Origin of the sequence: Paraburkholderia sp. EG286B (assembly GCF_040965655.1) — a bacterium.
Taxonomy (GTDB): Bacteria; Pseudomonadota; Gammaproteobacteria; order Burkholderiales; family Burkholderiaceae; genus Paraburkholderia.
Genome location: NZ_JBFRCF010000003.1, coordinates 568,233 through 609,802 on the forward strand (window position 1 = coordinate 568,233; position 41,570 = coordinate 609,802).

Here is a 41,570-nt window from a genome sequence, read left to right on the forward strand (position 1 = left end):
CCTGCGCGACGCCCGTGGACTCCAGCAGTTCGAGCGCGCGGGGATTGACGACCTGTGCGCGCGATTCGGTGGCAGCCTGCGGTGCGGCATCGACGATGCGGGTGCGCATGCCCTGGTCAGCAAGAAAAAGCTTTAATGGAGGACGTTCAAGGTCGCTCTCAGGGAAAGTGATTCGGGCCCGCTAGCGGCGCCCCTTGTAATACGCGTCAGCCTTGATCACTTCGACGCCGCGCCAGCCCCAATACACGCGATGGCGACTGATCCGGCCGTTCTCAATGTCCATCGCTTCAACAAAGTCCATTTGCTCGCCGTGGGGCGTCGCACGCGGATATTCCCATATCAGCCGGCGTCCATTCGTAAAATAACCGTCGCGATGGAACGAGCGGGCATCAGGTTTGCGTGGCGCCGCGCTGTCAAGCAGTGAACGGATTCGCTCGCGCCCTTCAAGGACACCGTCGCTGCCGCCGAGCAGGTGAGGAACGAGTGGGCTTTCGAGGATTGCCTCCGGTGCATAGAGCGCGATCATCGCGTCGAGATCGTCGGTCGACCATGCGCGGTCCCATTGCCGATAGATGCGTTCGACCTCTGCGGCCACATCGGGCGGCAGGTCTGTTCGATTCAGAATGTCAGTCATCGTGAACTCCGATTGAGCGGCGCCCCCACGAGGTGCGTGTCAGCTAGCGTTGATCAATGATCGCCACGCGTGCCTCGTTCCGGCACCTGCGGCGCGCGGAGCAGGCTGCAAGGGCCTGATTTTCGCTTCTCGCCGCAATTCAAGGAGGCGCGCATCATCTGATCCTGCCAGCCGCGACTCTCACTGCAAGGAAAGGTGTGGAACGCGTACCTGACGCCGGAGACATTTGATCCCGCGCATGTATCACGAAGCAGCTCTCACAAAGCTTGGCTGGTTTGAGTGCGCGCTGACTCGCACGTCAGTCCAGACGCGCCTGGCAGATGCCGGCCCTTCGAGTTCTTTTCTTGCCAGCATTGACCCGCGTTCTGGCGGCGCTAGTCGCCCTTGCCGGGCGATGACGCGCTGTTCAGGGCCGGCGATGCCCGCAGGTAACGAAGATGCGTCGCTACGGACACCGGAACTTTGGGCGAAAGCATGCGCATGCCTACCGTCGTGTGGAGATCCGCCGCATTCTGACGTTAGGTCTTCTGAGGCTTGTTGACCTGAAGTCCCGTCTGCGGATCCAGGAACAGCCTGCGTTGAGAGAGGGCTTCGCCGTCGCGGCTGAAATCGAACATGCCCATGATGCTGCCTGCCTTGCTGTCGAACGATCCGCCGCCGATGCGTTCTCCGTCGAGCCAGTTGTCCTCGATGAAGCGAACGATCGACGACTGGTCGATTAACGTATGGTCGACGTAATTCTCCTTTGCCCAGGGTGAAATGACGAGAAACGGAATGCGTGCGCCCGGGCCGCAGCGACCGTTCACGGGCTTACCGTTCAAGCCATCCTGCGCCGGGCCGGTACCGCACTTTCCCTGGCCGTTCAGGCGGTCGGCGACCGAATCGTATGACGCGCTCGTCGGCGACGCGTACGCATGGTCGTACCAGCCATCCGAGTCATCCCACGTTACGACGATGGCGGTGCTGGTCCAGTCCGGCTGGCGCTCCAGGAAGTTGACGACCTGGGTGATGAATACCTGTTCGTCGAGCGGATCTGAATAGCCCGCATGACCGTCCTGGTATGCGGGGGCCTTGAGAAAGCTCACGGCCGGAAAGTTCCCGGCGCTCACCGCGGCAAAGAAGTCGTCGCAATCGTACTGATGATTGGCGGGGTCCGGAGTTCGGCCATCTCTTTCCAGCGTATGCCCGATCGCCTCGATCGAACTCGGGCGCAGATGCTTCGGGTTCGACGTCGACGCGTAATACTGGAACCAGTTATGGTGTGGGATGTAGTCCGCCGTGGCCGCACCGACGACTGCCGATAGCGTGCTGCGCCTGCACCCGGTCGTGCCGTTGCTGTTCACGGTCTCGAGATTGAAGCCGCCCATGAAGCCGCCCCACGAGATATTGCGGGCATTCAGGAGGTCGCCGATATTTCGGCCCGTCATGAGGACGGTGTCGCGCTGGCTCGAGCATTGGTCGAAGGCAGGGTCGACGTCGTCGATCAGCGTGAAGCCGCCCTGTCCGTCGTTCACGTAGTAGGAGCCCGGGGCCGACGGCTGTTTCGTCGTGCGCACGGGCTTCACGCCGTTGGTTTGACCGGAGACCACCTCCAGGGCACCCGGCGTCGAGGGGCCATAGGTCGATGTCCATGCGTTGTCGCTCATCGCGAAGCGCTGCGCGTAATTCCATAGCGCAGTGACCGTATTGCCGTCGTAGTAGCCCATCACCTCGCCAGGCTTTTCGGCTATCCCGTCGTTCGTACCGTTACCCGTGTAGCGCGGAAAGAGGTCGACCGCACCGTTGTCGTAGGCTTGTTGTTCCGCTGCGTACGCGTGCCTCTGGTCAGCGGTGACCGGCTGCGTACGATCAATACGAAACGGGTTCGACGCGCCCGCACCATTGGCTGGATTCGCGGCATTCGGATTTCTGTAGAGCAGGGTGTGCGAAAGGCCATTCACTTTGGGCGTGCCGGGTCGCGCGTTGAACGGCGGTTCATCAGAAGGATTCGCCGCATATGGATAGGTCGCGAAGTAATGATCGAACGAAACGTTCTCGCTATAGATCACAACCAGATGCCTGATCGGGGTGGCGGTATGTAGGTCATATGGCCGATTCGTCTGATCGTTGTCGCCCGCACTCCACGCAACTGAGAATGACAATGCCGCCGCTATGAGCAGACCACGTGCTAGATGACGCCAACGCATATACGACTCCTGGCAGGTTTTGCTTCTTGATTGAGCAATGGAGGTTCCCACCTGCCGTGCAGGCGATGCGGGGCGGCTGGCCCGGAGCGGGGGAGACACTTCTGGTCTGAGGTCCAGGACAGACTGGCCAGGCACCGTCGTCTCTGCGAGCCACGGTTCGGCTGAGCACCTCATCGAGCGGCGCCAGCGATGAATGCCCACCCCGCAATATCATCGGCCAGCCCGGCCGCACCAGGCGTCAGCCTGCCGCTGGGAGGCGAGCAGGCCGAAAGGTCCGATTGCCTCAGCACAAGACGCTCTGCAGTTCCGCCGTGACGTCGATGAACCACACCAGCACTTCCATATGCCGCGAAATTCTTGCTTCCCAGGCATCAAGAACGAGCATCGTTAAATGAGGTACACCGGGGCATGCGATATTCAGCGCAGATGCATGCGAGCAACGCACGCTGTTCTGCAAGCGGTACTCCGTTGTGCCGAGCTATCACGACAGTTGCGCTGTTATCCGGCCGCCGTACCCGGCGGCGGCCGGGGCGCCTGGAACACGCTGCCGCTGCGGTTTCGCTGTTGTTGGAGACGGTGCACCTGCTCGAGGCAATCATTGGCCGAGGAGTCGAAGCGCTTCGGCGTGGAGCAATGGAGTCGCCGCCGCGATGACCGTGCCATCAAAACGTCTATCGACAGGATGACCTGACCATGTCGTCACGACGCCGCCCGCGCCCTCGACGACGGGTATCAGCGCCATGACATCGAACATTTCCAGTTCAGCTTCCACAACAAGGTCAATGTATCCGGAGGCAAGCAAGGCATAGCCGTAACAGTCGGTGCCAAACCGTGTGACCGAAACAGAGCGCGACAAGGTCGAAAAGGCTGCTGAAGCTCTGCCGGCGAAGATCTGCGGGTCCGTTGCGCAGAGCCGCGCATCCCGCAATTGGGTACACGCACTGACACTGCACGGTATGCCGTTCAGAACGGTGCGATTACCGTCGCCTATCCAGCGCTCGCGTAGTACGGGGACTTCAATCATGCCGTAGCGGGAAAGTCGTTCTTCAAGCACCGCTACGAGTGTGCCGAACAGCGGCAGGCCCGCTACGAAGCTTTTTGTGCCGTCGATGGGGTCGATCACCCAGGTTGTGCCATCCCCAGACTCTCCACCTTCCTCTTCCCCCACAATGCTGTGCGATGGATACCGTGAAAGGATGTGTTCCCGGAGACGTCGTTCAATCTCGCGGTCCGCTACCGTGACGGGCGTGTCGTCGGACTTCGCGGAGACTTCGAACTTCGTCCTGAAATACTTCAGGGCGAGCGTACGGGCTTCATTTCCGAGCAGTTCGAGAAGCGTGCAGGCGTCCATCGGCGACATGTTCGATTCCTTCACTTCACAGCAACGCACCGACCGTGTCCATCGAGCATGTGTGCAACGCGAAGACGTTGCACGGCGAAGCTCCCTGCTGGCTTGAACGCGCCTTGGGACGTCGCGCGACAAGGTGGTTCGCACGCTACTCATGCTGACGGGATCCGTGTATCGACGTTCCGGAATGATGTGCGCGCTGCAACTGCATGAGCGCCACAACACTGAACCGGAACAGTCGCATGCGCGGACATAGGAATGACCGGCATCTGCTCGAATTCCGGTATGGCTCTGATTCTGCGAACCATTTCGACGCCATCGATGAACGGCATCGTTACGTCAGAAACGATGCCCCGGGGACGGGCGCCGGGAAGAATGCCCAAGGCGTCACGCCCGTTTCGTGCGGCAACGATCTCGTAGCCTGCAACGTCAAGGACTGCGCCCAGGGCGTCCCGTTTGGATGTGTCGTCGTCGACCAGTAGTACGCGAGTCATACCGTTCACCCTAACCTCAGGTGAGCCGGCTGCCGCATATTCTGTTCCTGCCCCCGTTCATTCATGAACCCGCGCCATTGGCGGAGCCGGAGTATCCACGGACAGAATTTTCGCCGAACTCTCGCCAACTCAACCGGCTTCTCGACTCACGGTCAGCGTTAAGGATAGCGAACCACAACAAGCCGTCGCGACGCTGATGGAGCCGGTTGCATGCCAGCCAATCTTTGGCGGAGATGTTTTTCTCTCGCGGTAACGTCCACGAAGTGGTCGCAGCGCTCAAACCACGCCTAAGGGCGATCCATTCATCCTTCCCCCTATCCAACCCTCCAACGCCCGGCAGCATCATCGACCGGATTCCAGCCGGCATTCAGCCTCCACGCCCACGCGTCATGCCGAAAGGCGTCGGGAGAACGCGGCGGCCAATCCAGCGTGTCGTTAACACGGGAACGGGCGGTGCGCTTCACGACTCCGGGGTTCGCTGAAATGCCGCTGCACGGTGCGCAACGTGCACGCATGATCGAAGTGCGGCGCTCTACACAATGACGAGCCGACTGCTGGCTCTTTTCTACCCGTCCAGTGTGGGCACATTTCATGAGTGCACTGTTGCGCATATTTGCGTCGGGCACTGAAACGAACAGGAGCATGCTATGAAAGCGGTGGTTTTTCATGACATCGGTGACATCCGGCTCGACACTGTCCCGGACCCGGCTATTCAACAACCCACGGACGCCATCGTGCGCATCACGTCGAGCGCAATCTGCGGAACCGATCTGCACATGGTACGCGGCACGTTAGGCGGCATGAAGCCGGGCACTGTGCTTGGTCACGAGGGCGTGGGTATTGTCGAAGAAGTGGGGTCGGGCGTACGCAATCTGCGCCGTGGCTCGCGTGTGCTCATTCCATCCACCATTTCCTGTGGCGCATGCTCTTATTGCCGCGCGGACTATACTCTTCGCCATCGCTAGCGCGCGCCTCATGGGTGCCGGCCGAATTTTCGCCGTGGACCGCGTCGCCTCGCGTCTGGACATGGCTCGTGCCCTGGGTGCGGAGGCGGTGAACTTCGAGGACGAGGACCCCGTTGAGGCGCTCACGGAACTCACCGCGGGTATCGGCGCCGATCGTGTGATCGACGCAGTGGGCGTCGACGCGATCCGGGCGAGCGGCGCCAGCGATGGCAAGGACGACGCGACAGCCGCCCAGTTCGACGAGGAAGTGCACGAAATCACAAGGGGACGCGGCCATTCGCAAGGCAGCGCGTGGCAGCCAGGTAACGGCCCTTCCCAAGCCCTGCAATGGGCCATGAAAACGGTGGCGAAGGCAGGCACGATAGGGGTCATCGGGGTGTATCCGCCAAATGACCGCTTCTTCCCGATCGGTGAGGCGATGAACCGCAACCTCACGCTCAAGCTGGGGAATTGCAACCACCGGATGATCGTGCCGAAACTCGTCCAGCTCGTGCGCGAACGCGGATTTGATCCGCTTGGCGTGCTTACCCAGCGGGAACCCCTTACCCAGGCCCTCGACGCCTATCGCGCTTTCGATGCGCCGGAGCCGGGCTGGATCAAGGTCAAGCTGGAGCCGTGACGCTTGCGGCGCGCACGAGCCTGTCGAGCGGGTCACCTGTCTGGCCTCCGTTCGCTCCCGTGAGGCCCGCAGGCACGACAGGTGCGAAAACCACAAGTAATAGTTAAGCACGAGCGAATTTTTCGCGTTGAACGTGCCAATCCGGCTGTAAGGAGGGGGCCAGAATGAAGGAGTCGTCAGTCCTTGCCATCGTGCGCCGGGAAGACCCGCGTTCACTCGACGCGAGCCTTCTTCTCGACGAGGTCAGTGCCATGGTCGCACTCTACAGCGGAGACGGCGCGCAGACGCGATTTCGTGTGGAAGAGGCGACATCGCCCCGCGGTGCGTTCGTCGTGGCTCGCACCGCAAAGGGAGAAGCAATGGGTTGTGGAGCTGTCCGGCGCTTTTCATTCGAAGTGGCCGAACTGAAGCGAATCTACCGACGTCCTGAATGGCCGGGCGCGGGCTCCGCAATTCTGCATTATCTGGAGCGCATTGCCGTCACATTGGGATTTCGTTGCGTCGTTTTGCAGACGAGGGCGGCAAACCGGCGCTCCATCGCATTCTATGGACGCCATGGATATCGAAGCATTGAGCCATACGGAGAATATGTCAGGATGGGTGATGCCCGATGTTTCAGCAAGGCACTGCCGTTGGTCACGCAAACGCAATCCGGCACCTAGCGCCGCGCGTCGTCTCTTCTGCGCCTTTCTGCCTCCTGTACTGATGCCGGCAATCAAGGTTCGGAAATTGCTGTGTTCGTCTGCTCCTGGGGCAGGCTGCCGGAAGTCCATCGTGAGGGGACCATGCTGAAAGTCACTTTTGACGCGGGGTTGAATGCTGCGTTTTGTGGGAGGTGCCGGGAGTCGCACGGGGAGTCGCGATAGTGGAGGATCACATCTCCCAGCCCCTGTCCGGCGACGCAGCCGTTGCCTGGGAATCGGCGCTGGTTGCCCGCGTCCCGGAGTACGGGATCTTCCGTCTGACCGATGGTGGAATCGTCGCCACCTGGAATCCAGGCGCGGCGCGCATCAACGGTTACGATGCCACGGAGATAATCGGCAAGCACTTCTCGGTTTTCTACGCCACCGAGGACAGGGAAGCCGGCGTACCTGAGGCGATGCTGCAATCTGCTCGTGAGCACGGTCACTGCGAGACCGAGGGCTGGCGTTTGCGCAAGGACGGCTCACGTTTTTGGGCAAATGTCCTGGTTACACCGCTTTCGGCACCGGACGGCAGTTTGAAAGGCTTCGCAAAGATCGTCCGGGATGTCACGGACAAGCGGCTGGCCCACGAAGCCGTGCTCGAAAGCGAGCGCAAGTTCAGGCTCCTCGTCCAGGGCGTTACCGACTACGCCCTCTTCATGCTCTCGCCAGAGGGCATTGTTACGAACTGGAATCTCGGCGCTGCCAGAATCAAGGGCTACGAGGCGGACGAAATCATCGGGACGCACTTGCGGCAGTTCTATACGCCCGAAGACGCTGCGAAGGGGCTACCCGAACGCGGTCTCGAGATCGCCGCGCGTGAGGGCCGCTTCGAAGCGGAAGGATGGCGCGTCAGGAAAGACGGAAGTCGTTTCTGGGCCAACGCCATCATCGATGCGATTCGGGATGAGGACGGCAAACTCGTTGGCTTCGCCAAGATCACACGCGATGTGACCGAGCGCAAGGTTGCCCAGGAACAGCTGGATAAGGCGCGGGCAGCATTGCTGCAGTCGCAGAAAATGGAAGCCATTGGCAAGCTGACCGGCGGAGTCGCGCACGACTTCAACAACGTCCTTCAGGTGCTGCGTGGCAATCTCGAGTTGCTGGAGCGCCGCCACCGCGATACCTGGTCTCGCGAGCGCCTCGAAAAGGCAATCGAGGCGACCGAACAAGGCGCAACCCTCGCCTCACAACTGCTTGCGTTTGGTCGGCGGCAAGCGTTGCAGCCCGCAGTGGTCAACCTGGCTGTCATGCTCAGGAATATGGACGACATGCTGCGGCGGGCGCTCGGCGAAATGATTCAGGTGGAAACAGTGGTCTCGGGTGGTCTCTGGAACACGCTCGTCGACCCCAACCACCTGGAGAATGTCGTACTCAACCTCGCCATAAACAGCCGCGACGCGATGCCCCGGGGCGGTCAGCTGACACTTGAGTTGTCGAACACAACGCTCGACAGCCAGTATCACGTGCTTCCTGACGATGTCGCCGAGGGGCAGTATGTGCTGCTTGCGATTACGGACACAGGCACGGGCATGCCGCCAGAAGTGATGGAGCATGCGTTCGAACCGTATTTCAGCACCAAGGCCGAAGGGGAAGGTACGGGACTGGGACTGAGCATGGCCTACGGCTTCGTCAAGCAGAGTAGAGGCCACATGCGGATCTACAGCGAGGTCGGACACGGGACCACGATCAAGATCTACCTGCCGCGATCGACGGAAGAGGTTGTCGAGCTGGAGCCTCCACAGACACCCCTGGTTCCGGGTGGCTCAGAAACCATTCTCGTGGTCGAAGACGACAAGCGTGTTCAGTCCACCGTGATCGAGATGCTCACCGAGCTTGGTTACGTTGTACTGAAGGCGGATGACGCACAAGGCGCCATGGTGATCATCCGCAGCGGCGCCAGGATCGACCTGTTGTTTTCCGACGTGGTGATGCCGGGGTCGATGCGTAGCACCGAAATGGCAAAAATGGCGGTGCGTGTCTTGCCGGGCCTGAAGGTGCTCTTTACTTCGGGTTACACACAGAACGCCATCGTCCATGGAGGACGGCTTGACCCAGGGGTGCATTTGCTCAGCAAGCCGTACAGCCGCGAACAGCTGGCAAGGAAAATACGACGCATGCTGGGAAATCGCCCAGCTTCAATTCCTCCCGCACCGCGCAGTGCACCCAATGCGGGCGCGCGGCGAGTTTCCATACTGGTAGTCGACGATGACACGCCTTCTCGCGAAGCAGTGAGCGAACTGCTCTCGCAGATGGGCTACACCGTCCGGCAGGCGGGTAGTCGGGAATCCGCCCTGCGCGAGGTGACGGAACGCGTGCAGATCCTTGTCACCGATATCGCGCTACCCGACGGGTCGGGCGTCGAACTCGCCCGGCTTGCACTTCAGCGGGTGCCGGCGCTGAAAGTCATCTTTGCGTCGGGCGCAGAGGCGCCGCCCGCCTGCGATGTGGGCTTTGGGTTCGCCTCCGTGCGCAAACCATTCTCGGCAGAGCAATTGTGCGATCTCATTGAGTCGGCCAGTGCAGGATGAGCGAACGGAATGGTCGAACGACCGACCGAACGCGTGGCCGCACGGCGGTGATCGGCCGAGCCGGCCAACGCGCGTAGCTGAACGCTCTGCGCTGACCGCATTCGGGTAATGCGGCCGGGGCGCCCATGACGCCCAGCGCCGGTGGTTCAACCGCCGCCGATTCCCCGCATGACCTTTCCCGTGCCTGCACAAACAGCACAGCGCTTGCCCTCTACGAGGCCTGTGCCGTGGCAGGCTCCGCACAGGTCCTCGCCTACGCCCGGCGCGTCCGGGGGGCCTTCGTCGCCTGGATTCAATGGACCTTCGTTCGGTTCACTTGCTGGCCTGGAATTTTGCATGGCTAGCCTCTCGATGGTGGCGTGTGAATTTCTCGTCCGGGTGTCAGGAAACAGACGGTCCAGACCGTTTTCACGCAGTTGTCATGCCCGGAACAGACGCGGCTTCCCGGCCCCGCGGGCTTTGTGCCCGGAATGAAACCCAGGTTTGGCGAGCGGGCGTTCTAACTGTTAGGGCGTCTAGCTCAATTGCCAGCGCAACGTAATGACAGGGCTACTCTCGATGCTGCAGATCGTGAAGCGCGCATCCTCCGTGGCCTGGCCGGCCCCGGGTCTCGATGGAGGCTGGCAGGGCCGCACGCGTCCCGGCACGCAGCATGCGCGAGAGCCAATGCGCGGTCCCTGTGGGCCCCGCTACCGTTCAACGACCCAAGGATGCCAACCATGAAACTCGTTCTCGCTATTCTCGGCTTGGCCATGGCGTGCAGTCTCCCGCTCGCGGCGGCCGCACAGGAATCGCAAGCGGCTTCTACCACCGCGGCAAATCCGCTGCCGGATGTGGATCGAGATTTCGTTCAGGCCGCATCGATGTCTGGATCGACCGAAATCGACGCCGCGAAGCTCGCGATGCATAACACGAAGAACAAGGACGTGCACAAATTTGCAGAGCACATGATCGTCGACCACACGAAGCTTGCGGCGCAATTGAAGCTCGCGGCGCCGCACGGCGTAACGGTGCCGAAGGACAACTCCGATACATCGATTCTCGATTCGCTACGGCCGCTCAAGGATGCGCAATTTGACAGTGCGTACGCGCAGAAGTTGGGGGTAGAAGGCCACAAGGAAGCGGTGGCCGCGTTCCAGAAGGAGATCAGCGACGGCAAGAACGCCAGCCTCAAGGCGGCGGCGCGCAAGGCGTTGCCAACCATCGAAGAGCATTACCGGATGGCCCAGGCACTGGCCCAGAAAGTCGGCACTCGTTCCTGAGCGCACGGCTTCCTCAAGGGAACAGCCGTTGCAGCAGGAAACGTTGCGGGGGCGCTGCGCGAGGCCTTCTGGCTGATCCCCGCGCAGCACCGTTTGGGCACGGGGCGCGTGTCTCCTCGCGCGGCACCCGCCGCATGCCTTACGAGGCGGTGCCCTCGAACGCCGCACTCCACGCCATGAAGTCCCGGTTCAGGCGGCTTTCGGTACCCCTCACGCAATCGACGATCGCGCCAAGCATGATCTCGTTGATGTGCCGCCAGTAGGCTGCAGTCTTTGCGGTGCCGGCTAGAGCGTAGCTTGCATTCAGGCGCCATGCGTCAAATGGTGAACGTTCGCTGGCTGATTCGAGTGCGATTGCGCGCTGCTCATTGAGGGTGGTACTGAACGCATGGCTATTGAGTTCTGCGATGCGCCCAGCGGTCTCTACGCACAGGCGTGCGAATTCGTTCATTTCGGTGCCCAGGGGCGTAACTCCTTCAGACGCCTTGCCTGGGCGTGCGTCGGGTAGTGCGATCGTTGGTTCAGTCATCATCGGCTCCGATTTGAGGTTCGACCGGGTAGATGGGGGTTCCGGTCGTGCTGCATTGCCGCATTGCGTATTCCCGGTTCGGCCCGGCGGTTCACCGAAGGGCGGCACGCACTGCCGGGCACTGGCTCGGCGCAAGATCTCGCACCCGCATTGGCGGCACGGCTATTGCGCCTCGTTGCCCAAACAAGACCATCCGACCGAGGCAAGCCGTGGCAAAAAAACAGGCACCTACAAGAAAGCCGGGCCGCAAAAGCACCGCGCGCGCGAGCAGCGTATCCCCAACGGAAGTCGGGCTTTCCGGCCTGCGCTATGTCGATGACTCGCGTCGCGGGTACACGCGCGAGCGGATCGATGGCGTGTTCGTCTACTTCGATACCCAAGGCAAGCGCATCAAGGACGACGCCGAGATTCGCCGTATCAACGCCTTGGCGGTTCCGCCCGCGTATACCCAGGTGTGGATCTGCCCGGATGGGCGCGGCCACCTGCAGGCGACGGGCCGTGACGCGCGGGGCCGCAAGCAGTACCGCTATCACCCGCGTTGGCGTGAAACACGGGACGCGACCAAGTACGAGCACTTGCTGGGGTTCGGCACCGCGCTGCCGAAACTGCGCGCCCGGCTGGCGCGCGATCTCGCGCTCGACGGCATGCCGCGAGACAAAGTGCTGGCGACCGTCGTGCGCCTGCTCGATAGCACACTGATTCGCGTGGGCAGCGAGGAGTACGCGCGGGAGAACCGCTCGTACGGTCTGACGACGATGCGCAAGCGGCATCTGGAAGTGTCCTCTGACCGGCTGCGCTTCCGGTTTCGCGGCAAGAGCGGCATTGAGCACGACGTCGCGGTCAGCGATGCACGCGTCGCGCGCATCGTCAGGCGCTGTATGGAACTGCCGGGCCAGGACCTCTTCCAGTATCTCGACGCCGATGGCGCGAGGTATTCTGTCAGCTCCTCGGACATCAACGACTATTTGCATGAGGTCATGGGCGCCGATTTCACCGCGAAAGACTACCGCACGTGGGCGGGCAGCGTGTTCGCGCTTGCGGCGCTGCGCAAGCTGGAATGGCAAACGCCGACGCAGGCGCGCAAACACGTCGCCGACACCATCAGGCAGATCTCGCAGGTGCTGCGCAATACGCCGGCGGTTTGCCGCAAGTGCTATGTCCATCCGGCCGTAATCGAAGCGTTCGAGGCGGGCGCCCTCGCGCAGGCGCAACCCGCCGTGCGCCGCCGCGGACTGAAGGCAGACGAGGCAGCGCTGGTTGTCTTTCTGAAAAACGACGCGAAGCGGCGAGCGCGCGAGGCGTCGCGCCGCGGTCGTGCTGGCGCGTCAAGCGATGCGAGCCTCGTCCCCCTGCTCGCGCAATCGAACCGTAAAGCACGCGCGAATGGGGCGAAGGACGGCACTCAAGGCGGCGCGGCAACGATGCGGAAACCGGCAATGAGCAAGACCGCTTCGCGGCACGTGCGCTCGTCTGCTGCGACTCGATTCGCGCATGCCGAGCCCGGTGCGTGATGCGGCTCTTCAACGTCTGCGAGCAAGCGTGGATGCGAGACGCAGTGCCTCGACGATCTGGGCGCGCGCTTCGTCGCGGGTCTCGACGTTCGGCGCCCGCAGCGCGTACGAAGGGTGCCAGGTCGCCACGATGACGCGATCGCCGATGCGCGCAGCGTGTTCCATATAGGCCTTCAGCCGCGCGTTCGGGTCGCGCAGAACCGCGCGCAAGGCGGTTGCGCCGAGCGCGACCACGACCTTCGGCTTGATTTGCGCAAGTTCCCGTTCGAGCCAGTATGCACAGGCTTCCACCTCGCGCTGAGCAGGCGTCTTGTGCAGGCGGCGCTTGCCGCGCAGTTCCCATTTGAAGTGCTTAACCGCATTGGTCACATAGACGGCCTGACGTTCGATGCCCGCCTCTTCGAGCGCGGTGTCGAGCAGCGCGCCTGCCGGGCCGACGAACGGCAGACCTGCGCGGTCCTCGCTCTCGCCGGGCTGCTCGCCGACGAGCATCAGCGTGGCGCGCGCGTTACCCGCGCCCGGCACCGCATGGGTGGCGTCTTTCCACAACGTGCAGCGCCGGCATGCTTCAAGCGACTCGGGTTCCTGATGCGGATCGGCCTGCGGGCCAACGGTGCGGCGCGGGGCCTGCGATTCGTCGCGATCCTGCCGGCGGTGCGGTGTGCGCGATACCACTGCGTCACCTCGCCCACGGCGCGAGCGCTGCCTGGCATGAAACGCGACTGGCCAGTTTCATCGTTGCTCCCCAAACGGTGGGCGATGCGCGCGACACGCGCGAATCGCTATTGCGGTCCAGGAGGATGCGCAACCGGCGTACCGCGCGGGCGCGCAGCCAGGGCACGCGCGTTGCGCGCAAAGGCGGGCCACGCGAGCGCTCGCCTGCGCGTTGCCTGCCGTCACGGTGGCTCGAATGGCGTTGTTGAAGGCGCGCGACGTCATGTGCCACGCGCGAGAGGTTCTTGCGCGTAACCAAACCGGGTCATCAGGCGGCGCGCGTCGAAAGGCGCTTCGGTCTTCTGATCGTTGTCGAAATAGCAGTACACGTCGCGCGGCTTGCGCTCGGCTGCCTCGAGTTCCGGAGCGATGAATCGCGCGTACGCGGCGGATTTTCCCTCGCTCCATGCCCGGAAGCGGGCTTCCCATTTGTTCAGCGCCGCGTCGCTGTAGGCGCCAGCATATCTTCCTGTTGAACCATGCAGCCGCGCGTAGGTGAAGTCGGCGGTGGCATCTTCGGCATACGGCCACGGCTCGGTGGAGTCGGACACCACGAGCGCCACGCGATAACGTCGTAGCAGATTCACGAATGCGGGAACAACGAAACTCGCATGACGGATTTCGATGGCGTGGCGCATGGGCCGGTTCCAGTCGATGGTGAGCCACGGAGCCTTCACCCGCGCGTCGTGGCGCCTGGCCAGACGCAGCGCTGCTTCCGTGTCGGGCGGCAGCAGTGCGAGGAAGCGTTCGAGGCGATCGACCTGGAAGGTGTAATTTGGGGGGAACTGCCAGAGTAAAGGCCCCAACTTATCGTTCAGTGCGAGCAAGCCTTGCGCAAAAAAGTTCGCGCACGCAACTGTTGCCGTTTCGTCGCGGAAGCGCAGCATGTGTGTGAGGTAGCGCGCGCCCTTGATGCTGAAGACGAAACCTTCCGGTGTTTCGTCTCGCCACTGTTCGAACGATGCCGGCGATTGCAGACTGTAGTGCGTGCCGTTAATTTCGATGGTCTGCACGGCGCGCGACGCGAAGTCGAGCTCGCGCTTTTGCGGCCAACCCTGCGGATAGAACGTGCCGCGCCAACCCTCATAGCGCCAGCCGGAAATGCCGATCCGCACTTTGCCCATGATGTCTTCCCTTGAATCGCATGTGCCCGGCCTGCGCGAACGGGAGCACTGCTGCTGTTGGTCCCAGTCGGATGTTTGCTGACGCTCAGCAAAGCTTGTTCCCGCGCACCGCGTGCGGGCGCGCGAATTTCGCGGGTCTCTCTGCGGGCCGATCGAGCAGATGGATGCACTTGTCCGCAAAAGCTGGCTGGTTGAATTGCGGGCAAGACATGCGAAATCGGTCAATGCTCCGCCGTGGCTATGGCGCTGCTTGGTCGAACTGACGCTGGCCCATGAAGCGGAATACCTCGAACATTGCAGACGCTATGCGCTGGAGCGTTAGCGCGAGCGCTTTGGGCACGCTACGCGCGCAACAGTCAGACGCCAGGTGCGAACCCGCTCAGGTCTGAGCCTCGTGCAAGAAGCCCTTGAGCGTGCCGAGCGTATCCGCGTCCTCGACTGACTTGTCGGTGCGCCATCGCAGCATCCGGGGAAAGCGCACTGCGATGCCCGACTTGTGCCGCGAGCTTGCCTGAATTCCTTCGAAGCCGATTTCGAACACCAGCGTTGGTGTGACGCTGTGCACCGGTCCGAACTTCTCGATCGTCGTTTTGCGCACGATTGCATCGACTTTGCGGATTTCTTCGTCGGTGAGTCCTGAGTACGCCTTGGCGAACGGCACCAGCGTCCGCACGCCGTCTGCTTCGTCCCAGACCGCGAACGTGTAGTCTGTGAAGAGACTCGCCCTCCGGCCGTGACCACGTTGGGATAGCAGCACGGCGTCGATCGAAAACGGATCGATCTTCCATTTCCACCACGTACCCGATGCCTTGGTACGCCCGACGCCGTACATCGATGTCCGCTGTTTCAGCATCAGCCCTTCGACGCCGCGCGCGCGGCTTTCCTCGCGCAATTGCCCAATCGCGTTCCAGTCTTCGGCGATGACGGCTGGCGACACGCGCAGCATTTCGATCGCGGGCGATTGCGACAGCGACTGAACAAGCGCATCCAGTCGCGTGCGTCGTGCTACGAGCGGTTGGGTGCGCAGATCGCGTTCGTCGGCTTCGAGCAGGTCGTATGCGACCATCGCGGCGGGCGACTCACTGAGCACCTTTCTGGTCAGCGACTTGCGCGTGATACGCGGCTGCAGACGCGCGAATGGCAATGGCGCGCTCGCCCCCGGTTCCCACGCGAGAATTTCCCCGTCTATGACCGAGCCGTCCGGCAAGGCGGCAGCCATCGCCTCCAGCTCCGGAAAACGATCGGTCATGAGGTCTTCGCCCCGCGACCAGATCCAGACGCGTCCTGCGCGTTTAACGAGCTGTGCGCGAATGCCGTCCCATTTCCATTCGAAGATCCAGTCCGCGGTCGGGCCGAGGGTTGCAGGGTCGGCCTGCAACGGATGTGCGAGAAAGAACGGATAGGGCAAGCCGATGTCGGTTTCCTGCGACGTGTCGTGATCGTCGCCATCGGCCGAAGCGGTGACAAGCCGGAGATACCCGGCCGCTGTCGGCGTCCTGTGCGAATGCGTCCACCCGACGAAGCGCTGCGCGATGCGTTGGTGGTCGATGCCCGCGACCTGCGCGAGCGCGCGCACGACGAGCTGCCGTGACACGCCGACGCGAAAGCCACCGCCGATGAGCTTGGTGAGCAAAAACCGCTCGCTCCAGTTCAGTTCGTCCCAGTAGGCGGTCAAACGCTCGCGTACGGCGTCCGGTTCGCTGCCTCGCAACGTCAGCAGACGCTGCTCGACCCATTGCGCCAGACCCAGCTCCGATTCACGCGACGCTGGCGGCAGCACGTGCGCGATCGTCTCTGCCAGGTCCCCGACTGCCTGATATGACTCGTCGAACAGCCATTGCGGCAGGCCGGCGCAATGGCGTGCGCATTCGATCAGCACGCGCGTAGGCACCGACTGGCGAGGCTTGCCGCCTGCGAGGAAATACGACGCCCACGCCGCGTCTTCAGGTTCGGCGCCGGAGAAATAGGCAACCAATGCTTCGAGTTTCTCGTTGGTGGACGTCGTCACGTCGAGCGCTGCGTAGAGTGCCGCAAACCGTTTCATTTCGCCGCGTCCTCCATCGGGGCGGCGTCGACGTCCGCCTCGATCGCGTCGCCGCCATATGCGGTTGCGAAGGTGCCGGCATCGAATCCATGCTCGAGAAGCCACCGCACCATCGGCTCGATGTAGCCGTGCGTGACGATCACGCGTTCTGCGCCCGTTGCTTCGATCGCATTGTGGAGACCGGGCCAGTCCGCATGATCCGACAAAACGAATCCGCGGTCGACTCCGCGCCTGCGTCTCGCACCGCGCAAACGCATCCAGCCGGATGCCAATGCGTCGCGATGCTCACCGAAACGCCGTGTCCATGCGCTGCCTTGCGCGGAAGGCGGCGCAATGATCAGCGCCTCTCTGAACGCGGCCTTGTCGTGCAGCGGGATTTCGCCGACGAGTCGCGTACCGGGCAAGTCGACTGACGCATCACGATAGATTCGATTCAACGTTTCCACGGCGCCGTGGCAGAAGATCGGGCCAATGCCAGGGTCCACGCCGGCGAGCACACGCTGCCCTTTGCCGAAGGAATAGCAAAACAGCACCGACGTCAGTCCTTCGGCAGCGTTATGCCGCCACCACGCGTTGATGCCGTCGAATACGGCATGCGACGGTTCCCACCGGTAGACGGGCAAGCCGAAAGTCGATTCCGTGATGAACGTGTCGCACCGGACCGGTTCGAACGGCGTGCATGTCGGGTCCGGTTCGATCTTGTAGTCGCCCGATGCGACCCATACACGCCCGGCATGCTCGAGCCGCACCTGGGCCGACCCGAGCACGTGTCCTGCCGGATGTAATGACACGCGCACGCCATTGATTTCGATCTGTTCGCCGTACGGCAAACCCTGCACTTCGATACCTGGCAGTCGGGTCTGCAGTACGCCGAGCCCCGCCTGTGCCGTCAGGTAGTGGCGATGACCTGCGCGTGCATGGTCAGCGTGCGCATGAGTAATGATCGCCCGTTCGACCGGCTGCCACGGATCGATGTAAAACGCCCCTGGCGGGCAGTACAGTCCCTCCGGAAGGGCAATGATCAAATCGGAGGAGGGATTCATGTCGTTGGGCTCGTCCGTCGCGACGATCCAGGAGCCTATGAGTGGGTTCACAGGGCTGCCCATGCCGCTGCGGGCGCTCGGCGCTGCTCTTATTTTGCACCCGTGTCTTTGGCTGCATCGGCACGCGGTGCGGACGCCCTGTTTGCCCGCGCTGCTCGCGGCTGCGAAGGTGTGTCGCGGGCCCTTGGGCCGGATTGCCCGCTGCCCGGCGTGCCGGAAGCGGCAGGTTGCTGTCCGAGGTTCGTGCCATAGGGCGCCGAGCCGGTGCCTTGCGCGTGCGCGAGGGAACATGCAAGTGAAGCGCATACCACGGCGATGGCCGCGGGATAGCTGGTCGTGTTCACGGTTTCTCCAGTAGTTGATTGTCGAACGGGCGCCCAGCGTCTAGCGCAATAACGATGCCGTAGCGGCAAGTCTAGTGGTTGTACCGGAGATACCGATATTCGTGCCACGTGAGCAGGATGACGACGATGTCCAACCCAGTCATGAACAAAAGCCAGCCAGAACGCGTGACCGTATAGCGGTAAAGCTGATAGGAAATGAAGAGCCCGAAAATGACGAGAGACACCGGGAAATACCATAGCTTCGTGCGAAGCAAACCGGCGACGAGCCACAACTTGACCACGCCATGGGCGAAAAGATAGAGGGCGGTAAAGCGCTGGGTATCGCCAGCAAAATGCGACACGCTGTGCAAAAGGAAGCTGGCGACCCGATCAGTCGGGTTTTCAGCGAATTCGTCCTGAACCACCCAGAGCACGATGGCATAAAAAACGTGCGTCGGAGCAAAGCAGATGGCGATACCCGCGATGCCCTCCACCAGGGCCATGACCGCTTTGACCCACAGGGTCACATCGAAAAGCACATGCAGAGCCTTTCTATAACGTAACCTGAGCGACGCGCGTCCACGCATTCAGAGATCTCCGGCGCATCCTTCCACGGCGCCGTCTCATGCTTCCCATTGAACCGTGCAAGGAGGCTTCATGACTCGAGCACCGCAGGCCGTGTACGGGCATTCGGCTCGGCATCGTCGCGGACCGGGTGGTTGTCGTATCTCCGTTTGCGCATGATCCGTACCAGGCCGCGGTTCGACCGCTCGCGGCGCTCGACGCCCGCGAAAGCCGCCCGCCCGTCTCGTTCAGGCCCGACATGACCGCGTCGGCGATCCGTCCGTGCTCGACATCGAGCATGATGTGCGACTCACGGCAAGCATCCGGACGAAGCGAAGGCGCTTGAACTGGCGGGCTGGCGTTATCCGAAGCATCTCAGCATTGCGTAGCAATGTGCAGTCGACAAAGCGACGTGCAGGCAGCGCACCTCCACTACAAATCCGAAGCCGACGTGTCCGCTTGCTCAAGGGCTCCACGCAGCGCGCGATCGCCCCGTCTTTTTTCTGCCTCCCGAACGGCTGCGCGCATGCGCAGCACACGCGCGGCAACGGGCCGTCGGCGGCGCAGGGCCCAGCCAATCCCGCGCCAAAGCTCACGAAGATCCTCGCCTGGATGCCCCGCAAGGCACGCGCTGCCGAGCGCCCGCCACGTCGCCGTCAGCGCTTCGCCAAGCGGCAGACGCAGCCAGGCAACGAGCGCCGCATTGCGCGCCAGCATCCGGCGGCGCAGTGCGCTGTCACGCGCGAGCGAAGGCCGATGATGCACTTCGAGCTCGCTCGCATAAGCGATGTCGAGGCCGCCCTGCAGGACATCGAGCGAAAGCAATGCTTCCTCGCCGCCGATGAAAAGGCGCGGCTCATAACCGCCCAACGCGTTGAAGAGGGCGGTGCGGAACACGCATGCGCCAGCCATGAAGCCGACCAGATTCGGCAGTGGATGAGCCGCATGCGCCAATGGGCTCGCCGCCATCAACGCGCAGGCGGGATCGAGGGTGTCTTCCTCACCCACGCGCACGGACGCAGAGAGCACGCCAATGCGTGCATGACGGTCCATCAGCTCGACAGCGCGCGCAAGCGCCCCCGGCTGCCAGTCGGTGTCGTCGTCGCTGAACGCCACGTAGTCCGTCGTCACGCGCGCGGCGCCCGCATTGCGCGCGGCTGCGCCGAGGTTGGCTTCGCAGCGCAGCACGCGCAAGCCCGGATAGGTCTGGGCGAGCAGGTTTGGCGTGCCGTCGGTCGAGCCGTTATCCACCACGATGACCTCGGGACGCTCCGTCAGACGAAGCAGCGAGGCGACCGTGCGCATGACTTCGGCGCGCCGGTTGTATGTGAGCACGACCACGCTGATGCGGCGGTTCAGGAAGAAGCGACCTTGCATGCCGGCGTCTCCGCACGGATTGTATTTGCCGGTGCCGCGGCGGTGCTCGTCAGCAAGCCTCCTGGATCGGCGCTTTTCATCTCGCGCCGGAAATACGCAATGGTTGCGCTCAAGCCGGCATCGAACGTCGTGTGCGGCGACCAGCCAAGCAGCGCGCGTGCGCGTTCGATAGAAGGGCAACGGCGGCACGGATCGTCCACAGGCAGCGGCGCGAAAGCGATTTCCGAGGTCGACTGCGCGGCGGCAATCACGCAGCGGGCCGCGTCGAGCATCGAGATTTCCTGTGGATTGCCGAGATTCACGGGACCGTCCAGGGGCGTTGCGCGACTCATGAGCAGCACGAGAGCGTCGATCAGATCGTCCACGTAGCAGAAGCAGCGTGTTTGTGACCCGTCGCCATAGACGGTGAGCGGCTCGCCAGCCAGCGCCTGCATGACGAAGTTCGAGATGACGCGGCCGTCGCGGGGATGCATGCGCGGTCCGTACGTATTGAAGATCCGCGCAATGCGAATATCGAGGCCGTGCTGGCGCACATAGTCCATGCACAGTGTTTCGGCGCAACGCTTGCCTTCGTCGTAGCACGAGCGCGGGCCAATGGGATTCACGTGGCCCCAGTAGTCCTCGGTTTGCGGGTGGCGTCGCGCGTCGCCGTAGACTTCGCTCGTGGAAGCCTGCAACATTTTCGCTCGCACGCGCTTGGCGAGCCCGAGCATGTTGATCGCGCCGTGCACGCTCGTCTTGGTCGTTTGCACCGGGTCGTGCTGATAGTGCACCGGCGAGGCGGGACAGGCGAGGTTGTAGATCTCGTCCACCTCCACGTACAGCGGAAAGGTGACGTCGTGGCGCATCAGTTCAAAATTGGCGTTGTCGAGCAGATGCGCCACGTTGCGCTTCGAGCCGGTATAGAAGTTATCCACGCACAGCACGTCGTGGCCAAGCGCCACGAGCCGCTCGCACAAATGCGAGCCGAGAAAGCCCGCGCCGCCGGTGACGAGAATGCGTTTGCGGATCAGTTCTTTCACGTTTGCCGTCCTTTGAAAAGCGCTGCAACCCCCACGTTCATGCGGTCACTTCTCGCAACGCGAGATCCCAGTCCTGGGCGAAGCGATCGATGGAAAAGCGTTCGAGCGCGTCGCGCCGAGCGCCTTCGCCGAGGCGGCGCGCGAGCGCGGGATCCCGGATGAGCGTGCGCATGCAGTCGACCAGGCGATCGATGCGCGTATCGATGAAACCGTTCTTGCCATCGCGTATCACGCTCGGGAGCTCCGTCGTGGCGAGACCGACAATGGGCAGGCCGACCATCATCGCCTCGACAATGGCGAGACCGAGGCTGGTCCAGCGGATCGGATTGAAGAAGAAGCGGTAGCTCGCAACGAACCGCGCGAGCTCGACGTTCGAGATCTCGCCGATGCCGCCGAGGCTTTGCGCGTCCATGCCCACGAGATCGAGCGGCACCTCGCGGCGCACCTGCTCGAACACGTCCGCACCCAGCCGCCGCCCGCGCTCGCGTAGATGATTGACGACGACGACGCCGCGCGGCGTTGTGCCCGTGTAGCGCACGCCTTCAGGCACGAGCACGCCATGCTCGACCACGCGCGTGGGCGTCGCGCCGCTGTCCCACATCAGCGCGTTGAACGGTGTGACGTGCACGAGCAACGCGCCGCGGTCGTCTACCCAGTGCCGCTGCGCAAACGGCGCCTCCTGCGGCGGGTCGTGTTCGATATACACGCGCGGCAAGCGGCGCTGCGCGTCGCTCAGCAGCTCGAACCGGTCATGCTCCCAATGGCTGCGCTGCTGGTACACGACGACGTCGAACGCATTCGAGGCGACGTCTTCGGCAGCGACCTCATGGACGTTCGCGCCCCAGGGAAGCACGCCCGCGCGGCCCGCGTAGCCCGCCGGGCGCCCCGGTCTGGTCACGACATGGAAGTCGTGCGGCGCCTGCGTGAGGTAGTAAAGATAGTTGCCGTGTACGTGCCAGGTGAGCACACGCAAGGGCCGCGTGTTTCGCATCAGCATGGCGGGGTCCTCCTCATCGGCATGGCGGCAGCGTAGCTGCGCCCCGCGAAGCCGGGCATGCCGTGGGTGTCGAGCAAGTGCGCTTGTGCAACGGCCGCTACCTGCTCCGCGCTCACGTTGAGCGCGCAAGGGTGTCCGTACGGGCAGGTGTGGAACGAGCAGGGCCGGCAAGTGGGCCAATCGGCGAGCACGCGGTGCCGCGTGCGGTCGAGCGGCGCCCAGCGCCGCGTATCGCTGCCTGAAGCGACGACCACACTCGGCGTGCGCATGGCGGCCGCTACATGCGAGATGCCCGTATCGTTGCAGAGCACGAGCCGGGCCTTGCGCACGAGCGCCGCCAACGCACCGAGCGTGGTTTCGCCCGCGAGATGATGAGCCGTGCGCGTCATGCAGCCCAGCACGCTCGCGGTCAACTCGCGCTCGCCTGCGGTGCCGGTCACGGCGATCTGCCAGCCGTCGCAGGCGAGCGCATCGGCAACGGCGGCAAAGCGCTGCGCCGCCCAGCGCCGCGAGGGCAACTGCGCACCGGGATGCACGAGCACGAGCCGCCCGGGCTCGAGTCCAAAGCGCTCCAGGAGGTCGTCGCACGCAGCGTAGTCCGCGTCGTAGAGCGGAAACCAGAGGGTGTCGTCGCGCAGCGCATGGCCCCGCGCACCCAGCGCGTGCATGAGCGCGAGGTAGCGCTGCGGCTCGGGCAGCGCATCGGGCCACGGTACGTAACAGCCTGGCGGCGGCGCTTCGCCGGGCTGGCTAAAGCCTCCGAGCGCGTGCGCGCCGAACGCGTCGACCAGCACGTTCGCCACACCGCCGCTGCCATGGAGCTGGATCGCGAGGTCGAAGCGGCGCGTACGCATCGCGTCGAGAAACGCAGGCAGGCCGCGCTCGTCCTCGGCCTGTTCGGGAAAGCCGCGCGCGCCGGGAAAGACGATGTGCTCATCGACCAGCATGGGGTAGTGCGCCACGAAATCGGCTGACCACGGCAGACCGACGAGGGCGATGCGCGCGTGGGGGCAGGCTGCGCGCAGCGCGCGCAGCGCGGGCACGCTGCAGAGCATGTCGCCGAGCTGCAGCGCGCGGAAGATCACGATGCGGCGGGGGGCGAGGGCTTCGAGCAGAGTCGGCATGGGCGGCGCATCCGTTAGAGGAACCACACGCGGTAACTGACGGCTCCCTGGAGCCGCCAGAAGATCGAGAGAAACGGAATCCACAGCGACGTCCAGATCATTTCCGCTACATGGCGCGCGTCGCGCCGTGTGCCGCGCAAGCGGCGTGCGCAGAACGCAGCGGTGCAGGCGATCCATGCGGCGAACGCAGCCAGGGCGACCCTGGGCTGACCCCAGGCGAGAGCGGCGAGCAGCACGAATACGCTGATCAGCACCGCGTAGTAAAGGAGCGGCGGCCCCGCCCCAATGCGCTCGCGATACAGCGCCGGATGCTTGCGGAACAACAGCGCCTCGAAGCGGCTCTTGCGCTGCTGCGCGAGACTCACACCCCAGCGCGCGGGACGCACAGGGTGCACGACCACGGCATCGTCGGCGCGTATCACCGTGGCGCCCGCCTGCAGCAACGCGAACTGCAGGTCCGAGTCCTCGCGCCACGCCGCTGTGAAGCGCTCGTCGAAGCCGCCGAACTGGGCTAGCGTCGCGCGCTGCACGAACGCGTTGGCCGTAGCGAATTCGGCGTGCGCGAGGCCGCTTGCGTCGTGCTCATAATCGCTCGGCGCCTCGCCCAGCGGTACGACGATGCGGCCCGCCGCGGCGTGCGCGTGAGCGAGTGCGGCGAGCCCCGCGAGCAGCCAGCCGGGCTCCGGAATCGTGTCGTCGTCGGTGAACGCGATGAGCGGCGCGTGCGCCGCGCGCCAGCCCGCGTTGCGCGCAGCGGCCGGGCCCTGCGTGGCGCGCACCGGCACGTAGCGGATCGCGAGTCCGCGCGGGGCTTGCCTCGCCGCCATGCATTCCACCGTTGCGCGCGTCGCGTCGTCGGGCCCGTCGTCGCACACGACGATTTCATAGTCGTCAGGCGAGAGATCCTGTGCGCACAGCGCGATGAGGCACTGTTCGAGCAGCGTCGCGCGATGGTACGTCGGCACGACCACGGCAATGCGCAAGTGTTCGAGCAGCGCGCCCGCGTAGCCGTCGAACTGGGGCTCCCCTGCTCCGATGGGCCGCGACTCGCGCAACTCGACGTCGGCGGGCTTCATGCGCGCGCCTCGCTCTTGCGCACGAGGAAGGGGCCGATCACGAGCGCATCGAGCGGCGAAGTCCAGAACGATTCGAGCGCGTCGCGCGGCGAGTTGACCATCGGCTCGCCGCGGGTATTGAACGACGTGTTGACGAGCACCGGCACGCCGGTGCGCCGCTCGAACGCCGCGATCAGGTCGTAGTAGAGCGGATGCTGGTCGCGGTTCACGGTCTGGATGCGCGCGGTGCCGTCCACGTGGCGCACGGCGGGAATGCGCGCGGCCTTCCCGGGCTGCACGTCGAAGATGAACAGCATGAACGGCGCGCGCCGCGCGCCCACGAACCATTGCGCGGCGCGCTCTTCCAGCACGACCGGCGCGACCGGCCGAAAGTCCTCGCGGTCCTTGATCTCGTTGAGCTTCGCCTGCATGCCGGGATCGACGGGTGAAGCGAGTATCGAACGGGCGCCGAGCGCACGCGGGCCGAACTCCGTGCGGCCCTGATACCAGCCGATCACCTGGCCGTCGGCGAGCAGCTGCGCGGCTTCCTCGGCGATGTTGTCGAGCCGCCGGTAGGGCGTTTTCGACCAGCGCAGGAATTGCTCGATGGTCTCGTCGTCGAACGCCGGCCCGAGGTAGGCATGGTCCATCTGCCAGCGGCGTTCCGCGCGTTCGCCTGCGGCTTGCGCTGCTTCGCCGCGCAAGCGGTAGTCGGTCCAGAGCGCCGCGCCGAGCGCGGTGCCTGCGTCGCCCGCGGCGGGCTGCACCCAGATGTCGTCGAACGGCCCGTTATCTCGCACGTACGAGTTCATCACGCAATTCAGCGCTACGCCGCCCGCCATGCACAGCTTCGGCAGGCCCGTGCGCGTATGGAGCCAGCGCGCCATCTCCAGCACCGTTTCTTGCAGCACGAGTTGCAGAGAGGCGGCGATATCGAAATGCCGCTGCTCCAGCGGGCCGCCGCGTTCGCGCGGCACGCCGAAGCGGTCCACGAGGTGCGGGTCGGCGACCGTGTAGTGGCCATTGCCGTTGTACTGCACGATTTCACGGAACTGGTCGGCATAGGCCGGTTCGCCAAACGAGGCGAGTGCCATGACCTTGTACTCGTCGGAGGAATGCAGGAAGCCGAGCCAGCCTGTCACGGCTTCGTAGAGGAGGCCGAGCGAATGCGGCAACTCTACCTGGGTGATGCGCCGGTACTTGCCGTCGCGAAATTCACCAAGGCTCGTGGTGACGCCTTCGCCGCGGCCGTCCATGGTGAGAACGGCGCATGCATCGAACGGGCTCGCGAGAAACGCGCTTGCTTCGTGAGCGAGGTGGTGCTCGACGTTATGCCAGATGAAGCCGTTTTCGCGGTCCACGCCCGCAAAGCGCTTGCGCAGATGATGCGGCGCGCCGTCCAGCAACTGCGCCTTCGCGTTCACGATATAGCTGAGAAAGAGCGGGTCCCATGGCGACGCGTTGGCTTCCATGCGCGCGCGAGAGGGCTCCAGTGGCAACGCGATGGTCGCGCCGGGCCGGATCGGCATATCCGGAAAGAGAGCGGGGTCGTAGGAGTAGGCAACGTGATCGAAGTCGCCTAGCGTGATGCCGGCTTCCTTGAGGCAGGCGTCGATGGCGTCGAAGGGCAGTTGCCATGTCGAGAACGGCACGGGCCGCTTGGCGTGCTTGACGTGCGTGAAGCGCTCGTCTTCGGCGGCGGCGATCACCACGCCGTCGTGGACCAGCGCGGCGGCGCTGTCGTGATAAACGGCATTGATTCCGAGTGTGTACATGAACGGTCTCCCGTCGCATTGGGTCTTCTGCACGTTCGATGCATGCAGACGGCCTCGGGTTGCAAGGCTCAGACGGGCGGCGCCACGAGCGCGCCGGCCTCCTCCAGCAGTTCGCGCGCCGCTCGCGCGACGTCGTCGGGCGGCACGCCGCGCAGGCACGCGTGGTGGCCTTCGGGGCACTCGCCGCGATAGCACCAGCGGCACGCCACGTCGCGATAGAGCAGGCGATGCGGCGTCATCCACGGCGTGTGTTGCGGATTCGTGAGCGCGTAGAGATCGACGACGGGTTTGCCGAGCGCGGCGGCGAGATGCGCCGGTCCGCTGTTGTTGGCGATGAGCAGTGAAGCCTGGTCGAGCAACGCGATCAGTTCGCCTAGCGTGAGCGAGCCCGCCAGGTCGACCAGCCGCGTGCGCGCGGGCGAGCGCGAAAAGCGCATCACCTCGCGCGTCAACCCGCCTTCCGCGAGGCTCCCCGTGAGCAGGAACGGGCAACGCACCGTGGGCGCGAGCAACTCGAGCGCTTCGGCAAAGAGCGCCGGGGGATACCGCCGCGAAGGCGCGCTCGCGCCCACATGCACGACGACGCAAGGCTCGGCCGGATCGACGCCGTGCATGCGCAGCTTGTCCGCGAGCGTGGCGCGCGCGGCGCGGTCCACGCGCACGCGCATGCGCGCCAGCGCGGGATCGGCGAGATTTGCGCCCACGCTGCGCACGAGCGCGAGTTGCCGCTCGACTTCGTGACGCACATCCAGGTGCGGTTCGCGCTCTGGTTGCCAGTGGGTCAACAATCCGTAAGGATTCTCGCGGCAATGTGCGAGACGCCGCTCGATGCCCGCGAGATAGCACAGCGTTGCGGCCGGCAGCGGATTCTGGCTGTAGACCGTGAAGATTGCCGCGGCGTCGAAGCGTCCGGCGCGCACGCGCGCGAGCACGGCGTCTTCGTTGCCGGCGCCGCCGCCGTGTCGCCTGGCGGGCGCATGAGTGCCGTTGGCCCATGGCGCGTCGTATTCGATCACGTCGTCCACGTCGGGCAGATAGCGCGCCATGGCCGCGCCCGCGGCGGAAGCCAGCAACGTGATATGGCGGCGCGGCGCGCTTTCGCGCAGCGCGTGCATCGCGGGCGTGGTCATCAGCACGTCGCCTAGTTGATCGAGGCGTACGCAGAGAATGCGCTCGACGTCGGCCCCCCAGGGCTCGCTTGCAGGCGGGCGGCGGGGCGAGCGCGCGTGCGCATCGCGCGGCGTGATGGCAAAGGCGGTTCCGTTCATCGCAACGCCTCCTCCTGTGCGCCGTGGTGCGTTGCCGCCCGCACGCGCCGTTCGTGCTCGTAACGCTCGACGATCACCTGCGCCGCCTCGTGCAGATCCGCAACGATCGCGTAGGGCAGGCGCGCTGGCGCGCTTTGCCACTCGGTCTCATTGCCGCAATCGGCGAGGATCGCGCGGCAACCCGCGCGGTTGCCCGCTTCCACGTCGTCGAGGATGTCGCCGACCATCCAGCTGCGCGCGAGGTCGATGCCATGCTCGCGGCTCGCGCGCAGCAGCATGCCGGGCGCAGGCTTGCGACAGGTGCAGTTGCACGCATAGGGCGCCACATGGCCGAGCGGGTCGTGCGGGCACCAGTACGCAGCATGCAGCGTGGCGCCGCAGCCGGCGAACATGCGGCGCAACTGCGCTTCTACGCCGCCGAGCGCCGCGTGCGCAAAGCGCCCCAGCGCAACGCCGCGCTGGTTGCTCACCACGAAAAGCGCCAACGGCGTTCGCGCGAACAGCGCGAGCGCCTGCGCGGCGCCCGGGGCGAAACGCATGCGCGAGGGCTCGACGTTGTATGGCACGTCTTCGAGCAGCGTGCCATCCTTGTCCAGGAACACCGCTGGGCGGGTAGCGAGCAATCCGCGGGGCCCTGTGGTTCGGTTCAGCATAGGGTTTGCTCCTCAACCCACGGCGCGCAGCACGCGGCCCTGGATGGCTTCTCTCGCATGCTCGCGCGCGTCGAGGCGTACTCCGGCGAGCTGCGCATAGACGTCTTCGAGTTCGAGACCGATCTGCCGCCACGTGAAGTACGCCTGGGCGCGCTTGCGTCCCGCTTCGCCCATCGCGCGGGCGTGCGCGGGGTCGCCATGAATGGCGAGCAGGCGCTCGGCGAGCGCCTGGGGGTCGCGCGGCGGCACGAGCCAGCCCGTTTCGCCGTGACGCACCGAATGACGAATACCGCCCACATCCGCCCCGATGACAGGCGTGGCGCACGCCATTGCCTCCACGGGCGTGATGCCGAACGGCTCGTACCACGGCGTGGTCACGAACACGTCGGCGGCGCTATAGAAGTCGCGCAACTGCGAGCGCGCACGGCGCCCCACGAACGTCACGCGTGGCTCGATCCCGCAGCGGTGCGCAATGCCGCGCAGTCGGGCGATCTCGGGTGTGGCGATTTCGTTGGGCGTGTCTGCGTCGCCGCCCACGACGTAGAGCCGGGCTTTCACGCCGTGGCGCGCCTCGAGCGCGGCCACACCGCGCACGACGTTGTCGATGCCCTTGCGCTCCACGAGGCGGCCGAGTTGCAACACGCAGAATTCGCTGGCGGACCAGCCCAGACGACGGCGCGCCTGCCGGCGCTCCACTGGCGAGAACTCGTCGGGATCGAAGCCGCAGGCGATGACGGCAATCCGCGCGGGGTCGGCGCGATAGTGCTCGACGAGATCGGCCTGGTCGGCCGGACACTCGGCGACGATACAGTCCGCGCGCCGCACGAGCTCGTCTTCGATCGCGAAGCGCTCATCGGGAAAACCGTCATTCGCGCCCTGGTGGAGGCGCCGCACGCGTCCGAGTGCATGGAACGTCATGACGAGCGGCACACGAAGCGCGTCCTTGACCGCGAGCGCCGCCAGGCCCGACATGAAGAAGTTGGCGTGAATCACGTCATAAGGCCGCTTTTCACTTCGACAGAAGTTCACGAGAAATTCGGCGAACTGTGGCATGTGGGGTAGGAGCAGTTCTTTGGGCAGTTGCATGGCCGGCCCTGCCGGCACATGGATCACACGCACGCCATCCATGTGCGAAATGCGTGGCAACAACGCGCGGTCGCGCCGCGTGAAGACGTCGACCTGATGTCCGGCGCGCTGGAGCTGACGCGCGACATGCGCGACGTAGATGTTCTGTCCGCCGGTATCGACGCCGCCCGCCACGGCGAGCGGCGACGCGTGTTCACTGACGAGTGCGATTTTCATGACGTGTCCTCGCGAGAAGTGGGTGGCGAGCGATGTGCCGCGTGCAAAAGAGGGCGCGGAAGAGCTGCTCGAATGTTGCACCCGGTGCAACGGCGTAAGCGCATTTGCTGTGCCGTTGGTTTGGAGTGCGCAGGGAATGAGGCAGGCGGGGTGCGCGGGTCTGGCCGGTAACGCGCGAAGCGGGCATCGGCGGACCGTCTGCATCGGCGCCGTCAACCGGTGACGAACCAGTGACAAAAACCGGTACGCATGCACCAAACGACGACGCGCTTTTACACCAGGCGGCAAGACGTTTCGATAACGCCGCGGGCAAGGTCGGCTGGCTGCGCGTTGCGGGAGCGTCGATTGCGCACCGGTCCGATCAACGATCACTTCGGAGGCAGCTGCCCGATGAATGGAGCCACGCCCAGCCGGCGCGCCGTGCGCTCGCGCATTCTGCGCACGCTCGGCGAGGCGCTGTGGCGGCATCGCAGCGCCACCGCAGCGGCGGCGTCGCTGATGATCCTGGCGCGCCTCGGCGCCGTTTCGGTGCCGATCGCACTCAAGCATCTGATCGACGATCTCGGCCACCTTCACTCGCTGGCCGCGCTGCCGGCGCTGCTCGCCATCGTCTATGCGCTGCTGCGCTTCCTGTCGGACGCGCTCGGCGAGGCACGCGATGTGGCGTTCAGCATCGTCGTGCAGCGCGCGGTGGCCACGCTGCGCGAACGCACGTTCGCTCAGCTGCACCGGCTGGGCGCGCGCTTTCATGCGCAGCGCGAAACGGGTGCGATCGTGCGCGACGTCCAAAAGGGCGCGGACGGTCTGGGCTTCCTGCTCGGCACCGCGCTCTTTTCGGTGCTGCCCACGGTGTTCGAAATCGCCGTGGTCGTGGCGATCGTCGCGTCGCACTACGACAGCGCCTTTGTGCTCGCCATCGCCGGGACCTTTGCGTGCTATGGGACCTGGACCGCGATTTACACGCGCCGCCGGCTCGCGTTCCAGCGCGCGGTGAACACGCTGGAGGCGCAGGCGGACGGTCGGCTCGTCGACAGCCTGCTCAATCACGACACGGTCAAGTACTTTTCGACGGAGCAGCACGAAGTCACGCGGCTGCGCAGCGTGCTCGACGACTGGGTCCTCGCGCGCACGGCGAACCAGCGCGCGCTGACCGTGCTGCACGTGGGCCAGAGCGGAGTGGTGGCGGCAGGTATTGCGGCGGTGATGGTGATCGCCGTGCAGAACGTGCTGACTCGCGCGATGACGGTGGGCGACCTCATCCTCATCAACGCGTACATCATTCAGGTGTGCGCACCGCTCAATACACTCGGCTTCGTGTTTCGCGAGGCCAACGATGCGTTCGTCGACGTCGAGCGGCTCTTCGCCATCCTCTGCGTGCGCGGCACGCCGGGCGAGGATGAAGACCCGCCCGGAGCACGCGCGCTAGTCGTGCGCGAAGGCGAGGTGGCGTTCCGGCATGTCGATTTTGGCTATGACGCCGGGCGGCCTATCCTGCACGATGTGGGGTTCCTGGCCGAGCCAGGGCGCACCGTCGCCGTGGTGGGCGGTAGCGGCTCGGGCAAATCCACGCTGATCCGGCTGCTGTTCCGCTTCTACCAGCCGCAGCGCGGGACCATCGCCATCGACGGCCACGATATTGCGCACGCCACGCAGTCCAGCCTGCGCGAAGCGATCGGCATCGTGCCGCAGGACACGGTGCTGTTCAACGAGACTATTGCATACAACATCGCCTACGGCCAACCCGACGCCACCCGGGCCGATGTGGTGCGCGCCGCGCGCGCGGCCCAGCTCGACGAGTTGATCGAGCGTCTGCCCGACCACTACGAAACGCGTGTGGGCGAGCGCGGCGTGCGCCTGTCGGGCGGTGAGCGGCAGCGCATCGCAATCGCACGTGCGCTTCTCAAGAACCCGCGCATCATGGTGTTCGACGAAGCGACCTCTGCGCTCGACACGCGCTCGGAGCGCGCGATCCAGAACGAGCTTCGGCGCCTCGCGCACGGGCGCACGACGATCGTGATCGCGCACCGTCTCTCTACGATTGTCGATGCAGACTGGATACTCGTGATGGAGCACGGTCGAATCGTCGAGCAGGGGCGGCACGAGGCGCTGCTCGCCCGCGAGGGCGTGTACGCGAAAATGTGGGCGATGCAATGGCAGCAGGACGATCTCGAGCACGCTGAGCGGCGGCTCGTGACGACGCCGGTGAACGTGGCGAAGTTGCTTGCACGCGTGGCCGTGCGCGTTCGTGAATCGCTGGGCGAAGCGGCCGCGCGGCTCGTCACGCAACCCGACGATGGGCTCTATGCCACTGTCGCGAACGGCGACGCGTTACTGGAGGCCCTCACGCTGCTCGTCGTGAACGAAGTGCAGAACGCCGCGTCGATCGCGGCTTCGGTTACGTCGGCGGGGGCCACGCGAGAAAAGCGCGGGGTGGAGCTGGGCGCGCGGCGCAGCGCCAACACGGTTTTGCTCGGCGTGGCGGGCGGCGCGCGGCCCGCACCGCTCGACGACAGCGCGCTCGCGCGTATCGAAGCGCTGCTGCGCAAGGCAGGCGTGAGTCTCACGCTCGATCCGCAGGACCGCCGCGTGCGCTACGCCGTGGTGCTGCCGCTCCATGCGCTGCTGCCCGAGCACACCCCGGCGCGCGGCGGCGAACTCGCGGGTCTGCGCGTCGCCGTGCTCGACGACGAAGAGGAAACGCGCGATGCTCTGGAAGCCGCGCTCACATTGCATGGGGCGATCGTAGAGCAGGAAAGCAGCGGTGCGCGATGGCTCGCTGGGTTGCGCGTGACGTCGCGCGCCAGGTGGGCCGATGTGCTGCTGTGCGACTTGCAGCTCGACGGCGAAGACGGAGCGCAAATCGTCGCGGCGCTACGTGACATGGAAGCGCGCGGCGACTATGCGGGCAAAACGCTTCCAGCTATCGCCATGACGGGGCAGGCTGCGCGCGCTGATGATTCCAGCGGCGGCGAACGCCGGCTGTTCGCCGCGCGGCTCACCAAGCCCGTTGCGTTACCGGCGCTGGTTGACGCAATCGTCGCGGCAACCAGCGCCGGTAAGGAAAGCACAGGCGCCAGCCGCTGATTCTCATCGCACGCGCCGTTGCAGATCGGCAGCGCCCCAACGTCATGGTCGCGCATGAGTTCGGCGGCGCGCCGGATGGTCGTGTCAGGAGCGATATGTACGACCTCGCGTGACATCGCTTCGCGAACCTGAATTATTGTCGTCTCCTTTGCATGGATGTGTTGTCACTATGCCGTGCGGTGGCAAGTGGAACGTTGCTGCGAGTGCATGTGGCATCCGCATCTGGATCGCTTTCGGTCCGCCGTCTAGATGAGCGGCGTGCCGCCCGTCACGGCAACCGTGGCGCCGGAGATGTAGCTGCCCTCGTGCGACGCGAGCAGTACATAAGCACCGGCTAGCTCCGCAGGTTGCCCTGGCCGCCCCATTGGCGTCGCCTTGCCGAAGGCGCGCACGTATTCGGCCGGCATGGTCGACGGAATGAGCGGTGTCCAGATCGGCCCCGGCGCGACGCAGTTCACGCGTATGCCACGCCCGGCCACGAGTTGGGCGAGGCCGCCGGTGAAGTTCTGGATCGCGCCCTTCGTGGCGGCATAGGCGAGCAGGGTGGGCTTGGGCTTGTCCGCGTTGATCGACGCGGTGTTGACGATGGCCGCGCCTGGCTGCATGAGAGCGACGGCCTCGCGTGAAATACGGAACATGGCGCCGATATTCGTATCGAAGGTGCGGTCCCATTCCTCGTCGCTGATCGATTCGATCGACTCGTGCGTCATCTGATACGCCGCGTTGTTCACGAGTATGTCGAGCTTGCCCAGTTCGCGCACGGTCTGGCTCACGATCTCGCGGCACCACGCGCGGTCGCGGATGTCACCGGGCAGAAGGAGCACGCGGCGTCCGGCGTCTTCCACCCAGCGCGCGGTTTCCTTCGCGTCGTCGCGCTCGTCGAAGTACGCGATGGCGACGTCGGCGCCTTCGCGCGCGAACGCAATGCATACCGCGCGGCCAATGCCGCTGTCGCCGCCCGTGACGAGGGCGACCTTGCCGGCAAGCCGCCCCGATCCGCGATAACTCTTTTCGCCGTGATCGGGCTGCGGGTCCATGGGCGCGGTGCGCCCAGGCGTGCGGTCCTGCTGCTGTTCGGGCATGGGTGGGGCGGGGCGATGTTCGTTCATGGTCCTTACCTCTTCGAATGACGTTGCGTGTTTTCTGTGTACCGCACGAAGCGCGCGCGGTTGGCCTGGCGCACGCGGTGTCTCGCCTCATCGCGAATGCGTGCACGCCCGTTGCCAGCGCATTGACCGTTCCCGTGAGCCGGCGGCAAGGGATGTCACGCCGCCGCGCTGCACTGCGCGCTCGCGCCGGTCAAACAGCGGCGAGCGCGAGCCGCGAATTGACCTTGAGAGCGGAAGCGTCGTCGCGGTATGGCGGCCGCGGTTCGAACCTGCGAATCACGCTGGGCTGGAAGATGAGGCAATACGTGCTGCCGCCATACTGGAAGAATCCTAGCTCTTCGCCCTTGTCCACGTGCTGGCCCGGCAGCGCGACGATGCGGCACGAAGAAACCTCGGCCATGCCGACGAATACGCAGGCCACGAGCCCAAGCGCCGCTTCGTCGGCTTCGATCAGCATGACCGCACGCGCCGCGACGGCCGTTGTGTAGCCTTGGGAATCGTTCAGGCCGCGCGCGTCGGTGCCCTCGGCCTCGATTTCCGAGTAATAGGTGCCGTCCACGTTGTATGCCTCGCGTACCGTCCCTGCGATGGGCGCGTGCCAGCGGTGGTAGTTGAACGCGCTCAGATAACCCTGATACACGCTGCCGCCCACGAAGCGTTCAGCCACGCTTCGCTCGGTGCCGGCCAGAATTTCGCGCAGCGAATACGGCTGCGCCTTGATCCAGAAGCGGTCGTGAAGTTGGCAACGCTCGCTCACGTCGTAGGGCGACGCTTCGCAGGCGCTGACGATCACGGCCGCATTCGACGGTTCGTCGACGGGGCGCGTGCCTTCGCGCAGGCGCCGCGTGAAGAAGTCGTTCCAGGATGCGAAGCCCCAATAAGGCTGCGAGCGTTCGCACAGGTAATCGTCCAGATGCATCGTCTCCTGTGCTTGCTCGCTGAACCAGCCGTGCGGCGCCTGCGTGGTGAGATGGGTGCGCGAATGCGGACCGCTCAGGAAACCGCACCAGTACGAGAGCACGTTGCGCAATTGCGCATTGAAGGCCGGGTCGCGGAACACGGCATAGCCCGACGGCATGCACATGGGCCAGTCGAGCATGAGATTGAGCGGCGTGGCGATCGGCACGGAGGCATTGAAGGGCGGCGCGTAGGTCGTGAGGTAATCGACGATCGTCATCAACTCGTCGATATTGCCGTATCCGAGTTCGAAGCCCGCGCGCGACGCTTCGTCGATCGCACGAGAGAGATTCATACGCAGCACCGTGTCCCCTTGCACGAGGTCGGCGAGTTCGCGCACGACATTCGCCAATGGCGTGCTGCGCGCACGCTCGAGCGCGGCGGCGGCGATCTGGCGGCGAAAGTCCGCCGCGACCTGTTCCTTTTGCGGCATCCAGTTGCCGAGGCGGCTTCGGGCCTTCACATTGGGCCGGGTGGTGGCGTCCATGCCTCGCCCTCGTGTTCAGGAAATACGTTGAGAAGCAAGGCGGATGCCTTGGGGAAGCTGGGCACGACGGCTGGGACGCCGCTGCCGGCCGCCGCCACTGGTATGGAGCGGCTACCAGGCACAGCCAGTGCGCAGACAAGACGGCAGTCAACGCGCAGAGACTCGTGAAACAATCCACGCTCGCCCCGCGGTTTCGGGAGGACCAGAATGGGACCGCATCGCATTCTTCTTATCCGGCACGCGGAGAAGCCGTCCGCCGTGTTTGGAAGCGGCGTGGATGCCGACGGCCACACCGACGAAGCGAGCCTTGCAGTGCGAGGCTGGCAGCGCGCGGGAGCGCTTGCGCAGCGCTTCTCGGCGCCCGAAGATGAACACGAAGGGCGGCTGCGGCCTTCTACGGTGTACGCGGCGGGCGCGGGCAAGGGCAACGGGAGCAAGCGTTCGATGCAGACTGTCGCGCCGCTTGTGGCCGTGTTGCGCGCGTGCGCTCAAGTCAGGTACGAGACGACCTACGGCAAAGACGACGGCGCTGCGCTGATGGCGGACGTACTTATGCAGACCGGCGTGGTCTTGATTGCCTGGGAACACAAAGTACTACCGTCGCTCGTAGCGCATTTGCCGGGTGCACCCAACGTGCCTTGCGCATGGCCCGACGATCGGTTCGACGTGATCTGGGTGTTCGACCGGACTGCGCCCGGATGGTCGTTTGTACAGCAGCCGCAACTGCTGCTCGCGGGCGACAGTGCGTCGACCATTGTCTAAGCGGTCTATCGTGTAGACCGACGTGGCGTTTCGCTGGCAATGCGGCAGGAGTGAAAAAAAAAGAAGTACGACCGACACGACCGCAGCGCTGCAGCTGTGCCGGTTTGACCAGCAGACCCTGGCGGGTTAGTTCTTCACGTAGTCGAGAAGGGTTTGCTTTCCACCGACGTACTTGTAGAGAGAAATCGTCCCGTGGACCAGGTCGCCCTTCGAGTCGAACTGTGTCTGGCCGAGAACGCCCTCATAGTTCGTCGCTGGCATTGCGGCAAGAATCTTGTCTGGGGCCGTCGAGCCCGCACGCTCCATCGCTTCGGCAATGACGTACACAGCGTCATAAGCGAAGGGCGAGTTCAGGACAGGATGTGTACCGAAGCGTTTTTGGTAGCGCTGCACGAAGGCCGGACCCTTCGGCATCTTCTCGAGCGGCGAGCCGGCGATGGAGCAGATCACGTCATCGGCCGCGTCGCCAGCGAGTTTTGAAAGGTCGTCGGCGCACAGGCCGTCGCCTGCGAGAATCTTCTGCGTCATGCCGAGCTGCCTGGCCTGCTTCGCAAACGGGCCACCCGTTGCATCGAGGCCCCCATACATGATTACGTCCGGATGCGCGCCCTTGATTTTTGTCAGGATAGCGCGGAAGTCGGTAGCCTTGTCGTTGGTCGCGTCGTGCGAAACCACCGAGAGACCGTCTGCCTTCGCACGTTTCTCGAATTCATTCGCCAGACCTTGCCCGTATGCGGTGGCATCGTCGACGATAGCGACGGTCCTGACTTTTAACGTCCGCGTCGCGTAATCGGCGAGGGCCGGCCCTTGCTGGGCATCGGTTGCCACCACGCGGTATGCGGTCTTGAAGCCCTGGAGCGTGTACGCCGGATTCGTAGCCGACGGCGAGACCTGCACGATACCGGCGTCACTGTAGATCCTGGAGGCCGGAATCGTCGTGCCTGAATTCATGTGCCCGACTATTGCCACTACTTTGTCGTCGACAAGCTTTTGTGCGACCTGCGTGGCCTGGCGCGGGTCGCCAGCATCGTCTTGGGTGTCGAGAACCAGCGTGACTTTCTTTCCGCCGACGACAAGCCCCGTTTCGTTGATTTCCTCGACCGCGAGCCTGGCGCCGTTCTCAGTGTCCTTGCCCAGATAGGAAGCCGGACCGGTCAGAGGCGCAACTTCACCGACCTTCACGGTTTCGTCGGCATGCGCAAACCCGGCAGAAACGGCGGCCAGCGCCCCCAGAATGCCAAAGGTCGTCACACGGCGACCCAATATTTTGCTCTTGGTCATTGCATTACCTCATCGATAGTTATCTGCATCGAGGGCGATCCGCTGGATTGTCCCCGTCGCCTCCGTCCTTGTACCGCGCGGCATGTGGTCTGCGCTGGCGAGACAAATTTATGCGGACACAAACCAGCGGCATTGCACCGATTTGCCAGAAAACAGAAGAAATGCGACAGCGGCGATGTGGGTCGTGCAGTCCTATAATGGCGTCACACCGATTATTCGCGCCGCCCATGCTTTCTTCCGACGATCCCCCGGCCAAAGCCCCGCAGGCCCACGAACTGGTGGAGCGGCTTGACTCGCTCTCTACGACACCCGAGACGCCTCAGGGACGCTCCGGCGCGGAGCTTAATGTCGGAATCCTGCTATGGCCGCGCTTTCCGCTCTTGTCGCTTGGCGGCCTCTGTGACGCGTTGCGTCACGCAGCCGATCGCAGCGATCAGAGTCGTCAGTTGCGCTGCCTTTGGACCACGATCGGCGTTCATGACACCACCGTTGAATCGAGCTGCGGTATCTCCGTACCGGTGCAGGCGGCCTTCCCGGAAGTCGGGCAGTTCGACTACATCGTCGTCATCGGTGGCCTGCTGCCGCATCTCGAGAAGGTGGACAGGCGCTACTGGGACTATCTGAGCGGGGCTGCGCAAGCGGGCGTTCCGCTGGCGGGTATCTGCACTGGTAGCTTTGTCCTCGCCCATGCCGGGCTCATGCAGGATCATGTCGCGTGCGTGCACAGCTTCCACTTCGACGACTATCGCAACATGTTCCCCGGGTTACGCGTCGTCACCCATGCCGACTATCTCATTGACGGCGATCGCATCACTTGTGCGGGCGGCATCTCGGTCATCGAGCTCGCCGCGCGGCTCGTCAATCTGCATTGCGGACCTGACCGGGCATCAAAGGTCATTCACCAGATGACCGTCAGCCGGCAGGCCGGCGCATCGTTCATTGAGCGCCGCCGCGCACTGGGCTACCTGTCGGTGGACGATGCAAACGTACGCCATGCCGCGCTGCTCATGGAGGAAAACCTCGAAGCGCCGCTCAACATCGCGGTGATCGCGAAGATGATTGGCACGAGCGTGCGTCAGCTCGAGCGTGCGTTCATGGCCGAGATGAAGGTGTCGCCGAATGAGTTCTATCGCCGTATGCGACTACGCTACGCGCGCTGGATGCTGCTGAACACCGGGCGCAAGGTCACGGACATTGCATACGAGTGCGGTTTCGCTGATTCCGCACATTTCATCAGGGTGTTCCGCGAGACCTACGGCGTGACACCGGGCAAACTGCGCGGCTCGCGCACAGCCCCAACTGAGGACTGAAGCTGTACGACCGGGGGCGACGCCATCACTGAGCGCCTGCGTTGCGGCGATTCGTTGTCGCGATTCTTCTATTTTTTTACTCATCGGTGCAATCCCGCCGGAGTCGCCTGGCTCAACATCCTGTCTCGTGCGAGTGCGCCATGAAACAGGGAAACAAGCGACATGCAGATTGCCGTATTGGGTGCGGGCGTCATCGGTCTGGCGAGCGCCTATTATTTGAACCGGGCCGGACATCAGGTCATCGTCATCGACCGGCATGGTGAGGTGGCCACCGAAACCAGCTTCGGCAACGGCGGCCAGCTATCGTATAGCTACGTCGCGCCGCTCGCCGGGCCGGGCGTATTGTCGAAGCTGCCCGCGTGGCTCACTCGGCGGGACTCGCCGGTGCGCTTTCGACCGGCCGTAAGCGCGGAGCAGTGGCTCTGGTGCCTGAAATTCGTGTTCGCTTGCACGCAACGGCGTAGCAATCTCACCACGAGCGACTTGCTCTCGCTCTCGTTCGCGAGCCGTGCGCTCATGTACCAGCTCCTGCGCGACGAACCCACGCTCGACTTCGACTTTCAGCACTCTGGAAAGCTCGTCCTGCACCGCGACGCCGCTGCGATGCAAGGCGCCATCAATCTGCTCGATTTTCAGCGCTCACTCGGCTGCGAGCAGGAGGCACTGTCTGCCGACGAATGCGTCGCGCTAGAACCCGCGCTGGCTAGTGTGCGCGAACGGATCGTCGGCGGCATCTATACGCGCAGCGAAGATACAGCCGACTGCCATCGCTTCAGCAAAGGTCTCGAAGCCATTCTGAGGGCGCGCGGCGTGCGGTTTGCGATGAATACGCGCATCGACGCACTGGAGGTCGCCAAAGGCGGACACATCGTGGCGCGCAGCGGTGGCGGGGCACTCGAAGCGGACCATGTCGTCGTGGCTGCCGGGGCCAGCGCAGCGCATCTGCTTCAGCCTTTGGGCCTTCACGTTCCTGTTTATCCGCTCAAGGGCTACAGCTTGACCTACCCGCTGGGACCGCAGTCAATCGCACCGACGTTGAGTGTCACCGATTTCACACGCAAAGTGGTCTATGCACGTCTTGGTGACCGGTTGCGCGTGGCGGGCATGGCCGACCTCGACGGCTACTCCCTGAAGCCAGATTCATCGCGCATTGCCGCGCTGCGTGTGGAGGCCGCTGCGTTGTTCCCTCAGGTTGCAGCCAACCGGGCCGACGCCACTGAGTGGACTGGGCTGCGTCCCGCCACGCCACGCGGCACGCCGATTATCGGGCCCACGCGCTATCCAAATCTCTGGCTCAACATTGGGCATGGTGCCCTCGGCTTCACGTTGGCCTGCGGGTCGGCCGCGTTGCTCACGGGCTGGATCGACGGAAAACCCGACTCGTCGCTGGCCAGCCTTTTCTCGCTCGCTCAATGACCCGTGCAACGTTTGACGCACGGCTGGCCATCATAAAAAATCCTTGAATCGATACCGAATGAACGACAAGCCCAATATTGTGGTCATCGGCACGGGCGGTACGATTGCCGGCCGTGGCGCAAACGCCGTCGACACTTCAGCCTACACGTGCTCAGTGCTGGGGATAGACGAAATCCTGTCAGCCATTCCGGAAGCGTCGTCGCTCGCGAACCTGAGCGCGGAACAACTTCTGCAGACGGGCTCGGAGAACTTCAACGAACAGCACCTGCTCATGATTGGCAAGCGGGTATCCGAGGTGCTCAAGGACGACACGGTAAATGGCGTCATTCTCACGCACGGCACCGACACGATCGAGGAAACCGCGTACTTTCTTCATCTGACGTTGAAGAGCGTGAAACCCGTCGTCGTAGTCGGCTCCATGCGGCCACCATCGGCGATGAGTTCCGATGCGTCTCTGAATCTCTACGACGCGATTGCGGTAGCGATTCATCCGTCTTCGCATGGAAAAGGAACGCTTGTCGTCGCAAACGAGGAAATCCACACCGCTCGAGACGTTATGAAGACAAACAGCTTCAAGCTCGAGGCGTTCCGCTCGCCCTATGGTGCACTCGGTTACGTGACCCAAGGCGAGCCTCGCTACTACCGTACGCCATCGCGGGATCACACGGTATGCACCCCGTGGTCAATCGACGACATCGAGGCGCTGCCGAAGGTCGACGTCGTCTATGCCTATGGTGCGCTTGAGAGCGAACGGGTCTGCGCCATTGCGGGTGAAGCGAGCGGGCTTGTCTTCGCTGGTACCGGCAACGGCAACATCGCAGAACATATGGTCGAGCCACTGCGGCAGGCGACGCGTCGGGGGCTGCACGTGGTGAGGGCTTCACGAACAGGCAGCGGCGTGGTCATCCGCAACGGCGCGCAGCCTGACGACGACTATGACTGGATCGTCGTCGACGATCAGCCACCTCAAAAAGCCCGCATTCTTTTGATGCTGGCGATGCTGGGCAACCCGCACGAGCGCCGCGCATTGCAGGCAGCGTTTTATCGCTTTTGAACTCTTCCAGGACACGCAATGTACATATTCACAGGCGAAAAGGTCCATCGACTCATCACGATGAGCCACGCCATCGAAGTGCTGCGCTCCGCGACATTTCTTATATGGTCGCCTCCCATTTGCAAGGTGATTGTGTGTGGCGAGGAGGGTGGTTGCGGACTTATACATGGCCTCGTCCCGTTTGCCAAATGATCTGGTCTACAGCGAGCAGGTGCTGGATTGCATATATACATTCGGCCTGTTGATGGCACGGTTGTGCGTGGCCCCAATGGATTTCGCCCGACGACTCCTTCATATATCCGCGGCTTCGAAAGCCCTAAGTCCGCGCAGGTTCTGTCGTCGACGGTCCAAGCTCGCCGAAACATGCACGCCGTGCGCGCGGCTGGTAGACCTTCGGTGGACGCTGTTTGCGCGGCACCCACAGGCCGGCCTGGGTCATCAGTTGGCGCACCGTTTCCTTGCACAACCGGATGCCGTGGCATTCGTCCAGCTTCTCGCAGGCCAGCGTCGGCCCGAAATCGGCGTAGCGCTCGCGGATGATCGTCAGGGCGCGCAACGCCAGGCCTTCGTCGAGCTTGCGCTTACCTGGCTGACCGCGCCGGCCCGAGGCCACGCCAGACGGCCCGTGCTCCCGGTACCGGATCACCAGCCGTTCGACCTGACGTACTGTCAGACCCAGCCGTTCGGCGGCACGGCCGGGTTTGAGGCCCGTCTCAACGACGGCCTGTATAACCTTCAGTCTGTCCAGTTCGCGCATGCTCAAACTCACCAGCGTCGTGTCCGGCTTCATGGCAGGCCCCGCAGCGGTTGCAGCAGTCTGCCAGCTTGCCAGCGCCCAAAAACACGACATCTGTAAATAGCCAGAACACGACATTAGCGCAGTAATCGGCGCGCCCGCCGCAGATCGCACCGAAGAAACACGTTGTGACGTCGCCTGTGGCAAGCTACTCCGCGGCGCAGGCG

The 41,570-nt window shown here is 64.2% G+C and carries 34 protein-coding genes and 3 pseudogenes (1 of these 37 only partly in view); 10 read left to right on the forward strand and 27 right to left on the reverse strand.

From position 1 onward, the window contains the following. The 6 genes from AB4Y42_RS08740 to AB4Y42_RS08765 form a co-directional block, all read right to left on the reverse strand. A protein-coding gene (locus AB4Y42_RS08740; protein WP_368690579.1) for an FAD-dependent oxidoreductase crosses the window boundary here: on the reverse strand, positions 1-172 show its beginning. Its footprint begins 329 nt before the window's first position; 172 of the gene's 501 nt are visible here — the first part of the coding sequence; the start codon lies at positions 170-172; the stop codon falls past the left edge of the window. Between the two features lie 9 nt (positions 173-181). Continuing rightward, positions 182-634 (reverse strand): nuclear transport factor 2 family protein, encoded by a 453-nt coding sequence (locus AB4Y42_RS08745; RefSeq protein ID WP_368690420.1) that lies wholly within the window; start codon positions 632-634, stop codon positions 182-184. 518 nt (positions 635-1,152) lie between these two features. Further along, positions 1,153-2,820: a phospholipase C gene (locus tag AB4Y42_RS08750; protein ID WP_368690580.1), complete on the reverse strand. Its 1,668-nt coding sequence runs from the start codon at positions 2,818-2,820 to the stop codon at positions 1,153-1,155. 283 nt (positions 2,821-3,103) lie between these two features. Next, a complete protein-coding gene (locus AB4Y42_RS08755) occupies positions 3,104-3,277 on the reverse strand; it encodes a hypothetical protein (RefSeq protein WP_368693956.1) in 174 nt (57 codons plus the stop codon). A 138-nt stretch (positions 3,278-3,415) separates the two neighbouring features. Further along, positions 3,416-4,180, reverse strand: a complete 765-nt coding sequence (locus AB4Y42_RS08760) for an inositol monophosphatase family protein (RefSeq protein WP_368693957.1) — start codon at positions 4,178-4,180, stop codon at positions 3,416-3,418. A 140-nt stretch (positions 4,181-4,320) separates the two neighbouring features. Further along, complete coding sequence (locus tag AB4Y42_RS08765; protein WP_368693958.1) at positions 4,321-4,662, reverse strand: response regulator; 342 nt, start codon at positions 4,660-4,662, stop codon at positions 4,321-4,323. A 647-nt stretch (positions 4,663-5,309) separates the two neighbouring features. Between AB4Y42_RS08765 and AB4Y42_RS08770 the strand changes: the two are divergent. The 3 genes and pseudogenes from AB4Y42_RS08770 to AB4Y42_RS08780 all read left to right on the forward strand — a co-directional run bounded on the left by AB4Y42_RS08770 (position 5,310) and on the right by AB4Y42_RS08780 (position 9,460). Then, positions 5,310-6,246: pseudogene (locus AB4Y42_RS08770) on the forward strand (alcohol dehydrogenase catalytic domain-containing protein). Between the two features lie 164 nt (positions 6,247-6,410). Beyond that, positions 6,411-6,908, forward strand: a complete 498-nt coding sequence (locus AB4Y42_RS08775) for a GNAT family N-acetyltransferase (RefSeq protein WP_368690423.1) — start codon at positions 6,411-6,413, stop codon at positions 6,906-6,908. A 227-nt stretch (positions 6,909-7,135) separates the two neighbouring features. Then, positions 7,136-9,460 (forward strand): PAS domain S-box protein, encoded by a 2,325-nt coding sequence (locus AB4Y42_RS08780; RefSeq protein WP_368693994.1) that lies wholly within the window; start codon positions 7,136-7,138, stop codon positions 9,458-9,460. Between the two features lie 146 nt (positions 9,461-9,606). On the opposite strand, the gene AB4Y42_RS08785 is transcribed toward AB4Y42_RS08780, so the two are convergent. Beyond that, positions 9,607-9,798, reverse strand: a complete 192-nt coding sequence (locus AB4Y42_RS08785; RefSeq protein ID WP_368690424.1) for a hypothetical protein — start codon at positions 9,796-9,798, stop codon at positions 9,607-9,609. 381 nt (positions 9,799-10,179) lie between these two features. On the opposite strand from AB4Y42_RS08785, the gene AB4Y42_RS08790 reads away from it, so the two are divergent. Then, a complete protein-coding gene (locus tag AB4Y42_RS08790; protein ID WP_368693959.1) occupies positions 10,180-10,722 on the forward strand; it encodes a DUF4142 domain-containing protein in 543 nt (180 codons plus the stop codon). 139 nt (positions 10,723-10,861) lie between these two features. Here AB4Y42_RS08790 and AB4Y42_RS08795 read toward each other — a convergent pair whose 3' ends face one another. Beyond that, on the reverse strand, positions 10,862-11,173 hold the full coding sequence (locus AB4Y42_RS08795) for a phasin family protein (RefSeq protein WP_368690426.1): 312 nt from the start codon (positions 11,171-11,173) through the stop codon (positions 10,862-10,864). A 287-nt stretch (positions 11,174-11,460) separates the two neighbouring features. Between AB4Y42_RS08795 and AB4Y42_RS08800 the strand changes: the two genes are divergently transcribed. Next, on the forward strand, positions 11,461-12,762 hold the full coding sequence (locus AB4Y42_RS08800) for a DNA topoisomerase IB (RefSeq protein ID WP_368690427.1): 1,302 nt from the start codon (positions 11,461-11,463) through the stop codon (positions 12,760-12,762). Between the two features lie 9 nt (positions 12,763-12,771). Here the strand turns inward: AB4Y42_RS08800 and AB4Y42_RS08805 are convergent, their stop codons facing one another. The 14 genes from AB4Y42_RS08805 to AB4Y42_RS08870 form a co-directional block, all read right to left on the reverse strand. Beyond that, complete coding sequence (locus AB4Y42_RS08805; protein ID WP_368693960.1) at positions 12,772-13,437, reverse strand: UdgX family uracil-DNA binding protein; 666 nt, start codon at positions 13,435-13,437, stop codon at positions 12,772-12,774. Between the two features lie 260 nt (positions 13,438-13,697). Continuing rightward, positions 13,698-14,600: a DUF72 domain-containing protein gene (locus AB4Y42_RS08810; protein ID WP_368693995.1), complete on the reverse strand. Its 903-nt coding sequence runs from the start codon at positions 14,598-14,600 to the stop codon at positions 13,698-13,700. Positions 14,601-14,979: 379 nt separating this feature from the next. Then, positions 14,980-16,644: an ATP-dependent DNA ligase gene (locus tag AB4Y42_RS08815; protein ID WP_368693961.1), complete on the reverse strand. Its 1,665-nt coding sequence runs from the start codon at positions 16,642-16,644 to the stop codon at positions 14,980-14,982. Further along, the gene (locus AB4Y42_RS08820) at positions 16,641-17,687 is read right to left on the reverse strand and encodes a ligase-associated DNA damage response exonuclease (protein ID WP_368693996.1); all 1,047 of its coding nucleotides are present in this window, start codon (positions 17,685-17,687) and stop codon (positions 16,641-16,643) included. Before AB4Y42_RS08820 ends, AB4Y42_RS08815 begins: the two co-directional genes overlap by 4 nt. Before the next feature lie 415 nt (positions 17,688-18,102). Then, the gene (locus tag AB4Y42_RS08825; RefSeq protein ID WP_368693962.1) at positions 18,103-18,549 is read right to left on the reverse strand and encodes a DUF2127 domain-containing protein; all 447 of its coding nucleotides are present in this window, start codon (positions 18,547-18,549) and stop codon (positions 18,103-18,105) included. Between the two features lie 457 nt (positions 18,550-19,006). Continuing rightward, positions 19,007-19,951 (reverse strand): glycosyltransferase family 2 protein, encoded by a 945-nt coding sequence (locus AB4Y42_RS08830; RefSeq protein ID WP_368693963.1) that lies wholly within the window; start codon positions 19,949-19,951, stop codon positions 19,007-19,009. Further along, positions 19,930-20,973 (reverse strand): UDP-glucuronic acid decarboxylase family protein, encoded by a 1,044-nt coding sequence (locus AB4Y42_RS08835; RefSeq protein ID WP_368690432.1) that lies wholly within the window; start codon positions 20,971-20,973, stop codon positions 19,930-19,932. The genes AB4Y42_RS08830 and AB4Y42_RS08835 overlap by 22 nt, the downstream gene beginning before the upstream one ends. Positions 20,974-21,010: 37 nt before the next feature. Continuing rightward, the gene (locus AB4Y42_RS08840) at positions 21,011-21,967 is read right to left on the reverse strand and encodes a glycosyltransferase family 4 protein (RefSeq protein WP_368690584.1); all 957 of its coding nucleotides are present in this window, start codon (positions 21,965-21,967) and stop codon (positions 21,011-21,013) included. Next, positions 21,964-23,094 carry a glycosyltransferase family 9 protein gene (locus AB4Y42_RS08845; RefSeq protein ID WP_368693964.1) on the reverse strand — a complete coding sequence of 377 codons (1,131 nt, stop codon included), beginning with the start codon at positions 23,092-23,094 and terminating at the stop codon, positions 21,964-21,966. The genes AB4Y42_RS08840 and AB4Y42_RS08845 overlap by 4 nt, the downstream gene beginning before the upstream one ends. Positions 23,095-23,108: 14 nt before the next feature. Continuing rightward, positions 23,109-24,170 (reverse strand): glycosyltransferase family 2 protein, encoded by a 1,062-nt coding sequence (locus AB4Y42_RS08850; RefSeq protein ID WP_368693965.1) that lies wholly within the window; start codon positions 24,168-24,170, stop codon positions 23,109-23,111. After that, positions 24,167-25,924, reverse strand: coding sequence for a carbamoyltransferase (locus tag AB4Y42_RS08855; protein ID WP_368693966.1), 1,758 nt, complete (start codon positions 25,922-25,924; stop codon positions 24,167-24,169). Before AB4Y42_RS08855 ends, AB4Y42_RS08850 begins: the two co-directional genes overlap by 4 nt. A gap of 68 nt (positions 25,925-25,992) precedes the next feature. Then, positions 25,993-27,192 carry a glycosyltransferase family 9 protein gene (locus AB4Y42_RS08860; protein ID WP_368693967.1) on the reverse strand — a complete coding sequence of 400 codons (1,200 nt, stop codon included), beginning with the start codon at positions 27,190-27,192 and terminating at the stop codon, positions 25,993-25,995. Next, entirely contained in the window at positions 27,189-27,845 is a 657-nt protein-coding gene (locus AB4Y42_RS08865; RefSeq protein WP_368693968.1) for a D-glycero-alpha-D-manno-heptose-1,7-bisphosphate 7-phosphatase, read from the reverse strand. Before AB4Y42_RS08865 ends, AB4Y42_RS08860 begins: the two co-directional genes overlap by 4 nt. 12 nt (positions 27,846-27,857) lie before the next feature. After that, positions 27,858-29,147, reverse strand: a complete 1,290-nt coding sequence (locus tag AB4Y42_RS08870; protein ID WP_368693969.1) for a glycosyltransferase family 4 protein — start codon at positions 29,145-29,147, stop codon at positions 27,858-27,860. Positions 29,148-29,537: 390 nt separating this feature from the next. Between AB4Y42_RS08870 and AB4Y42_RS08875 the strand changes: the two genes are divergently transcribed. Further along, a complete protein-coding gene (locus AB4Y42_RS08875; RefSeq protein WP_368693970.1) occupies positions 29,538-32,231 on the forward strand; it encodes an ATP-binding cassette domain-containing protein in 2,694 nt (897 codons plus the stop codon). A gap of 50 nt (positions 32,232-32,281) precedes the next feature. Here the strand turns inward: AB4Y42_RS08875 and AB4Y42_RS08880 are convergent. The 3 genes and pseudogenes from AB4Y42_RS08880 to AB4Y42_RS08890 form a co-directional block, all read right to left on the reverse strand. Further along, positions 32,282-32,347: pseudogene (locus AB4Y42_RS08880) on the reverse strand (CBS domain-containing protein); the annotation flags it as partial. A 129-nt stretch (positions 32,348-32,476) separates the two neighbouring features. Then, entirely contained in the window at positions 32,477-33,340 is an 864-nt protein-coding gene (locus AB4Y42_RS08885) for an SDR family oxidoreductase (protein ID WP_368693971.1), read from the reverse strand. A gap of 190 nt (positions 33,341-33,530) precedes the next feature. Further along, on the reverse strand, positions 33,531-34,784 hold the full coding sequence (locus AB4Y42_RS08890) for a phosphatidylserine decarboxylase family protein (RefSeq protein ID WP_368693972.1): 1,254 nt from the start codon (positions 34,782-34,784) through the stop codon (positions 33,531-33,533). Between the two features lie 207 nt (positions 34,785-34,991). On the opposite strand from AB4Y42_RS08890, the gene AB4Y42_RS08895 reads away from it, so the two are divergent. Continuing rightward, the gene (locus AB4Y42_RS08895) at positions 34,992-35,546 is read left to right on the forward strand and encodes a phosphoglycerate mutase family protein (protein WP_368693973.1); all 555 of its coding nucleotides are present in this window, start codon (positions 34,992-34,994) and stop codon (positions 35,544-35,546) included. A 126-nt stretch (positions 35,547-35,672) separates the two neighbouring features. Here AB4Y42_RS08895 and AB4Y42_RS08900 read toward each other — a convergent pair whose 3' ends face one another. Then, positions 35,673-36,827, reverse strand: coding sequence for a branched-chain amino acid ABC transporter substrate-binding protein (locus AB4Y42_RS08900; protein ID WP_368690443.1), 1,155 nt, complete (start codon positions 36,825-36,827; stop codon positions 35,673-35,675). Between the two features lie 227 nt (positions 36,828-37,054). On the opposite strand from AB4Y42_RS08900, the gene AB4Y42_RS08905 reads away from it, so the two are divergent. From AB4Y42_RS08905 to AB4Y42_RS08915, 3 genes are all read left to right on the forward strand, one after another. After that, positions 37,055-38,137: a GlxA family transcriptional regulator gene (locus tag AB4Y42_RS08905; protein ID WP_368693974.1), complete on the forward strand. Its 1,083-nt coding sequence runs from the start codon at positions 37,055-37,057 to the stop codon at positions 38,135-38,137. Positions 38,138-38,299: 162 nt separating this feature from the next. Continuing rightward, positions 38,300-39,553: a D-amino acid dehydrogenase gene (locus AB4Y42_RS08910; protein WP_368693975.1), complete on the forward strand. Its 1,254-nt coding sequence runs from the start codon at positions 38,300-38,302 to the stop codon at positions 39,551-39,553. A 58-nt stretch (positions 39,554-39,611) separates the two neighbouring features. After that, a complete protein-coding gene (locus AB4Y42_RS08915) occupies positions 39,612-40,607 on the forward strand; it encodes an asparaginase (protein ID WP_368693976.1) in 996 nt (331 codons plus the stop codon). A 349-nt stretch (positions 40,608-40,956) separates the two neighbouring features. On the opposite strand, the pseudogene AB4Y42_RS08920 reads toward AB4Y42_RS08915, so the two are convergent. Further along, a pseudogene (locus AB4Y42_RS08920) lies at positions 40,957-41,397 on the reverse strand (helix-turn-helix domain-containing protein); the annotation flags it as partial. Positions 41,398-41,570 lie beyond the last annotated feature (173 nt).

Bases quoted from the DNA above. Each gene is read 5' to 3' on its own strand.
- AB4Y42_RS08750 (WP_368690580.1), bottom strand. From the start codon at position 2,820: ATGCGTTGGCGTCATCTAGCACGTGGTCTGCTCATAGCGGCGGCATTG.
- AB4Y42_RS08890 (WP_368693972.1), bottom strand. From the start codon at position 34,784: ATGGACGCCACCACCCGGCCCAATGTGAAGGCCCGAAGCCGCCTCGGC.
- AB4Y42_RS08820 (WP_368693996.1), bottom strand. From the start codon at position 17,687: ATGAATCCCTCCTCCGATTTGATCATTGCCCTTCCGGAGGGACTGTAC.
- AB4Y42_RS08915 (WP_368693976.1), top strand. From the start codon at position 39,612: ATGAACGACAAGCCCAATATTGTGGTCATCGGCACGGGCGGTACGATT.
- AB4Y42_RS08765 (WP_368693958.1), bottom strand. From the start codon at position 4,662: ATGACTCGCGTACTACTGGTCGACGACGACACATCCAAACGGGACGCC.
- AB4Y42_RS08775 (WP_368690423.1), top strand. From the start codon at position 6,411: ATGAAGGAGTCGTCAGTCCTTGCCATCGTGCGCCGGGAAGACCCGCGT.
- AB4Y42_RS08830 (WP_368693963.1), bottom strand. From the start codon at position 19,951: ATGCAAGGTCGCTTCTTCCTGAACCGCCGCATCAGCGTGGTCGTGCTC.
- AB4Y42_RS08875 (WP_368693970.1), top strand. From the start codon at position 29,538: ATGAATGGAGCCACGCCCAGCCGGCGCGCCGTGCGCTCGCGCATTCTG.
- AB4Y42_RS08900 (WP_368690443.1), bottom strand. From the start codon at position 36,827: ATGACCAAGAGCAAAATATTGGGTCGCCGTGTGACGACCTTTGGCATT.
- AB4Y42_RS08855 (WP_368693966.1), bottom strand. From the start codon at position 25,924: ATGTACACACTCGGAATCAATGCCGTTTATCACGACAGCGCCGCCGCG.
- AB4Y42_RS08845 (WP_368693964.1), bottom strand. From the start codon at position 23,094: ATGCCGACTCTGCTCGAAGCCCTCGCCCCCCGCCGCATCGTGATCTTC.
- AB4Y42_RS08790 (WP_368693959.1), top strand. From the start codon at position 10,180: ATGAAACTCGTTCTCGCTATTCTCGGCTTGGCCATGGCGTGCAGTCTC.
- AB4Y42_RS08885 (WP_368693971.1), bottom strand. From the start codon at position 33,340: ATGAACGAACATCGCCCCGCCCCACCCATGCCCGAACAGCAGCAGGAC.
- AB4Y42_RS08910 (WP_368693975.1), top strand. From the start codon at position 38,300: ATGCAGATTGCCGTATTGGGTGCGGGCGTCATCGGTCTGGCGAGCGCC.
- AB4Y42_RS08745 (WP_368690420.1), bottom strand. From the start codon at position 634: ATGACTGACATTCTGAATCGAACAGACCTGCCGCCCGATGTGGCCGCA.
- AB4Y42_RS08815 (WP_368693961.1), bottom strand. From the start codon at position 16,644: ATGAAACGGTTTGCGGCACTCTACGCAGCGCTCGACGTGACGACGTCC.
- AB4Y42_RS08795 (WP_368690426.1), bottom strand. From the start codon at position 11,173: ATGAACGAATTCGCACGCCTGTGCGTAGAGACCGCTGGGCGCATCGCA.
- AB4Y42_RS08905 (WP_368693974.1), top strand. From the start codon at position 37,055: ATGCTTTCTTCCGACGATCCCCCGGCCAAAGCCCCGCAGGCCCACGAA.
- AB4Y42_RS08895 (WP_368693973.1), top strand. From the start codon at position 34,992: ATGGGACCGCATCGCATTCTTCTTATCCGGCACGCGGAGAAGCCGTCC.
- AB4Y42_RS08870 (WP_368693969.1), bottom strand. From the start codon at position 29,147: ATGAAAATCGCACTCGTCAGTGAACACGCGTCGCCGCTCGCCGTGGCG.
- AB4Y42_RS08810 (WP_368693995.1), bottom strand. From the start codon at position 14,600: ATGGGCAAAGTGCGGATCGGCATTTCCGGCTGGCGCTATGAGGGTTGG.
- AB4Y42_RS08760 (WP_368693957.1), bottom strand. From the start codon at position 4,180: ATGTCGCCGATGGACGCCTGCACGCTTCTCGAACTGCTCGGAAATGAA.
- AB4Y42_RS08865 (WP_368693968.1), bottom strand. From the start codon at position 27,845: ATGCTGAACCGAACCACAGGGCCCCGCGGATTGCTCGCTACCCGCCCA.
- AB4Y42_RS08860 (WP_368693967.1), bottom strand. From the start codon at position 27,192: ATGAACGGAACCGCCTTTGCCATCACGCCGCGCGATGCGCACGCGCGC.
- AB4Y42_RS08785 (WP_368690424.1), bottom strand. From the start codon at position 9,798: ATGCAAAATTCCAGGCCAGCAAGTGAACCGAACGAAGGTCCATTGAAT.
- AB4Y42_RS08850 (WP_368693965.1), bottom strand. From the start codon at position 24,170: ATGAAGCCCGCCGACGTCGAGTTGCGCGAGTCGCGGCCCATCGGAGCA.